The organism is Aeromicrobium sp. Leaf289 (assembly GCF_001423335.1).
GTDB lineage: Bacteria > Actinomycetota > Actinomycetes > Propionibacteriales > Nocardioidaceae > Aeromicrobium.
Genome location: NZ_LMNK01000002.1, coordinates 167,059 through 223,464, shown reverse-complemented (window position 1 = coordinate 223,464; position 56,406 = coordinate 167,059). Strand labels below are relative to the sequence as shown.

51 protein-coding genes and 3 tRNA genes (2 of these 54 cut by a window edge) are annotated in these 56,406 nt (G+C 72.1%); 26 read left to right on the top strand and 28 right to left on the bottom strand.

Annotation, left to right across the window (positions count from 1 at the left end; genetic code table 11):
• The 3 genes from ASF37_RS05010 to ASF37_RS05000 all read left to right on the top strand — a co-directional run.
• A protein-coding gene (locus ASF37_RS05010; protein WP_056579351.1) for a hypothetical protein crosses the window boundary here: on the top strand, positions 1-1,000 show its 3' portion. It extends 80 nt beyond the left edge of the window; 1,000 of the gene's 1,080 nt are visible here — the last part of the coding sequence; its start codon lies off the left edge, out of view; it ends in the stop codon at positions 998-1,000.
• 50 nt (positions 1,001-1,050) lie between these two features.
• Positions 1,051-1,138: transfer RNA gene (locus ASF37_RS05005), tRNA-Ser, on the top strand.
• A 191-nt stretch (positions 1,139-1,329) separates the two neighbouring features.
• Positions 1,330-1,734 carry a hypothetical protein gene (locus tag ASF37_RS05000; protein WP_056553642.1) on the top strand — a complete coding sequence of 135 codons (405 nt, stop codon included), beginning with the start codon at positions 1,330-1,332 and terminating at the stop codon, positions 1,732-1,734.
• An 88-nt stretch (positions 1,735-1,822) separates the two neighbouring features.
• On the opposite strand, the gene ASF37_RS04995 is transcribed toward ASF37_RS05000, so the two are convergent.
• A complete protein-coding gene (locus tag ASF37_RS04995; protein WP_056579349.1) occupies positions 1,823-2,275 on the bottom strand; it encodes a DUF5994 family protein in 453 nt (150 codons plus the stop codon).
• 258 nt (positions 2,276-2,533) lie between these two features.
• Here ASF37_RS04995 and ASF37_RS04990 point away from each other — a divergent pair, with 258 nt between their 5' ends.
• Positions 2,534-3,658 carry a glycosyltransferase family 4 protein gene (locus ASF37_RS04990; protein ID WP_055961642.1) on the top strand — a complete coding sequence of 375 codons (1,125 nt, stop codon included), beginning with the start codon at positions 2,534-2,536 and terminating at the stop codon, positions 3,656-3,658.
• Complete coding sequence (locus tag ASF37_RS04985) at positions 3,655-4,782, top strand: acyl-CoA desaturase (RefSeq protein ID WP_082506404.1); 1,128 nt, start codon at positions 3,655-3,657, stop codon at positions 4,780-4,782. The genes ASF37_RS04990 and ASF37_RS04985 overlap by 4 nt, the downstream gene beginning before the upstream one ends.
• Before the next feature lie 376 nt (positions 4,783-5,158).
• Here the strand turns inward: ASF37_RS04985 and ASF37_RS04980 are convergent.
• Positions 5,159-5,245, bottom strand: a tRNA-Ser gene (locus ASF37_RS04980).
• 70 nt (positions 5,246-5,315) lie between these two features.
• Entirely contained in the window at positions 5,316-5,750 is a 435-nt protein-coding gene (locus tag ASF37_RS04975) for a VanZ family protein (protein ID WP_056579347.1), read from the bottom strand.
• Between the two features lie 89 nt (positions 5,751-5,839).
• On the opposite strand from ASF37_RS04975, the gene ASF37_RS04970 reads away from it, so the two are divergent.
• Both ASF37_RS04970 and ASF37_RS04965 read left to right on the top strand, forming a co-directional pair.
• Positions 5,840-6,625 (top strand): MBL fold metallo-hydrolase, encoded by a 786-nt coding sequence (locus ASF37_RS04970; RefSeq protein WP_082495301.1) that lies wholly within the window; start codon positions 5,840-5,842, stop codon positions 6,623-6,625.
• A complete protein-coding gene (locus tag ASF37_RS04965; protein ID WP_055961631.1) occupies positions 6,625-6,921 on the top strand; it encodes a Dabb family protein in 297 nt (98 codons plus the stop codon). Before ASF37_RS04970 ends, ASF37_RS04965 begins: the two co-directional genes overlap by 1 nt.
• Here the strand turns inward: ASF37_RS04965 and ASF37_RS04960 are convergent.
• Positions 6,897-8,309, bottom strand: coding sequence for a CDP-glycerol glycerophosphotransferase family protein (locus ASF37_RS04960; RefSeq protein ID WP_056579343.1), 1,413 nt, complete (start codon positions 8,307-8,309; stop codon positions 6,897-6,899). The genes ASF37_RS04965 and ASF37_RS04960 overlap by 25 nt on opposite strands.
• A gap of 41 nt (positions 8,310-8,350) precedes the next feature.
• On the opposite strand from ASF37_RS04960, the gene ASF37_RS04955 reads away from it, so the two are divergent.
• Positions 8,351-8,818, top strand: coding sequence for an adenylyltransferase/cytidyltransferase family protein (locus ASF37_RS04955; protein WP_055961626.1), 468 nt, complete (start codon positions 8,351-8,353; stop codon positions 8,816-8,818).
• Positions 8,819-8,834: 16 nt separating this feature from the next.
• On the opposite strand, the gene rfbA is transcribed toward ASF37_RS04955, so the two are convergent.
• Positions 8,835-9,698, bottom strand: coding sequence for a glucose-1-phosphate thymidylyltransferase RfbA (rfbA, locus tag ASF37_RS04950; protein WP_055961624.1), 864 nt, complete (start codon positions 9,696-9,698; stop codon positions 8,835-8,837).
• 79 nt (positions 9,699-9,777) lie between these two features.
• Here rfbA and rfbB point away from each other — a divergent pair, with 79 nt between their 5' ends.
• Positions 9,778-10,791, top strand: coding sequence for a dTDP-glucose 4,6-dehydratase (gene rfbB / locus ASF37_RS04945; RefSeq protein ID WP_055966019.1), 1,014 nt, complete (start codon positions 9,778-9,780; stop codon positions 10,789-10,791).
• Positions 10,792-11,003: 212 nt separating this feature from the next.
• On the opposite strand, the gene ASF37_RS04940 is transcribed toward rfbB, so the two are convergent.
• A complete protein-coding gene (locus ASF37_RS04940; protein ID WP_056579341.1) occupies positions 11,004-12,551 on the bottom strand; it encodes a sigma-70 family RNA polymerase sigma factor in 1,548 nt (515 codons plus the stop codon).
• Between the two features lie 177 nt (positions 12,552-12,728).
• On the opposite strand from ASF37_RS04940, the gene ASF37_RS04935 reads away from it, so the two are divergent.
• On the top strand, positions 12,729-13,430 hold the full coding sequence (locus ASF37_RS04935) for a hypothetical protein (protein ID WP_156368130.1): 702 nt from the start codon (positions 12,729-12,731) through the stop codon (positions 13,428-13,430).
• A 179-nt stretch (positions 13,431-13,609) separates the two neighbouring features.
• Here the strand turns inward: ASF37_RS04935 and ASF37_RS04930 are convergent, their stop codons facing one another.
• Entirely contained in the window at positions 13,610-13,930 is a 321-nt protein-coding gene (locus ASF37_RS04930; RefSeq protein WP_055961615.1) for a hypothetical protein, read from the bottom strand.
• A 67-nt stretch (positions 13,931-13,997) separates the two neighbouring features.
• Complete coding sequence (locus ASF37_RS04925) at positions 13,998-14,423, bottom strand: hypothetical protein (RefSeq protein WP_055961612.1); 426 nt, start codon at positions 14,421-14,423, stop codon at positions 13,998-14,000.
• Positions 14,424-14,650: 227 nt separating this feature from the next.
• On the opposite strand from ASF37_RS04925, the gene ASF37_RS04920 reads away from it, so the two are divergent.
• Together ASF37_RS04920 and ASF37_RS04915 are read left to right on the top strand one after the other, a co-directional pair.
• Entirely contained in the window at positions 14,651-16,489 is a 1,839-nt protein-coding gene (locus ASF37_RS04920; protein ID WP_055961608.1) for a phosphoenolpyruvate carboxykinase (GTP), read from the top strand.
• Between the two features lie 4 nt (positions 16,490-16,493).
• Positions 16,494-16,790, top strand: coding sequence for a helix-turn-helix transcriptional regulator (locus ASF37_RS04915; protein WP_055961604.1), 297 nt, complete (start codon positions 16,494-16,496; stop codon positions 16,788-16,790).
• A 63-nt stretch (positions 16,791-16,853) separates the two neighbouring features.
• Here ASF37_RS04915 and ASF37_RS04910 read toward each other — a convergent pair whose 3' ends face one another.
• The 3 genes from ASF37_RS04910 to ASF37_RS04900 all read right to left on the bottom strand — a co-directional run bounded on the left by ASF37_RS04910 (position 16,854) and on the right by ASF37_RS04900 (position 20,023).
• A complete protein-coding gene (locus tag ASF37_RS04910) occupies positions 16,854-18,020 on the bottom strand; it encodes a nucleotide sugar dehydrogenase (protein ID WP_056579337.1) in 1,167 nt (388 codons plus the stop codon).
• A 78-nt stretch (positions 18,021-18,098) separates the two neighbouring features.
• Entirely contained in the window at positions 18,099-19,310 is a 1,212-nt protein-coding gene (locus tag ASF37_RS04905) for an MFS transporter (RefSeq protein WP_055961598.1), read from the bottom strand.
• Between the two features lie 2 nt (positions 19,311-19,312).
• Positions 19,313-20,023 carry a GntR family transcriptional regulator gene (locus ASF37_RS04900; RefSeq protein ID WP_055961595.1) on the bottom strand — a complete coding sequence of 237 codons (711 nt, stop codon included), beginning with the start codon at positions 20,021-20,023 and terminating at the stop codon, positions 19,313-19,315.
• Positions 20,024-20,232: 209 nt separating this feature from the next.
• Here ASF37_RS04900 and ASF37_RS04895 point away from each other — a divergent pair, with 209 nt between their 5' ends.
• Genes ASF37_RS04895 through ASF37_RS04865 form a run of 7 tightly spaced genes read left to right on the top strand, consistent with a single transcriptional unit; the run spans position 20,233 to position 30,378 of the window.
• Entirely contained in the window at positions 20,233-21,567 is a 1,335-nt protein-coding gene (locus tag ASF37_RS04895; protein ID WP_055961592.1) for an MmgE/PrpD family protein, read from the top strand.
• A gap of 41 nt (positions 21,568-21,608) precedes the next feature.
• Entirely contained in the window at positions 21,609-22,757 is a 1,149-nt protein-coding gene (locus ASF37_RS04890; protein WP_055961589.1) for an acyl-CoA dehydrogenase family protein, read from the top strand.
• Complete coding sequence (locus ASF37_RS04885; RefSeq protein WP_055961587.1) at positions 22,754-24,160, top strand: MmgE/PrpD family protein; 1,407 nt, start codon at positions 22,754-22,756, stop codon at positions 24,158-24,160. Before ASF37_RS04890 ends, ASF37_RS04885 begins: the two co-directional genes overlap by 4 nt.
• Positions 24,157-26,271 carry an acetate--CoA ligase family protein gene (locus ASF37_RS04880; RefSeq protein WP_200931182.1) on the top strand — a complete coding sequence of 705 codons (2,115 nt, stop codon included), beginning with the start codon at positions 24,157-24,159 and terminating at the stop codon, positions 26,269-26,271. The genes ASF37_RS04885 and ASF37_RS04880 overlap by 4 nt, the downstream gene beginning before the upstream one ends.
• Position 26,272: 1 nt before the next feature.
• Positions 26,273-27,424, top strand: a complete 1,152-nt coding sequence (locus tag ASF37_RS04875) for an ABC transporter ATP-binding protein (RefSeq protein ID WP_056579334.1) — start codon at positions 26,273-26,275, stop codon at positions 27,422-27,424.
• A 1-nt stretch (position 27,425) separates the two neighbouring features.
• Positions 27,426-29,183 carry an iron ABC transporter permease gene (locus ASF37_RS04870; RefSeq protein WP_055961581.1) on the top strand — a complete coding sequence of 586 codons (1,758 nt, stop codon included), beginning with the start codon at positions 27,426-27,428 and terminating at the stop codon, positions 29,181-29,183.
• Between the two features lie 46 nt (positions 29,184-29,229).
• Complete coding sequence (locus ASF37_RS04865) at positions 29,230-30,378, top strand: ABC transporter substrate-binding protein (protein ID WP_055961577.1); 1,149 nt, start codon at positions 29,230-29,232, stop codon at positions 30,376-30,378.
• Positions 30,379-30,531: 153 nt separating this feature from the next.
• Here the strand turns inward: ASF37_RS04865 and ASF37_RS04860 are convergent, their stop codons facing one another.
• From ASF37_RS04860 to ASF37_RS04825, 8 genes are all read right to left on the bottom strand, one after another.
• Positions 30,532-30,993 (bottom strand): MaoC family dehydratase, encoded by a 462-nt coding sequence (locus ASF37_RS04860; protein ID WP_055961573.1) that lies wholly within the window; start codon positions 30,991-30,993, stop codon positions 30,532-30,534.
• Complete coding sequence (locus ASF37_RS04855) at positions 30,990-32,201, bottom strand: acetyl-CoA C-acetyltransferase (RefSeq protein WP_056579332.1); 1,212 nt, start codon at positions 32,199-32,201, stop codon at positions 30,990-30,992. The genes ASF37_RS04860 and ASF37_RS04855 overlap by 4 nt, the downstream gene beginning before the upstream one ends.
• Positions 32,198-33,085, bottom strand: coding sequence for a MaoC family dehydratase N-terminal domain-containing protein (locus ASF37_RS04850; protein ID WP_056579331.1), 888 nt, complete (start codon positions 33,083-33,085; stop codon positions 32,198-32,200). Before ASF37_RS04850 ends, ASF37_RS04855 begins: the two co-directional genes overlap by 4 nt.
• Entirely contained in the window at positions 33,082-33,822 is a 741-nt protein-coding gene (gene fabG / locus ASF37_RS04845; protein ID WP_055961563.1) for a 3-oxoacyl-ACP reductase FabG, read from the bottom strand. Before fabG ends, ASF37_RS04850 begins: the two co-directional genes overlap by 4 nt.
• Positions 33,819-34,658: a CoA ester lyase gene (locus tag ASF37_RS04840; protein ID WP_082506402.1), complete on the bottom strand. Its 840-nt coding sequence runs from the start codon at positions 34,656-34,658 to the stop codon at positions 33,819-33,821. Before ASF37_RS04840 ends, fabG begins: the two co-directional genes overlap by 4 nt.
• On the bottom strand, positions 34,655-35,875 hold the full coding sequence (locus tag ASF37_RS04835) for a CoA transferase (RefSeq protein ID WP_056579329.1): 1,221 nt from the start codon (positions 35,873-35,875) through the stop codon (positions 34,655-34,657). The genes ASF37_RS04840 and ASF37_RS04835 overlap by 4 nt, the downstream gene beginning before the upstream one ends.
• Positions 35,872-36,654 carry an enoyl-CoA hydratase/isomerase family protein gene (locus ASF37_RS04830; RefSeq protein WP_082506401.1) on the bottom strand — a complete coding sequence of 261 codons (783 nt, stop codon included), beginning with the start codon at positions 36,652-36,654 and terminating at the stop codon, positions 35,872-35,874. Before ASF37_RS04830 ends, ASF37_RS04835 begins: the two co-directional genes overlap by 4 nt.
• A 188-nt stretch (positions 36,655-36,842) precedes the next feature.
• Positions 36,843-37,286: a hypothetical protein gene (locus tag ASF37_RS04825; RefSeq protein WP_056575037.1), complete on the bottom strand. Its 444-nt coding sequence runs from the start codon at positions 37,284-37,286 to the stop codon at positions 36,843-36,845.
• Positions 37,287-37,404: 118 nt separating this feature from the next.
• On the opposite strand from ASF37_RS04825, the gene ppc reads away from it, so the two are divergent.
• Both ppc and ASF37_RS04815 read left to right on the top strand, forming a co-directional pair.
• Positions 37,405-40,248 carry a phosphoenolpyruvate carboxylase gene (gene ppc, locus ASF37_RS04820; RefSeq protein ID WP_082506400.1) on the top strand — a complete coding sequence of 948 codons (2,844 nt, stop codon included), beginning with the start codon at positions 37,405-37,407 and terminating at the stop codon, positions 40,246-40,248.
• A gap of 84 nt (positions 40,249-40,332) precedes the next feature.
• A complete protein-coding gene (locus ASF37_RS04815; protein ID WP_056579325.1) occupies positions 40,333-40,944 on the top strand; it encodes a hypothetical protein in 612 nt (203 codons plus the stop codon).
• 78 nt (positions 40,945-41,022) lie between these two features.
• On the opposite strand, the gene ASF37_RS04810 is transcribed toward ASF37_RS04815, so the two are convergent.
• Positions 41,023-42,891: a hypothetical protein gene (locus ASF37_RS04810; protein ID WP_156364634.1), complete on the bottom strand. Its 1,869-nt coding sequence runs from the start codon at positions 42,889-42,891 to the stop codon at positions 41,023-41,025.
• A gap of 195 nt (positions 42,892-43,086) precedes the next feature.
• Between ASF37_RS04810 and ASF37_RS04805 the strand changes: the two genes are divergently transcribed.
• Positions 43,087-43,159 (top strand) — tRNA-Arg (locus ASF37_RS04805).
• A 42-nt stretch (positions 43,160-43,201) separates the two neighbouring features.
• Here the strand turns inward: ASF37_RS04805 and ASF37_RS04800 are convergent.
• The 6 genes from ASF37_RS04800 to ASF37_RS04775 all read right to left on the bottom strand — a co-directional run bounded on the left by ASF37_RS04800 (position 43,202) and on the right by ASF37_RS04775 (position 48,326).
• Complete coding sequence (locus tag ASF37_RS04800; RefSeq protein WP_056552094.1) at positions 43,202-44,071, bottom strand: glycosyltransferase family 2 protein; 870 nt, start codon at positions 44,069-44,071, stop codon at positions 43,202-43,204.
• Entirely contained in the window at positions 44,068-45,096 is a 1,029-nt protein-coding gene (locus tag ASF37_RS04795; RefSeq protein ID WP_056579323.1) for a glycosyltransferase, read from the bottom strand. Before ASF37_RS04795 ends, ASF37_RS04800 begins: the two co-directional genes overlap by 4 nt.
• A complete protein-coding gene (locus ASF37_RS04790) occupies positions 45,093-46,217 on the bottom strand; it encodes a glycosyltransferase (protein ID WP_235492844.1) in 1,125 nt (374 codons plus the stop codon). The genes ASF37_RS04795 and ASF37_RS04790 overlap by 4 nt, the downstream gene beginning before the upstream one ends.
• Positions 46,187-47,353 carry a glycosyltransferase family 4 protein gene (locus ASF37_RS04785; protein ID WP_056575021.1) on the bottom strand — a complete coding sequence of 389 codons (1,167 nt, stop codon included), beginning with the start codon at positions 47,351-47,353 and terminating at the stop codon, positions 46,187-46,189. The genes ASF37_RS04790 and ASF37_RS04785 overlap by 31 nt, the downstream gene beginning before the upstream one ends.
• A 171-nt stretch (positions 47,354-47,524) precedes the next feature.
• Complete coding sequence (locus tag ASF37_RS04780; RefSeq protein WP_056552086.1) at positions 47,525-47,839, bottom strand: hypothetical protein; 315 nt, start codon at positions 47,837-47,839, stop codon at positions 47,525-47,527.
• Positions 47,840-47,843: 4 nt separating this feature from the next.
• Positions 47,844-48,326, bottom strand: coding sequence for a pyridoxamine 5'-phosphate oxidase family protein (locus ASF37_RS04775; RefSeq protein ID WP_055961525.1), 483 nt, complete (start codon positions 48,324-48,326; stop codon positions 47,844-47,846).
• A 118-nt stretch (positions 48,327-48,444) separates the two neighbouring features.
• Between ASF37_RS04775 and ASF37_RS04770 the strand changes: the two genes are divergently transcribed.
• The 4 genes from ASF37_RS04770 to ASF37_RS04755 all read left to right on the top strand — a co-directional run bounded on the left by ASF37_RS04770 (position 48,445) and on the right by ASF37_RS04755 (position 53,690).
• Entirely contained in the window at positions 48,445-48,876 is a 432-nt protein-coding gene (locus ASF37_RS04770) for an SRPBCC family protein (protein WP_055961522.1), read from the top strand.
• 171 nt (positions 48,877-49,047) lie between these two features.
• Complete coding sequence (locus tag ASF37_RS04765; RefSeq protein WP_056579321.1) at positions 49,048-50,535, top strand: MDR family MFS transporter; 1,488 nt, start codon at positions 49,048-49,050, stop codon at positions 50,533-50,535.
• A 64-nt stretch (positions 50,536-50,599) separates the two neighbouring features.
• A complete protein-coding gene (locus tag ASF37_RS04760; protein ID WP_056552082.1) occupies positions 50,600-51,319 on the top strand; it encodes a sulfite exporter TauE/SafE family protein in 720 nt (239 codons plus the stop codon).
• 226 nt (positions 51,320-51,545) lie between these two features.
• The gene (locus tag ASF37_RS04755) at positions 51,546-53,690 is read left to right on the top strand and encodes a DEAD/DEAH box helicase (RefSeq protein ID WP_055961514.1); all 2,145 of its coding nucleotides are present in this window, start codon (positions 51,546-51,548) and stop codon (positions 53,688-53,690) included.
• 90 nt (positions 53,691-53,780) lie between these two features.
• Here ASF37_RS04755 and ASF37_RS04750 read toward each other — a convergent pair whose 3' ends face one another.
• Positions 53,781-55,706 (bottom strand): glycoside hydrolase family 15 protein, encoded by a 1,926-nt coding sequence (locus tag ASF37_RS04750; RefSeq protein ID WP_056575013.1) that lies wholly within the window; start codon positions 55,704-55,706, stop codon positions 53,781-53,783.
• Positions 55,703-56,406, bottom strand: the final stretch of a protein-coding gene (gene zwf / locus ASF37_RS04745; RefSeq protein WP_055961508.1) for a glucose-6-phosphate dehydrogenase. 706 nt of this gene lie beyond the right edge of the window; 704 of the gene's 1,410 nt are visible here — the last part of the coding sequence; its start codon lies off the right edge, out of view; it ends in the stop codon at positions 55,703-55,705. Before zwf ends, ASF37_RS04750 begins: the two co-directional genes overlap by 4 nt.

Below are 56,406 nucleotides of genomic sequence, written 5' to 3'. Positions count from 1 at the left end.
CTACGACGTCCCGACCCGACAGCCGCGGCTCGAGTCGCCGACCACGGCGCGCTACGCCTTCGCCGCCACGTTCCTGGCGTGGGTGGCGGGCGTGGCGGTCGCGGGCACCGCCGTGGTGGCGGTGCCGCACCCGGCCTGGATCGAGCGGTGGGGCGCGGCCCTGCTGCTCGTGGTGTTCAGCATCGGCCTGACGCACCGCGGCGGCGGCCACATGCGCATCTGGACGGTCGCGGCGGGCGTGCTGGCGCTGTCGGCGGTGGTGACGGAGCTGAACCTGCTGGTGGCGGGGGCTGCCGCGGTCTCGGCGATCCTCGCCAGCGTGTGGGCGGTGGTGATCACCCGGCCGGCTCGCAGCGCGATCGGGGCGTTGAAGGAGTTCGTCCTCGCCCTGGCGGTCGCGCTCAGCGGCACGCTCGCCGTCGCGGCCTGGAACGCGCCCGTGGCCTACCAGCGCTTCAACCTGGTGGTGCTCGCCGCGGCGCTGACCCTCGCCATCGCCTTCGTGTGGAACCTCGGGGCGGGTCTGCACGGGCTGGGCAAGCAGAACATCGCGATCATCGCGGCCGTGGCAGCGGTGCTGCTGGTGCTGCTGGCGTACTCCAGCTTCGTCCGCACGCACGGCTCGGAGACGGTGGTGGAGGGCATCACGAACTTCGTCATCTGGATGCGCGAGACGGTCGGTGGGGTGCCGCGTCCGGTGGAGGTCTTCATCGGGTTCCCGGCGCTCATCGTGGGGGTGTCGTTGCGCTCGAAGCGTCGTGACGGCTGGTGGGTGCTGGTGTTCGCGGTGCTGGGCACGGGCGTGCTCACGACGTCGTTGGTCTCGCCGGGCGCCTACCCGTCGTACATCGCCCTGTCGACGGTGTACTCCGTGGTGCTGGGCGTCGTGGTGGGTCTGGTGGCGCGCTACGTGGCGATGCGGCAGCGCGGTTCGCGGGCGTCGCGGTCGCTGGAGCCGACGTCGCGCTCCGAGCCTGGACGGCTCGCCCCTCTCAAGTAGTGCGAGAATCGGCGGTGGCGTCGGCGTGGCTTCGGCCGCGGTGACGCCGAGGAGGGGTGCCGGAGTGGCCGATCGGAACCGCCTTGAAAGCGGTCGTAGCGAGAGCTACCGCGGGTTCGAATCCCGCCCCCTCTGCCATTCGCGCGAAGCGCTCATCTGCAGAGGGCGCCGGATTCGGGGAGGCGTGGCGAGGAACGAGCCACGACGGAGTCCCGCCCCCTCTGCTCAGCGCCGCGAGTCCCGCCGCCTCTGCTCGTCGTCGGCACTCCGCCGCCCGCCGGGTCCACCCCAGTAGATTGGCCTCGCCCGTACCGACCCCCGAAGGACCCATGACCACGTACCGCCTGGACCGTGCCCCTGCCCTGGCCATCGCTGGGGTCGCGTTCGTGGTGGCCGCCTTCACGGGCTTCATCGCCTTCGTGGCGACGTCGTGGATCGCAGGTGTGGTGACCGTGCTCGCGGTGCTGGTCGCGGCGATCGTGGTGCTGCGCCCTCCCGTGGTGGCGCGCCTCGACGAGCACGGCATCCGCACACGTCGGGCGCGGGAGCGCTGGGTCGACGTGGAGGACGTGACGGTCCGCGAGGGCCTGCTGCTGCTGGCCCTGGACGAGGCCGGAGACGAGCAGCGGGTGCTGCGACTGTCGCTCGCCACCTTCGGTGCGCGGGCTCCCGAGCTGGTGCGCGAGGTCCACGACCGGCTCAACACCGCGCACGGCTACCGCCGCTTCGGCTGAGCCCGGCGGCACGAGCGCGGGAGCACGCCCTCCGACTGTCCGGGCCCCGGTGCTCGATGCCGGACCTACCGCCCGAGGCCGTGCAAGGTCAGAGCGAGCCGCCCTCGCCGTCCCAACGGGGGATCTGGTCTCCGGTCGGCGCGTCCGACGCACGAGGGTCGCCGTCGAGGGCCCGCTGTGCGGCGTCGTCGGCCGTGCCCGGGGCGATCACGCGGATGAGGTGGTCGGTCCGGTCCTCCATGCTCACGGTCAGCACGTGGGTGTCGTCGCGGGGGAAGGTGCCTGTCTTCACGCGTCGGCTCGGCACGTTCACCGAGTGCGGATGGTCGTCCCAGTCGGGCGAGGAGTAGAGGATGCGCTGGATCCGGCCGCGGTCGGTCGGCCACGCGGCGAAGAACGCGGGGAGCTCGTCGGCGAGGATGCGGCTTCGCGGCCACCACGCGCCGTCGGTCTCGGGAGCCGTCTGGGCCGACGCGCTCGGTGCGAACACGGTGCGTGCCGACGTGCGGGAGGCCGTCTCGGCCGGGGATCGGAGGGCCATGAGGCCACCACCTGTGGTCGCCGTCGGCGCCGGCATCGATGATGACCCGACGTTCACGGTCGTGCCTCGAGCCTAGCCCGGCGGTCCTCGCCGGGGCGGCGCGCAGGTCGTCGGGAGGCCGGGGCGGTGAACAGGGCTATCGTGAAGGGAAGACTGCAGGTCCACGGGACGCCAAGCGGCGGATCGCGACGACGAGGCTCCCGTGGCGGCAGCGAACCTAGGCGGTCGTGAGATGTTCTCACTCCCAGCACGATCTCGTTGATCTCCTTCGTGTGGGCTCCGGGCGAACCCCTGCCGGCGGGCACCGGCGGGTCGGAGAACTACACCGTGGGCCAGGTCCGTGAGCTGCACCGGCGCGGGGTCGCCGCGCAGGTGGTCACCACCGGGCTCGGCGTGCACGACGGCCGCGACGGGTTTCCGGGCGTGCCGTTCCACTCCGTCGCGCGACCGGCCGACGTCGGCCAGATCGATGGCACTCTCGTCTTCGTCACGGAGTTTCCGACCGTGCGCACGCGCCGGCCGGCGTTCCAGATGCTGCACGTGCCGCCCCCGGCCGGCGACCGACGTCGGGAGGCGATGCGTGCGCAGACCCGCGACCGCCACCCGGTGGCCACGAGCCGCTTCGCCGCACGCCTGTGGGCAGACTTCCTCGACGTCGACGTGGCCACGATCGACGTCGTGCACCCGTTCGCGGAGACCGTGTTCGCCGCTGAGCCGCGCTCGACGCGCCGGCCCGGTGTGGTGCGGGTCCTCTACGCGGGCCGGTTGAGCCCCGAGAAGGGGATCTACACGCTGCTGTCGATGCTCCACCACGAGCTGATCACCGACCTCGTCGACGAGGGGGTCGAGATCACCTTCACCGTCACGGCGGCCGGAGCGGACAAGCCTCAGGGCCGGATCATCCACCGGATGCTCGAGGCCCACGCCGGCATCACCCTGATCGACGCCGCCCGGACGCCCGAGGCGATGGCGACCCTCATGGCCGAGCACGACGTGGTGCTCATGCCGTCGAACGGCCAGTACTGGCACGAGACGTTCGGCATCGTCTCGATCGAGGCCCAGCACGCCGGTTGCCGGGTCGTCGCGTCCGACGACGGTGGACTGCCGGAGACCGACTGCGGGCTGGTCACGCTCGTGCCGGCCGACGACGCGTCCGCGCTGGCGGTCGGGCTGCGGCACGCCATCACGCTCGGACCCGCCGGCGACGCCGAACGCGCCCACGCCACGACCCGCTTCACGCTCGAGCACTCGGTCGACGAGCTCGTCGACGTGCTGGGACGGGTACGTCCCCCTACGCCGGCGCAGGTCGTCGACCAGCTGGAAACGCTCGTCGCAGCGCCCTCACTGCCACCACGACTCATCGGGACAGGAACCTCCGCATGACCGACACCGAACAGATCCACGAGCGGACCGCGACACCCCGACCGCCCGCACCGGCAGCGACGCCGCCCGGTGCGTCGTCCGGCGAGGCCCGCTACGTGAGCCAGTACACCGAGCTCGCGGCGGCGATGCGCGAGTCTGGCCTCCTGGAGCGGCGACACCTCTACTACTGGGCCCAGATCACCGTCGCGGTCGGGTCCTTCGTCGCGATCTGGGTGGGCTTCTTCCTGCTGGGCGACTCGTGGTGGCAGCTGCTGCTGGCCGCCGCGCTCGGGGTGCTGGTGGCGCAGTTCGGCTTCCTCGGCCACGACGCGGCGCACCGCCAGATGTTCTCCTCGAGGACCTGGAACGCGTGGACGTCGCGCATCCTGGCCGGCGCCTTCGCGGGCCTGAGCTACACGTGGTGGCGCGGCAAGCACAACAAGCACCACCTCGCGCCGAACCAGGAGGGGATCGACCCCGACATCGGCCCAGGGGCGATCGCGTTCACGCCGGGGATCGTGGCGGAGCGGTCCGGCTTCAAGGGCTGGTTCGCCCGGCACCAGGGCTGGTTCTTCTTCCCGCTGCTGACGCTCGAGGGGATCAACCTGCACGTGCAGAGCGTGCTGGTCGGCCTCGACCGCTCGACCACGACGCCGTGGCGGCGCCTGGAGCTGGGGCTCGTGTCCGTGCGGCTCGCTGCGTTCGTCACGGTGGTCTTCGTCTTCCTGCCGTGGCCGATGGCCGTGGCGTTCCTGGCGGTCCAGCTCGCCGTGTTCGGCGTGTGCCTGGGTGCGGCGTTCGCGCCCGCCCACAAGGGCATGCCGATCGTGCCGCCGGAGATGAAGCTCGACTTCCTGCGACGTCAGGTGATGGTCTCGCGCAACATCCGCGGCAACTGGTTCGTGGACTTCTTCATGGGCGGCCTGAACTACCAGATCGAGCACCACCTCTTCCCGCACATGCCGCGCGGCAACCTCAAGAAGGCGCGCCCCCTGGTACGTGCTCACTGCGAGAAGGTCGGCGTCGACTACATGGAGGTCGGCCTCCTGTACTCCTACGCCCTCGTCATCGGCTACCTGAACAACGTCGGCCTGCGCGCCCGCGACCCGTTCGACTGCCCCCTCGCCGCCCAGCTGCGGAACTGACCCTTCAGACGTCCGACGAGGCCGTGAGAGGTAGGTGGCTCGCGGAATCGGACGTGTGGCGGTCGGTGAGTCGCGGAGTCGCGGCCCGAGTCTGCGGTGCAGCCACCTCCGGGGGTGGTGGAAGCGCGGGTGGGCTACCGCTGGGTGGTCTCGGTGTCCTCGCTGCGCACTTCGGGCCGGCGCACTCGGGGCGCTCGCTCGCGCCTCGCGGGCGCAGGCGCTCGGCGCGCCTTGCACGCGCTCGCTGCGCTCGCGGGGGAGGTGGCGGAGGTGGCGAGAGCCGTCGCTCGCTGGCGCTCGCTCCTCCCAAATCTCGGCATCCTTCTGGAGACGACGAAAGCCCCCAGCAAAGAGCGCTGGGGGCTTTCGTCGTCTGCGGAGGTGGCGAGATTTGAACTCGCGAGAGGTTTGAACCTCAACCCGCTTAGCAGGCGGGCGCACTAGGCCACTATGCGACACCTCCATGCCGCCGCCGAAGCGGCAACCGGTACAGGATAGCCAGCCGTGTGCCCGCGCCACCAATCGGCGTCCGATCAGCCGTGGGAACCGACCGACGCCCGCTCGTGGCGGTGCAGCAGCAGCGCGGCCGCCCCGGCGCCCAAGGTCGCGCCCACGGTGTTCGCCACGACGTCGGACACCGTTGCGAAGCGGTCGGGGCGCAGCAGCGCCTGCCCCACCTCGATGCCCGACGAGAGCAGGAAGCCGAGCAGCGCCACCTGCCACCAGCGGACCCGGGTCCGCGCCACCGCCAGCCAGCCCAGCGGAAGGAACAGCACGACGTTCGCGGCGGTCTGCACCACGTCGTAGCCGACGGGCCGCGCGATGCCGAACGTGGACTCGAGCATCCGCACCGGCCAGGAGTTGAGCACGTCGACGCCCTGGTCGACCGGGGACGGCCAGAACGCGATGAATGCCAGGGCCGTCAGGTAGGCGACCGCCAGCGCGACGTGGGTGGGGGAGCGGCGCATCCGTCGAGCGTAGGCAGGTGGCCGCACGCGTGCGGTCGTCGGTGACGAACGCCACCAGCACCGCGGGCACCCGTGCCACGATGTGGCCCATGCGCATCGAGCACCTGCGGGCCGCCGTCATGAACCCCCTGACCATGCCCGGCATGCCGGCGCACGTGTTCCTCTGCCACACCGACGACGGCCTCGTGCTCGTCGACACCGGCTTCGGCACGGCCGACGTGACCGACCCCGGCCGCCGCATCGGACCGATCCGCGGCCTGCTGCGCCCCGACCTCGACGACCGCCACACCCTGCTGCGCCAGCTGCAGGAGCGTGGCCACGACGCCACCGACGTCACGCACGTGGTGCTCACCCACCTCGACCTCGACCACGCCGGAGGGCTGTCGGACTTCCCCCACGCCACCGTGCACACCACGGCCGACGAGCACGCGGCCGCGATCACCGACCCCGACGCCCTCGACAAGCGTCGCTACCGGCCGGCGCAGTTCGCGCACGGGCCCGACTTCGCCCTGCACGCCGGTCCCGGCGACGAGTGGCGCTACGGGCTCACCGGCCACGAGGTGCTGCCCGGCATCGTGCTCGTGCCCATGCCCGGTCACTCGCGCGGCCATGCCGCGGTGGCCGTCGAGACCGCCGACGGCGTGGTGCTGCACGCGGGCGACGCGGTCTTCGACGGGAGCCACGTGGCCGACGCGGCGCCCTCGGGCCGACGCCTCGCCCCGGTGCGGGCCGCCCGCGGCTTCGAGATGGTCGTGGGCCGCGACCGCTCGCGCATCCGAGCCAACCACCGCGAGCTTCGACGTCTGGCCTCGCTCCCCGACGTCCTGGTGGTCCCGGCGCACGACCCGCGCATCACCGACGAGCTGGTGGACTGATGGCCCTGCGCCACCTGGTGCTGTTCCGCGTGCACGACGCGGTTCCCGACGCCGACGTGGAGAACGCGCTCGAGCAGCTGGCGTCGCTCGGGACGCTCCCCGGGGTGCTGGAGTGGACGGTGCGGCTGTCCGACGACCGCCGCAAGGGACGCATCCTCGTCGAGAACGGCCTGTTCGAGGGCCGCGAGGCCTTCGAGGCGTTCCGCGTCCACCCTCAGCACGTGCAGGTCAGCACCGTGATGCGAGAGCTGGCCGACTGGTGGATCGGCGACTACGAGGAGCCGGCGGACACCTGACCGCCGTCGGCGAGCTCGCGCACCAGCGCGACGAACCGGGCCGCCGGGTCGGAGCGTTCCGGCCCGCCCAGGTAGTGGTCAGCCCGCTCGGGCCGGATGGCGGCGAGCGGGTCGGTCCCGAGCATCGCGTCGAGAGCGGCGTCGAGCTGCACGAGGTCGCGGTCGATCACGTACGCCGAGACGGCGGTGGGGTGCGCGGCGCGGAACGCCTCGGCGGCGTCCGGTCCGCCGAACTGCGCGGCGTACATGGCGAAAGGCTTCTCGCTGGCCATGAAGTCGACGACGATGCCGGAGATGTCGGAGACCATCGCGTCGCACCCGTTGAAGGCCTCGACGAGCGGGACGTCCATGGCGGTCTCGCTGAGCACGTGGGCCCGCCCGGTGGCCCTCGCGTCGTCGGCGAGCATCCAGTCGACGTGGGCGATCATCGCCTCGGCCTCGAGGTGGTTGCGCCCGGCGAAGTGGCGTCGGAACACCACGGTGCAGCCGCGGGCCAGGAGTGCGGCGACGACGTCCTCGGCGACCGCGAGGGACGAGACGTTGAGGGCGTCGTCGGCGTGGCGCCACGTGGGGGCGTAGAGCACGGTCGGCGAGTCGGGGAGCGGACCGGCCACCAGCTCGATGCCCTCGGTCTGCGGCCGCCCGACGACCCGCAGCTTCGCGGCCGGGACCCGCAGGTCCGCCTGGGCGAAGCGGTCGATGGCGGCCTGCCCGGCGACGGCGACGACGTCGTAGGAGAGGACCCGCTCGGACGCGCTGAGCGGCTTGTCGCTGTCGCCGTGGCCCAGGAACACGTGCGTGACCTCGTCGTGGGCCAGGAACACCGCGTTCTTCTTGGCCCCGTGCGGGTAGAGCGCGCCGCGCACGGAGGCGGGCAGGTGCGTGAGGATCACCGGGTCGTGCGGGTGCAGGCGCACCAGCTCGGCGTAGATGGTGCGGTCGGCCGCCACGATGCACCACGGCACGCCGGCCTGCTCGATCCAGGGCGACCACATGCCGACGTGCACGCCGACCTTGCCGGCATAGGGGACGGCGACCCGGGGTGCGTGGGCGACGATGGCCTGCCGCACACCGCGCGACGCGGTGGCCCAGGCGTGCAGGCGCCACGCCACGGCGGCGGGACCGAGGGCGAGCACCACGGCCACCAGCAGCGCGACGAGGTCCTGCGAGGTGACCAGGGCGACGATCGTGGCCACGGCGGTGCCGGCCACGAGCACGCCGGCCGCGACGACCCAGACCCGCAGTCGGAACGGGCGGGATCCCGGGTGGTCGGGCTGCCCGGGGAAGCCGTGGGCGGTCGGTGCCGGCCTCTGGCGGACGTCGCGCACCGCCGCGAGCCCGGTCGCGAGCCCGGCGGCCACCACGATCCACGCGAGCACCGTCAGCATGGCTCCAGAGTAGAGGTGGGCTCACGGCTACCCTGGCGCCCATGACCACGGTGCTCACCTACGGAACGTTCGACCTCTTCCACATCGGCCACCTGAACCTGATCGAACGTCTGGCGGCGCTCGGCGACCGGCTGGTCATCGGGGTCTCGACCGACGAGTTCAACGCCGGCAAGGGCAAGTCGTCGGTGGTCTCCTACGAGGACCGCGCGCGCATCGTCGGCAGCATCAAGGGCGTGGACCTGGTGGTGCCGGAGCAGTCGTGGGAGCAGAAGGTCCTCGACGTCCAGGAGCACGACGTCGACCTGTTCGTGATGGGTGACGACTGGACCGGCAAGTTCGACCACCTCACCGAGTACTGCGAGGTGCAGTACCTGCCCCGCACGGCGGGCGTGTCGAGCACGGGCATCAAGGAGATGCTGCGGGCGCTGGACCCGGCCCACATCGCCGAGATGCAGGAGGCGCTCTCGACGATGAGCCGGCTGCTGAGCCACTACGAGGACCTCACCTGAGAGACCCTCGTGGGCCTCAGCCGTCGAGGAGCTCGAGCAGGTAGCGGCCGTAGCCGCTCTTGTTCAGTCGCTCGCCACGGGCGCGCAGCTGGTCGTCGTCGATGTAGCCCATGCGCCACGCGACCTCCTCGGGAGCCCCGACCTTGAGGCCCTGGCGGCTCTCCACGGAGCGCACGAAGTTGGAGGCGTCGTTGAGCGAGTCGAAGGTGCCGGTGTCGAGCCAGGCGGTGCCGCGCTCGAGGATCTCGACGTGCAGGCGTCCCTCCTCGAGGTAGCGCTCCTGCAGTCCGGTGATCTCCAGCTCGCCCCGGTCGGACGGCTTGAGGTCCCGGGCGAACTCGACCACGTCGTTGTCGAAGAAGTACAGGCCGGGGATGGCGAAGGGACTCTTCGGCTCGGTCGGCTTCTCCTCGATGGAGATGACCCGTCCGTCGTCGGCGAACTCCACGACGCCGTAGTCGCGGGGGTCGGCCACCCGGTAGCCGAAGATGGTCGCGCCGTCCTGGTCGACGAACCGTCCCAGGGTGGTGCCGAGTCCGGTGCCGTAGAAGATGTTGTCGCCGAGCACGAGGGCGCTGTGCTCACCCCCGATGTGCTCCTCGCCGATGAGGAACGCCTGCGCCAGCCCGTCGGGGCTGGGCTGCTGGGCGTACGTGAGCCGGATGCCGAACTGGCTGCCGTCGCCCAGCAGCCGCTCGAAGCCGTCGGCCTCGTGCGGGGTGGTGATGACGAGGATGTCGCGGATGCCGGCCAGCATGAGCGTGGACAGCGGGTAGTAGATCATCGGCTTGTCGTACACCGGCATCAGCTGCTTGCTGATGCCCTCGGTGATCGGATGCAGGCGCGTGCCGGTGCCGCCGGCCAGGATGATGCCCTTCACGACTCGCTCCCTCGCCACATGTCCGGACCAACGATCGCATCTGGGCGTGGTCACGGTCGCGGGCCGATACGCTCCGGCCATGCGTTCGTTCTTGGTGACCGGGGGCGCCGGCTTCATCGGCTCCAACTTCGTGCATCGCGTGCTGGAGACCACCGACGCGTCGGTGACGGTGCTCGACAAGCTGACCTACGCCGGCAACCGCGCGTCCCTGGAGGGACTGCCGGCGGAGCGCCTGCGCTTCGTGCAGGGCGACGTGGCGGACGCCGCCCTGGTCGACGAGCTGCTGCCCGGCCACGACGTGGTCGTGCACTTCGCGGCCGAGAGCCACAACGACAACTCGCTGCGTGATCCCCGCCCGTTCGTGGACACCAACCTCGTGGGCGCCTACACGCTGCTCGAGGCGTGCCGCAGGCACGACGTCCACCTGCACCACGTCTCGACGGACGAGGTGTACGGCGACCTCGAGCTCGACGACCCGCAGCGCTTCACGGAGGCGACCCCCTACAACCCGTCGAGCCCGTACTCGTCCACCAAGGCCGGGTCCGACCTCCTGGTCCGGGCGTGGGTGCGGTCGTTCGGCATCCGGGCCACCATCAGCAACTGCTCGAACAACTACGGACCCCGCCAGCACGTGGAGAAGTTCATCCCGCGCCAGATCACGAACATCCTGACGGGGCGCCGGCCGAAGCTCTACGGCGCCGGCCAGAACGTGCGGGACTGGATCCACGTGGACGACCACAACGACGCCGTCCTCACGATCATCGAGAAGGGCGAGAACGGCCGCACCTACCTGATCGGTGCCGACGGTGAACGCGACAACCTCACGGTCCTGCGCACCATCCTGCGGACGATGGACCAGCCCGAGGACGCCTTCGACCACGTGACGGACCGACCTGGTCACGACCTGCGCTACGCGATCGACCCGACCCGGCTGCGCGAGGAGCTCGGCTGGGCTCCCCGCCACCAGGACTTCGAGGCCGGTCTCGCCGCGACGATCGAGTGGTACCGGACCAACACGGCGTGGTGGGCCGCCACGAAGGACGGCATCGAGCAGGCGTACGAGACGCCCGCTCCCACCGAGCCCCCGCGCTGAGGCTCACGTCGAGCCGCCGCCCGAGGCCCACGTACGGGCCCGCCTGAGGGGTCCGGCGTTTTGGACCTTCCTCCAGGTGTGGAACATTCGATGACAACCGCTTGAACGGGCGAGTAATGTTCCTGATGAAGCCCCGCTGACTCACCCCCCGAGGTCAGCGGGGCTTTCTCGTGCCCGGCGGGCCCGTCGCCCGTGGCCGGCGGTGAGGACTCTCAGCCGAGGGAGACCGAGTCGTTCGCCGGGTTCGGGTCGACGTTGTCGGGCGCGCTGACCGTCGCCGAGAAGCCCACCGGTTCGCCCGGGCTCCACCAGAACCGGATCGGCTGCGGGTTCGGGCCCGACGCCTGGCACCATCCGCCCGTCCCGATGCCGGTGCACGTCCAGCCCTCGCCGCCCCACAACGACACCTCGGTGCCGGAAGGCAGCTCGACCTGCAGCCGCGGGGTGAGCGTCGGCGACGCCACGGCCAGCGTCACCTCGTAGACGTCGCCGGGAACGGCCTCGAGCACCGAGACGGCCAGGTCCTCGCCCACCTCCACCGGTGGTGTCGTCGTCGGGGGCGTCGTGGGGACCGATGGCGTGGGTCCAGGTGACGTCGTCGCCGTGGGCTCCGGCACGCTCGGTCCCGCCGGCGGGACCACGACGGGCACGGAGAGCGCGGCAGCGAGGACGGGGACGACGGTGGTGAGCGGTGCCACGACGGGAGCCCTCCAGGGCTCCGGGGCCGGATCGTCGCGGTCGTCGGCGCGAGGGGGCGAGCCAGTACCGGGGGCGCCGGTGGCGGCCGCGCTCGGCGGGGTGGCGTCGTCGGAGGGGCCCAGCCGGGACACCCCCACGGCTGCGACGGTCACGAGCACCGCCACGGCAGCGACCCCGACGGCGATCGCCCCGGCGGTCCCGGCGACCCCCAGGGCGGCGGAGCCTGCGCCGGGTGTGCCCGAGCCCTGGGAGCCTCGCGTCCCGCCTCCGTCCACGACGAGGACCCTCGTGTCCCCGAATGCCGCGACCCCCGGAGCGCCGAGGAGAGCGGGCAGCAGCAGGAGGCCGAGGTCGGCCGTGATGCCGCCGACCAGGGCCGCCGCCTCACGGCAGTCGTCGCACACGTCGAGGTGCGCCTCCACCCTGGCGCGGGCACGCGGCCGCAGCCGACCCCGGTCGTAGGCGGGCAGCAGCTCGCGCACCTCGCGGCACTCGGGATCGTCCGTCTGGCCCAGGTGGGCCGTGAGGTACGCGTTGCGCAGACCCTCGCGAGCCCGCAGGGCGAGCGACGACACCGCGTTCGGCTTGATGCCCAGCACCCGGGCCACCTGCTCGGGGGACTCGTCGTGGATCGTCGTGTGCCACAGCACTGCCTGCCAGCGTTCCGGAAGCGTGGCGAAGGCCTGCGCCAGAAGGCTCGACTCCTCGCGCAGGGCCGTGCCGTCGGCCACCGTCGGCGCGTCGGGAGAGGCCTCGAGGTCGTCGTAGAGATCCTGGCGCAACGCGGCCCTCGACGCCGCGTAGAAGCCGTTGCGCACCGACGTGAGCAGGTAGGGGCGGAAGGCGAACTGCGGACCCGCGCCGTTGCGCACGGCGCGCAGCACCGCCACGAACGCGTCCGACGCCAGGTCCTCGGCGGCCGGCGCGCCCGCCAGCGCACCCGCGAGGCGCACCGCAGCGGGGTGGTGCCGCTCGAACAGCAGCCCTGCGGCGTCGTCGTCACCGTCGCGGTAGCGCTGCAGCAGCTCGGCGTCGCTCGGGTCGAGGAAGAGGTCGGTCATCGTTCGCATTCAGCCGGTGAAGATGGGTCTTCTTCCAGGAGACGGTAGTGCCCTGTTCGTCACGCACCTTCGGCCGAGAACTTTTCTCGCGGTCGTGCGTGACCGGTGTGCCGGTTCCCACTCCTACTTCGTGCGACGCACCACGGCGCCGCCGCCAGGAACGAGGAGATGGTCCGCGTGAGGATCCGACCCGTCCGTTCGACGGACACCGAGACGGACGACAGCAGCGAGGCGGACGTGCAGCACGTGCGCGGCCTGCTGGCGCGGTGCTCCCCGGACGGGCACTGGCAGCCGTTGCTGGCCGGACGCCTCGGCCAGCTGCAGGCGCGTCACGGCTCGGACCTGCACGTGCTGCTCGCCTCCGTCGACGAGACGCTGGTGGAGGCGGGGCACGGCCCGGCCTCTCCTCAGGTGGCCTGCGCCGCCCTGACGGCGTGGACCGACGAGCGGGTGCGCCAGGGCCGCGGCGTCGACGACACCCTGACCGGTCTGCCGGGCGCCGACCAGCTCCGTCATCAGCTGGACGGCGGGAGCGAGCTGCAGGTGCGCCGGGTCCTCGTGGCCGAGGTGCTCCTCGACGAGACGGCCCAGGGTGCGCGCGGACCACTGCGCGACCTGGAGTCCGAGCTGAGCCTCGCGCTGGTCCGGGCCGTCCTCGACGACGGCATCGCGCCGTGCACCGTGTGGTCGCGGCTCGGCACCCATCGCCTGGGCGCCGTGGTCGACGACGGCGGCGTCGCCGGACTCGCCGCCTCGGTGGGCCGCGCCCGACGCTGGCTCGCGCGGTGGCGCGACGACGTGGACGTCGCCGTCTGGTTCGAACCGGTGCCTCCAGATCCCGGCGCGCGCGGCGCGCTGGTCAGGGACCTCGCCATGTAGGGCGAGCGGTCGTCGTCCACGGACCCGTACAGGGGTCGGGTCCGCGGTGGGCAGGTGGGAGACCTGCCCCTCGGGGGGACGGCGACCAGGACCGGCGGTGGCGCGGCCCTGGGGTGCCGATCTGGAGGATCGGCGTCAGCGGGCCCGCGCCGCTGTCGCTCCGATGGACGGGCGGCCGGTCAGCTGCCGACGTCGAACGTCGGGCTCGGCGCCGCGGCCGGGTGGTCGGTCGCCGGCTTCTTCTTCGACGGGGCGATGGAGGTCGGGCGGTCCCGCACGAACTCCTTCTCCATCCAGTGCGCACGGTCCTTGCCGGTGCGCGGGTCCCAGAAGTCGCACAGGATCAGGTCGCCACAGGTGGCGGTGGCGGTGGCCGGGACCATCTCCTTGACCTGCTCGTCGCCGTGGTCCCAGAGGCAGCCGACCCACACCGGCCGGGGGTCGAGCAGCGCCGTCACCGTCCCGGTCGGTTCGGGCTGCTCGTTGATCAGGAGACTCATGCGCCAAACGTAGGTTGCGAACACCTTTTGAACAAGTATGGGCAGGCTGGGTCGGGCTTCGCTCAGGTCAGGTCAGCTCGCGGTTGGCGAACTGCTCGAGCTTCTCGCACACGAACGACACGTGCCGGTGCAGCCAGACGGTGGCGGACGGGCCGAAGGAGTCCGAGGTCGCGTCGACCGAGTAGGTCACCAGGCTGCCGCCCAGGTGGTCCGTGAGCACCAGCTTCTCCTCCAGGTCCGCGATCGGCGTCGCGGTGCGGAGCGCGAGGCACTCGGCCTCCTCGAAGTCGGTCACCTCCACCGTGGCGTCGACGCCGTGCAGGCCGTTGTGGTGCTTGCACACGTACGACGACGTCGGCTCGAGCAGAGGACTGTCGGTGGACGTGCACTCCTCGAGCGCGCTCCACTGCGAGATGGTCTCCAGTGCCACCAGCTCGGCCCAGAGCCGCTCGCGGTCCAGGGAGGACTCGATCTGATAGCCGTCGACCAACATTCCTCGACGGTAGGGGCGGGTCGCGCATCGTGCCTCCCCACACGACGCCGACATTTCGCGTTCCGAACCACAAATTGCCTGCAACGCCAGTGCGCGGGTGACATTTCCCACTTGTTACATCCCGGTAGATGAAAAGTTCTTCAACTCCGGTACGGTCGCTCCAACCCATGGCGGGGCAGACCCGCCAGAACGTGTCCCCGAACGGGGCAACGAGAGGAAACGACACGATGGCAGACGTGGCGGCAGCGCTCGACCAGGCTGGACTCACCAACGAGCACGTGCGCGAGTACGTGCAGCACTGGGCGGGGGTGACGGGTGCCGCGCGGGTCGAGGTCGTCTCGGCCGCTGACGACGCCCGCCTGATCGAGGAGGCGCTCGAGGCCGGGGAGCTGCTCCCCGCCGGCGAGGGTCGCTACTACTCGCGGTCCTACTTCAAGGACACCGCCCGCGCCGAGGAGCGCACCATCGTCGCCACCAGCGACGAGAACGACAAGGGCATCTACAACAACTGGCGTCCGTCCTCGGAGATGAAGGACAAGCTGGTCGGCCTCATGACCGGCGCGTCCGAGGGCAAGACCATGTACGTCATCCCCTACCTCATGGCACCGAAGGGCTCGCCGCTCAGCGAGTACGCCGCCGGCGTCGAGCTCACCGACAACCGCAACGTCGTCATGCAGATGATCCGCATGGCCCGTGTCGGTGCGGAGTACGTGAACGACCTCGGTGACTCCTTCGTGCGCGCCGTCCACGTGACCGGCGACCTCGAGAACCTCGGCCAGGGCACCCCCGACGACAAGCGCTACTTCGTCACCGTCGCCGACGAGCGCACCATCTTGCACTTCGGCTCGTCCTACGGCGGGAACGCGCTGCTCGGCAAGATCGCCCACGGCCTGCGCCAGGGTTCCTACGACGGCTGGAAGAACGGCTTCCTCGTGGAGCAGTTCATGCTGCTCGGCATCGTCGACAAGGAGACCGGCAAGAAGTACCACATCTGTGGCGGCTTCCCGTCCGCGTCGGGCAAGACCAACCTGGCCATGACGCTCGCGCCCGACGCCCTCGGCGACCGCTACTACGTCGAGTTCTACGGCGACGACATCGCGTGGCTGTGGGTCGGCGACGACGGCAAGCTCTACGGCATGAACCCCGAGAACGGTGTGTTCGGCGTCGCTAAGGACACCAACGAGAAGACCAACCCGACCGCCGTGGACTCCATCGTCGACGGCACCGGCGCCATCTTCACGAACGTCGCCTACAACACCAAGACCCAGGAGGTCTGGTGGGAGGGCAAGGGTGACAAGCCCACCGACCTCGACGGCTGGGAGGACTGGAAGGGCGACGCGATCGCCGACCGCACCGGCGACGAGGTCGACGCCCCCTGGGCCCACCCCAACAGCCGCTTCACCACCACGCTGGAGAACGTGCCCAACGTGGCGAAGGACTTCGAGGACCCGAAGGGCGTCGAGATCCACGGCGTCATCTTCGGTGGCCGCACCCGCGACCGTGAGCCGCTCATCCGCGCCATCGACGACGTCGCCGAGGGCGTCTACGACGGCCTGACGCTCGGTGCCGAGGCCACGGCCGCGGCCGACGGTCTCGAGGGCGTGCTGCGCTACGACCCGATGTCGATGCGTCCGTTCATGTCCTACGGCGAGGGCGACTACGCCGCGCACTGGCTCGAGGTGTTCAGCCGCGCCGAGAAGAAGCCCGTGTTCGCGCACGTCAACTGGTTCCAGCGCGGCGACGACGGCCGCTTCCTGTGGCCCGGCTACCGCGAGAACCTGCGCCCCCTCGTGTGGCTCATGCAGTACATGAACGGCGAGGTCGAGGGTCAGCGCACGCCCGTCGGCGTCATCCCGACCCGCGACGAGCTGCTGCTCGAGGGCCTGGACGACCAGGCGCTCGCCGACCTCGACACGATCCTCACGATCGACGTCACCCGCTGGCGCGAGGAGATCGGGCACCGCCAGGTGCACCTGGAGCAGTTCCGCGACCTGCCCGAGGAGATCTGGGAGGCGCACCGTCGCGTCGCTGCCGCACTCGAGGCCGCTGCAGCCGACGACGCCTGAGCTGGTGGGCGACACCGGCGCACCACTGCACCACAGCAAGGCCGAGCTCTTCCGCACGCTCGGGCACCCGGTCCGCATCCGGGTGCTCGAGCTGCTGGAGACCCGGCCCATGGCGGTGCGCGAGCTGCTCGCCGACATCGACGTCGAGTCGTCGTCGCTGTCGCAGCAGCTGGCGGTGCTGCGACGCGTCGGGCTCGTGACCTCCACCCGGCAGGGCGGCACCGTCGAGTACGCGCTCGCCACCGACCGGGTGGCGGACCTGCTGCACGCGGGGCGGGCGTTGCTGGGGGCGCTGGACTGACTCGACCCTTCGACGGGTTCAGGGTCCAGGCTCAGGGAGCGGTGGGGCGCGGGAAGCTGAAGGTCAGTCGTTGCCGAAGAGGTCGCGGGTGTAGACCTTGTCGGCCACGTCGGCGAGCTCGTCGGTACGGCGGTTGACCACGATCACGTCGCTGCGCCGCTTGAACTCCTCGAGGTCGCGCAGCACCTCGGAGCCGAAGAAGGGCTCGTCGGGGAGCAGCGGCTCGAAGACGATCACCTCGGTGCCCTTGGCCTTCAGGCGCTTCATCACGCCCTGGATGCTCGAGGCGCGGAAGTTGTCCGAGCCTGCCTTCATGACCAGCCGGAAGATGCCCACCGTCCGCGGGCCGCGGCGCAGGATGTCCTCGGCCACGAAGTCCTTGCGGGTCGTGTTCGCGTCCACGATCGCGCCGATCAGGTTCTGCGGCACCGACGCGTAGTTGGCCCGCAGCTGCCGGGTGTCCTTCGGCAGGCAGTAGCCCCCGTAGCCGAACGACGGGTTGTTGTAGTGGTTGCCGATGCGTGGGTCCAGGCCGACGCCCTCGATGATCTGTCGGGTGTCCAGGCCGGTGAGCGCGGCGTACGTGTCCAGCTCGTTGAAGTACGCCACCCGCAGCGCCAGGTAGGTGTTGGCGAACAGCTTGATCGCCTCGGCCTCCGTCGAGCCGGTGAGCAGCACCGGCACGTCGTCGTCGACGGCGCCCTCGCGCAGCAGCTGCGCGAACTCCTTGCCCTCGGCGGTCTCCGATCCCACCACGATCCGCGACGGGTGCAGGTTGTCGTGCAGCGCCCGACCCTCCCGCAGGAACTCGGGCGAGAAGATGATGCTCGCCCCGGGATGCCGCTCCCGCAGGGTCGCGGTGTAGCCCACCGGCACGGTCGACTTGATGACGATGACGGCCGAGGGCTCGGCGGCAAGGGCCGCCCGGACCACCGTCTCCACCGAGCTCGTGTCGAAGTAGTTGGTCCTCGGGTCGTAGTCGGTGGGGGTGGCCACCACCACGAAGTCGGCACCCGCGCAGGCAGCGTCGGCGTCCGTGGTGGCCACGAGGTCCAGCGGCTTCTCGGCCAGGTACTGCTGGAGCTCGCGGTCCTCGATGGGCGAACGGCGGGCATTGATCAGGTCGACCTTCGCGGCGTCGACGTCGACCGCCACCACCTGGTGACGCTGCGCCAGGACGACGGCGTTCGAGAGCCCGACGTAGCCGGTTCCCACCACGGCGATCCTCATGGTCGCGACGCTAGGTCGCGCAGGGAAACGATGGTCGTCGTCGGCGTGTCGGTGCGGGGCTCTTCTCACGAAGAGTGGTTACCCCTCCTCGGGCAGTGCACGCGTCGCGCTCCAGGAGATGAGGCCGGACGAGGCCAGCAGCGCCCCGGTCAGGTAGAAGATGACCCCTACGCCGGTGGCTCCGGCGACCGCGCCGGCGCCGAGCGGGACGGCGAACTGCGCCACCCTGTTGCCGGCCAGCCTGATCGCCAACGCCGACGCACGGTTGTCGCGGTGCGACACGGCCGTCACCCAGACCATCGTCAGCGGCTGGCCGATGCCCCAGAAGAAGCCGATGACCAGCATCGCGGCACCCAGTGCGACGGCATCGGTGGTGAGGGGCACGAGCGCCATCGGGACGGCCGACGCGAGTGTTGCCGAGATGATGAGCGGACGCCGGCCGACCCGCGCCAGCAGCACGGGCAGCGCGATGCGCGACAGGACCGACGCGACGGCACGCAGCGTGAGCAGGGTCGTCACCACCCCGACGCTCAGGCCGAGCTGGTCGCCGAGGAGTGGCAGGTAGGCGGTGAGCAGGTCGAGCCCCGACAGCACGGTCATGGACGAGTACATGGCCGGCTTCATGCCGCGTTGGCCGAGGATCGTCAGGGGCGACTGCCGGGTGGCGGCCTGGTCCCGACGGCTGCGCTTCTCGCGGGACGCGGGTCGGAAGACGAACGACAGCGGCACCGCTGCTGCGGCCACGGCCGTGAAGACGAGCAGTGCCGGGCCGGTCTCCACCCCGCTGGTGGCGGTGTCGTTGGTGAGGGTGGCGACGACCCCGGCGAGAGGGAAGCCGAGGAACTGGCCGATCGAGACGCCCAGCGTCAGCTGACCGAACCTGCGGTCCATCGAGTCCGGAGGCGACCACAAGGGGATGAGGCTCTGGCACGCGATGGTGTGCAGGATCTGCCCGAAGCCGAGCAGTGCGCTCGCGACGGCGAGGACGGCGAGCTGGTCGCTCGTCGCCGCCAGCGCGACCGCGACGACCGTGAGCAGGAGACCCGACCGGAGCGCCCGGGTGCCCTGGCCGCGGTCGACGGCTCGGCCGATCGGCAGGGCCACGAGGAGCGGGAGGACGGCGAACGCGGCCGTGATGACTCCCACGGAGAACGCGTCGCCGCCGAGGGCGATCGCGCGGTAGGAGATCAGCGTGCGCACGCCGTTGAGGACGGCGTGGGAGACGATCGAGACGAGGACGAGACAGGTGAACCAGGACGGTCGCCGCAGCCAGGCGGGTCGGCCCTGCACCCTCACGACGCTTCGGGGGAGACGGCGTCGGCGGCGTTGCCCGCAGGGCCGGCCGGCCGGAGCCCGGCGTGCGTGGCCCGGAGGTCGCACGCGTGCATGATGTGCTCGTGCATGGCCCGGCTCGCGGCGTCGGCGTCGCCGGCCTCGATCGCGGTCAGGATCGCCTCGTGGTCGTGGCGCAGCTCGGTGGTGAAACCGGTGACGCTCCACAGGGTCACCGAGGGCGTGAAGCGGCTCCAGAGCATCTCGATGCACTCGATCATCACGGGCGACGTGGCCTGGTAGATGGCGAAGTGCAGCGCCTTGTTGAGCCGTGACAGTTCTGCAGGAGAGGCCTGCGACGCGGTGGCGGCGAGCAGCTCCACGTCGGCGGCGCGGATCTGCGTGAGCACCTCGGGGGTCATCCGCTCCATGGCCACCCGGACCGCCAGCGCCTCCATCTCGGCACGCATCCGGTAGAGGTCGGTGGCCATCTGGGGCGTGTAGTCACGCACCGTGGCACCCCGGTGGGCGTGGTAGTCGATCATCCCGTCCGCCTCGAGGACCCGCAGGGCCTCGCGGACGGGGGTCGCGCTCACGCCGTAGCGGCGGGCGATCTCGACCTGGCGCAGCTGGTCGCCGGGGTTGATGAGCCCGTTGCGCAGATCGGTGCGCAGGCGCTCGAGGACGTAGGCGGTACGGCTGCCGGGAAGGGTGACCTCGTCGCTGCGCATGTCGGCTCCTCTCTGTGCGGACGGGTGCCCGCTGACGCACCGTACTCGGGCGGCAGGGCATCGCGCTGGGCTCAGTCTGCCACAAAGATCGTGCGAAAAAGAATCTATAGAATATCTAGACATCCTCGGGCGGGCTTCCTAGAGTGACGTGGAGCACGTGACCCCGGTCACCGATCCGCCGCCGCCAACAGCCCAAGGAGCCTCCGCTCGTGAGCCACCTCGACACCCTCGACGCCGCCGAGCTCGACCGCTGGCGCATCCTGCTCGCCGACGCCTGGGGCCTCATGGCCGCCGGCGGCCAGGCGCCCGGGCTGCGCGCGATGCTGCTCGCCGCCGACGAGCTGGGCGACGGCGACGTGGCGGTGCCGTGGACCGGCCGACGCTGGTCGCCGTCGGCCGCGGCGGCGGTCTCGTCGGCGCTGATCCACGCGTGGGACTTCGACGACACGCACGACGAGGCGGTCGTGCACACGGCCGCCGTGGCCGTGCCCGCGGCGCTCGTCGCCGCCCAGCGCCGTCCGACGAGTGGGGACCGCTTCGCCGACGGCGTCGTGGTCGGCGTGCAGGTGCTCGCGCGGCTCGGCGGTCTCGTCGGACCGCGACCAGGTGTCATCCGCACCGCCGGACTCGGCGCGCCGGCCGCCGCTGCCGCGGTCGCCGCCACCTGGGGGCTCGACCGCGCCGGCATCGAGAACGCGATGTCGCTGGCCCTCGGGGCGTCGCTGGCGCCCGGCTCCCGCCAGGCGGTCGTCGACAGCTCCCTCGCCAAGCGAGTACAGCCGGGCCTCGCGGTGCAGGCCGGCCTCTACGCCGCCTCCCTCGCCGCCCACGGCATCGAGGGTCCGCGCGGCTGGCTGACCGGCGAGCACGGTCTCGTCCCCCGCTCGGACCTGACCGTGGCCGACGTGCTCGACGGACCGTTCGCCGGTGCCGAGCTGGCCATCAAGCCCTACCCGGCCTGTCGGTACGGACACGCGGCCATCGCCGCCGCGGAGGAGCTGTACCGCCGTCACGGCGCCGAGGCCGACGACCGCATCGTCGTGCACCTGCCCGAGGGTGCGTCGTACGCCATGGTCGCGCGGCCGTTCGCCGACCGAGGCGAGCCGATCATCGACGCCCAGTTCTCCGTGCCGTGGCAGGTCGCCTCCGTCTGGACCACCGGTCGCTACGACGTCGCGACCCTCGCCGGCCCCGACGTCGTCGACCCCGGCATCGCGGCCGCGGCCGCGCACGTCGAGGTCCGCCAGGACCTCCCCGCCAGCACCGTCATGAGCGGGGCGACGGTCGAGCTGCACCGCAGCAGTGGTCGGGACGGGGGCACCGTGCACGTGGCCGAGGCACCCATGCCCGGCGGACCCGAGACGCCGCTCGACCGCGCGGCGGTCAGCACCAAGATCCGCACCTGCCTGACCGTGGGCGGCCTCGACGCCGACGTCGAGACCGACCGCATCTGGGACTTCGTCGACGGGGTCGCCGACCTCGACGCCAGCGGCCTGCGCCGCGCCCTCTCCGAGTTCACCCCGTCACGCCAGCCCGTGGCCTGACCACCCGACCGCACACCACCACTTCCCACCGAAGGACACCGATGGACTTCTCCCTGACCCCCGAGCAGACCGCCCTCGTCGACTCCGTCACCAAGCTGGCCGAGAAGGAGTTCGCACCGAAGGCGTTCCAGCGGACCGAGTTCGCCTGGGACAGCCTCAAGGTGCTGGCCGACAACGGCCTGACCGGTCTGACCCTCGACCCCGAGCTGGGTGGCCAGGGCGCGTCCCTGCTCGACGCCGTGCTGGTCATGATGGCCATCACCAAGGTGTGCCCCCACAGCGCCGACGCGCTGCAGGCGAGCAACTTCGGCGCCATCCGCCAGGTCGCGAACTTCGGGTCCGAGCGGGTGAAGCGCGAGGTGCTGCCGAAGCTCCTCGCCGGCGACGCGATCGTCACCGCCGGCATGAGCGAGCCGGAGGCGGGCAGCGCGCTCACCGAGCTGCGCACGTCGGCCCGCATCGAGGGTGACGAGGTCGTCCTCAACGGCCAGAAGGTGTGGAACTCCCACGGTCCGGAGGCCTCCTACTCCGTCGTCTGGTGCCGGTTCGGCCCGACGACGAAGGACATCGGCGCCGTGCTGGTGCCGTTCGACGCCCCCGGCTTCTCGCGCGGGAAGACCGAGCGGCACATGTCGGGCGAGTCGCACTGCCAGCTCTACTTCGACGAGTGCCGCGTGCCGCGCGACTACGTGTTGGCCGAGTCCGGCGCCGTCCGCTCCATGCTGTCGATCTTCGGTGTCGAGCGGATGGGCAACGCCTCGCGCGCCCTCGCCCTCGCCGAGAGCGCCTACGAGCGGGCCGTCGAGCACGCCCAGGTCCGTACGCAGTTCGGCAAGAACCTCTGCGAGTTCCAGGGTCTGCAGTGGAAGTTCGCCGACATGAGGATCCAGCTCGACGCCTCCAAGATGCTGCTCTTCCGTGCCGTGGCCGACGCCGACGCCGGTGCGCCCGACTCCACCGACGCTGCGATCGCCAAGGTGCACGCCAACGAGACGGCGTTCAAGGTGGCCAACGACGCCCTGCAGGTCTTCGGCGCCAGCGGCTACTCCCAGGAGTTCCCGATGGAGTACATCGTGCGCCGCACGCGCGGCTGGATGATCGCCGGCGGGTCCACGGAGATCCTGCGCAACACCATCGCCCAGTCGGTCTTCGGCCGACGCTTCGACCAGCGGGCGGGAGCCAGCCGATGAGCACGAGCACCTCCGCCAGCCCCGACGCGGCCGGCCCGGCGCTCGAGGGCGCCACCGCCACGGTCGCCGAGTGGGCCGCCGCCCAGGCCGACCGGCCCCTCGACGCCGCCACCCGTCACCACGTGCGTCGGCTCTGGGTCGACTACCTGGCCGCGGTCGTCCCCGGCTCTGCCGCGCCGACGTCGCGCCAGGTGGCCCAGCACGCCGCCGTCCAGTACCCCGGCGACGCCGCCGAGGCGGTCGGATCGGGTCGGCTCTCGGCCCTCGGTGCCGCGCTGGTCAACGGCACGAGCGCGCACTGCCTCGAGGTCGACGACGGCTACACGCCGGGCAGCGTCCACCCCAGCACGGTCGTGTTCCCCGCCGTCCTCGCCGCGGCGCAGGCTGCCGGCAGCGACGACGAGCTCACCGAGCGGGCGCTGGCGGTGGGCCTCGAGGGCGTCTGCCGCCTGGCCGCCGCCGGCCACCCGGCCACCTGGCGCAACCACTTCCACAACACCCCGCTCACCGGCGTCCTCGCCGGGGCGCTCGCTGTCGGTGTGCTGCACCGCCTGGACGCTGAGCGGATGGAGCACGCGCTCGGCATCGCCGCGTCCCACGCCGGTGGCCTGTTCGCGTTCCTCGGCCAGGCGGCCGAGGTCAAGCGGCTGCACCCCGGCAAGGCGGCGCGCGACGCGATCGCGAGCGCCGAGCTGGCGAAGGCCGGCATCACAGGACCGCGCGGTGTCCTGGAGGCCCGGCACGGGTACGCCGAGGCGTTCACCCGCGGCGAGCTCGACGCCGAGACCCTGCTGGGTGGGCTCGGTGAGGAGTGGGTCTTCCTGCGCACCTACGTCAAGCCCTACCCCTGCTGCCGGCACCTGCACGGACCCATCGACGCCGCCCTCGCGCTGCGGGCCGAGCACGGGCTCAAGGCCGACGACGTCGCCTCCGTGCTGGTCCGCACCTACACGGTCGCCTCGCACCACGCCGCGACGGACGTCGACGAGTTCCTCGACGCGCAGATGAGCATCCCGTTCGCCGTGACCGTCGCCCTCACGTTCGACGAGGTCGGCCTCACCGAGTTCGGCCCCGAGGCCCGCCACGACGCCACCGTGCGCGACCTCGTCGGTCGCGTCGCCGTGGTGGCCGACGCCGACGCCGACGCGGCCTACCCGCGGCTGCGCCGCGCCGTGCTGGAGGTGACCCTGCACGACGGCACCGTCCTCACCGAGCAGGTCGACACGCCCTACGGCGAGCCGTCGAACCCGGTCAGCGACGACGACATGACCGCCAAGCTCGTCCGCCTGGCCGGTCCGGTCATCGGCCACGACCGCGCCGCCGCCCTGGCCGAGCAGACCTGGACCGCGCCCAGCGCCCGCACGACGCTCGACGTCGTCCTGCCCGAGGAGACCACCCCGTGACCGTCCTGTCCACCACCACCCTCGGTGGCGCCCTGATGCACCCCGAGTCCGTCGCGATCATCGGCGCCTCCGACGACATCAGCAAGACCGGCGCCCGACCGCTCGCGTTCCTGCGCAAGGCCGGGTACACGGGCCGGGTCTACCCGGTCAACCCGCGCCGCGACACGGTGCTCGGCGAGAAGGCGTGGCCGAGCATCTCGGCGCTGCCGGAGACGCCCGACCACGTGTTCGTCGCCGCCGACACCCGCTTCGTCGTCGACGCGGTGCGCGAGTGCGGCGAGCGCGGCGTTCCCGTCGTGACGGTGCTGGCCGGTGGCTTCGCCGAGGCAGGCCCCGAGGGCGCCGAGCGGCAGCGCGAGCTGCTCGAGGTGGCGCAGCGGTACGGCGTCCGCATCGTCGGGCCGAACAGCATCGGCGTGGTCAACCCCGGCGCAGGCATGCTGCTCACCGCCAACGCGGCCTTCGGCGAGGACGACATCCCGGTCGGCCGCACCTTCGTGGCGTCGCAGTCGGGCAGCGTCATCGGTGCCCTGATGACCCGGGCCAAGGCCGTGGGCATCGGGTTCGCCGGGCTGGTCTCGACCGGGTCGGAGATCGACCTGACGCTCGGCGAGATCTGCTCGGCCACGATCGACGACCCCGACGTCGACGCCTACTGCCTGTTCCTCGAGTCGCTCGACAACGCCGAGTCGCTCGCGGAGTTCGCGCAGCTCGCCCACGAGCACGGCAAGCCGGTGACCGTCTACAAGCTGGGCCGGTCCGACGCGGCGGCGGAGCTCTCCGTCTCCCACACCGGAGCCCTCGCCGGTGAGGACAGCGAGGCGAGCGCGTTCTTCGAGGCGTGCGGCTTCGTCCGGGTCGAGAACTTCGAGTCGCTCGTCGAGTGCGGGGCCGTGCAGCGTCGACTCGCCGACGCCCCGCGTCGCCCTGCCACGTCGGCACCGAGGGTGGGGGTCATCACCTCCACGGGTGGCGGCGCCGCGATCGCCGTCGACGAGCTCGAGATGCGCGGCCTGCGGGTCACCAAGCCGTCGAGCGCCACGTTCGCCGCGATCAACGACGCCGGCATCGCCGTGGCCGAGAGCCTGATCGTCGACCTCACGCTGGCCGGCACCCGGCACGACAAGGTGACGACCGTCCTCGGGATCCTCGAGGCCAGCCAGGAGCTGGACCTGCTCGTCTTCGTGATCGGCTCGTCGGCCCGGCTCAACCCGGAGCTGGCAGCGAGCGCGATCGAGGACTTCGCCGGCCGCGACCTCCCGGTCGTCGCGTGGGCGCTGCCCGACGCGCTCGTCACGCTGCAGCGCCTGCACCGCGCCGGGGTCCCGGCCTTCCGCACGGTCGAGTCGTGCGCGGAGTCCGTGGCTGCCACCTTGCGCACCAGGTCGCCGCGGCCCGAGGCGCTCACCACCGTCCCGCACCCGGCCGGCCCCACCGTCGCCCTCGACGAGCGGGCCTCCGCCGACGTCCTCTCGGCCGTCGGTGCCCGGTTCCCCGCGAGCGCCGTGCTCGGACCCCACGACGACGTGCCCGAGGGCCTGCCCTACCCCGTCGTGGTCAAGGTGCTGTCCGACGAGATCGCCCACAAGTCCGACGTCGGCGGTGTCGAGGTCGGTGTCGCCGACGCCGCGGGCGTGCAGGCCGCGCGCGAGCGCATCCTCCACAGCGTGGCCCGGCACCGGCCCGAGGTCGGCGCGGACACGGTGCTGGTGCAGGAGATGGTCGTCGACGTCGTCCAGGAGATGCTCGTCGGCTACCGGGTCAGCGAGACCGTCGGTCCGATGGTGGTCCTGGCCGCCGGTGGCGTCACGGTCGAGCTGTACGGCGACAGTGCCGCGCAGCTGGCCCCCGTCGACCGTGAGGTGGCGCTCGGCATGATCGAGTCCGTCCGGGCCACCGCGCTGTCGCGGGGCTACCGCTCCGCCCCCCACGGCGACCTGGACGCACTCGCCGACCTGGTCGTGGCGGTGTCCCGCCTGGCGCAGCACCGCCCCGACGTCGTCGAGGCCGAGATCAACCCCGCCGCGGTCCTGCGCGACGGCCACGGAGTGGTGGCGCTGGATGCGCTCGTCACGGTCCGCACCCCCACCCCTGTGACGAAGGAGAGCTGACATGGACGTCACCATCGAGAACCTGTCGCTGCACTACGGCGACTTCCAGGCGGTGAAGGACCTGTCGCTGGACATCGCCGACGGCGAGTCCATCGTGATGCTGGGCCAGTCCGGCTGCGGCAAGACCAGCACCATGCGGTGCGTCGCCGGGCTCGAGGAGCCGTCGGCGGGGCGCATCAGCATCGGCGGCCGCGCCGTCTTCGACGCCGACGCGGGCACCCGGGTCCCGGCCAACAAGCGCAACGTGGGCCTGGTGTTCCAGTCCTACGCCGTCTGGCCCCACCTCACGGTGCTGGAGAACGTGGCCTTCCCGCTGCGCATGCAGAAGGTCGCGAAGGCGCAGCTGCGCGAGAAGGCCCTGACCACCCTGCGGACGGTCGGCCTGGAGGACCAGGCCGACAAGAGCGCGAGCGCACTCTCGGGGGGCCAGATGCAGCGTGTCGCCCTGGCCCGCAGCCTCGCCATGGAACCGGCCATCATGTTGCTCGACGAGCCGCTGTCGAACCTCGACGCCCGCCTGCGCGACGACCTGCGGGTCGAGCTGCGTCGCCTGCAGCTGGACCTGGGCCTGACCTCGATCTACGTGACCCACGACCAGAGCGAGGCGCTGGCCCTGGCCGACCGGGTCGCCGTGATGCAGCACGGGCGCATCGCGCAGCTGGCCCGGCCGACGGAGATCTACGACACCCCGGCCTCGGCGTCGATCGCGGCGTTCCTCGGCGTGCTCAACATCTTCCCGGTCCAGCCCGGGACGGGTCACCGCCTCGTGTCGACCGAGCACCCCCTGGAGCTGGTCAGCGAGTCCGCCGGTCTCGGCGACGTGCCGGCCAGCGTGAGCATCCGGCCCGAGCACGTCCGGGTGACGCTCGACCGGGACGCGCAGGTCGCCAACGCCTGGGAGGGCACCGTCGGCGTGACGGTCTTCCAGGGTGCGACCACCCGCTGCTCGGTGACCCTCGACGCCGGACCGGTCGTGGAGGCCACCCTCGCGGGCTCGGCGGTCAACGTCTTCCACCCCGGCGACCGCGTGTTCGTGCAGGTCGACGCGCGCGACGTGAAGGTCCTGCCCGACGAGGTGCCCGGGATCGTCCCGGACCTCCCGGCCGCCGAGGCGCCCGCCGAGCTGGTCGGCGCCGGCCAGGCGGGTGAGTGAGATGGCCTCCGCCCTCGTCGACGCACCCGCCGCACCGTCGCCCGCACCGTCCACCGGGACGAGTGCCCCGAGGACCCGCGCCGGGTTCATGCGCCGCTGGCTCGGCTCCGGCCTGCTGATCGCCTTCCTGGCGTTCCTCATCCTGGTGCCCGCCGGCTTCGTGCTGCTGGCCTCCATGACCGGCTCCGTGCCGCGGCCGGGCAACATCAGCCTCTCGCCGACGCTCGGCAACTTCGGGGTCCTCGGTGTCCCCGAGGTCCGGCAGGCGTTCGTCAACTCGATGGTCATGGCCATCGCGGCCACGCTGCTCGCCGGTCTCATCGGCGGGACGCTCGCGTTCCTCGCGGCCCGCACCGACATCCGCATCCCGAAGTTCGTCTACCTCGTCGGCCTCATGCCGATGTTCCTGCCGTCCTACGTCGGCGCGCTGGCGTGGTCGATGCTCGGCAGTCCCAACGCCGGCCTGCTCAACATCGGGCTGCGCGACGTCGGTCTGCCGGCGTTCGTGAACATGTACTCGATGCCGGGCCTCGTGCTCGTCTTCGCGATGTACTACGCGCCCTACACCTTCCTCATGGTGCACGCGGCGCTGTCGCTCATGAGCCCCGACCTGGAGGAGGCGGCGCAGATCCACGGGTCGTCGACCCGCACGATGCTGCGACGCATCTCCTTCCCGCTCGCCCTGCCGGCGGTGCTCGGGTCGGCGATCCTCACCTTCACGCTGATCTTCGAGAACTTCCCGGTGGCGCAGGTGCTCGGCACGCCCGGCGGGGTCGACACCCTGCCGACCTTCATCTTCCGGCTGCTGAACGCGACGCCGTCGCGCGGCAACGAGAGCGCCGCCATCGCTGTGGTGCTCGTGGCGGTCGTCATCATCGCGACCACGCTGCAGAACCGCGTCATCGCCAAGCGGTCGTTCACGACGGTCACCGGCAAGGGCGTCAAGAACAAGAAGATCGCGCTCGGAGCGTGGCGCACGCCGGCCCTCGTCGCGGTGCTCGGCTTCTTCACGCTGTCGATCCTGCTGCCGCTGCTGGCGCTCGTCGTCACGGCCGGTCGCACGAGCCCGTACATGTCCTCGATCGGCGACCTGTTCCAGCCGGGTGCGTTCGACCTGTCGATCGTCGGCACGGTGCTGCAGTCCAGCAGCTTCCTCGACGCCACCGGCAACAGCGTCGTGGTCAGCGTCATCGCGGCCTCGGCCGGCACGGTGCTCGCCTTCCTCTGCGGCTACGCGGTCTACCGCACCACCGTCAGCGGCCGTCGTCTGATCGAGGGCATCTCGATGGTGCCGCTCGCCATCCCCGCGGTCGTGCTCGGCATGGGACTGCTGTGGACGTGGCTGGTCATGCCGATCCCGCTCTACGGCACCCTCGCGGTGATGGCGATCGCCTTCATCGCGGTGCAGTCCCCGCAGGGCTTCCGCGGGATCGCATCGTCGATCCTGCAGACCGATCGCGACCTCGAGGACAGTGCCGTCATGCTCGGCGCCAGCCGCACCCGCGCGATCCTCGCGGTCACCGTGCCGCTCATGAAGGTCGGGCTGCTGTCGACGTTCGTGCTGCTGCTCATGCTCAGCATGCGCGAGCTGACGGTGCCTCTGTTCCTCTACACGACCGACACCAAGATCCTCTCGATCGCGATCTACGACGCCTTCGAGAACGGCGGAGCCCTGCGCGGTGCGGCGGCCATGAGCCTTCTGTACTGCCTCGTCATGTTCGTCCTCTCCTACATCCCACGGCGCCTGGCGAACCGCTGACACCCCTCACCACCCGACCCCCTGCAGGACGTCCAAGGAGGACGACATGAAGAAGCCCACCAAGACCCTCGCCGTGGCCGCGGTCGCGGCGGTGTCCCTCACCCTCGCCGCATGCGGCGGCGGAGGAGAGGGCTCCAGCAGCGCCGGCGCGGGCAGCGCCGCCGAGGAGATCCTCGCCATGCCGGAGATCGACGACTCCGACGGACTCGTCATCGACGGGGAGCAGGTCGCCGACGCCGAGCTGCTCGAGGCCGCCCGCGAGGAGGGCTCCGTCGGTTGGTACACCGCCTCCGGTGCCGAGAGCGCCGAGGTCACGGCCGCGCGCTTCGAGGCCGAGACCGGCGTCGACGTCGACATGACGCGGATGCCGTCGGGCAAGCTCTCCGAGCGGGTGCTGAGCGAGGCCGGCGCCGGCCGCCTCGAGGCCGGCGTGGTGACCATCACCGACCCGGTGCTGGCCGAGGAGTTCGCCGAGGCGGGCGTGTACGCGCCGTACGAGGTGACGTCGAGCGACGCCCTGGCCGACACCGAGGGTGTCGTCTACGAGGACGGGCTCTACTACGCGCCCTACTACTCGGCGTACGCGTTCTCCTACAACAACCAGGTGGTGCAGAAGGGCGACGCCCCGAAGGACTGGTCGGACCTGCTCGACCCGAAGTGGAAGGGCAAGGTCGGCATCGTCAACGCGGGCGCCGGTGGCACCGTCCAGGGCCTCGCGAAGTTCCAGGAGGAGCTGGACGCCGACTACTGGGAGAAGCTCGCCGCCCAGGAGCCGCGCATCTTCGACACCACGAGCGTGCAGCTGGAGGCGCTCGCCCGCGGCGAGATCGAGGTCGCGACCTCGGGCTTCAACAGCACCTACGGTGCCGAGGTGGCCGGTGCGCCGATCACCCTCGTCGTGCCGCCGAGCGGTGTCTCGGGCACGTACAACATGCAGGGCGTCACGGAGGCCGGCCTCGACTCCGCGGCGGCCAAGCTGTTCCAGGACTGGACGATGTCGACGTCGGGCCAGCGGTTCGCGGCGGCGCAGGGCTTCGTGGCAGCACGCACCGACATCCCCACGACGAGGACCGGGTCGTACGAGCTGCCGTCGGGCGACTCCGACGGGCTCGAGCTCTACACGCCGGAGCAGGCCCGCACCGAGGGCGCCGACATCGTGGCGCGGTGGAACCGGGCGTTCGGCTACAGCGGCTGACGCACGACGAGCGCGGACGGGGCGGGTGGCGCACGGCGCCACCCGCCCTCGTGCTGCGTGGCTGGGACGGCGCCGGGCATGAGCGCGCGCCCCGCCGGTGGGTGAGTCCGGGCCGGCGAGGCGCGCGGGTCGGGGGTGGCCGCGAGGCGGGGCTCAGGCCAGGATCAGCGACAGCTTGTCGGCCACGCAGACCGGGCGGTCGTGTCCGTCGCGCAGCATCGTGAAGCGGAACGTCACGAGCCAGGAGCCGTCGCGTTCCTGCACGTCGGTGACGCGGCAGGACAGACGCAGCGTGGAGCCCACCGGGACGACGGCCGGGAATCGGACGCGCTCGAACCCGTAGTTCACGCGCGCCGTGCCCAGCTCCACGGAGTAGAGCTCGGGCGCCAGCGCCGTGACCAGCGACAGCGTCAGCTGGCCGTGGGCGATGACACCGCCGAACGGACCGGTCGCGGCGCGCTCGGGGTCGACGTGGATCCACTGGTGGTCGCCGGTGACGTCGGCGAACGCGTCGATGCGCTGCTGCTCGACGACCAGCGGGCCGCTCGGGCCGAGCTCGACGCCCACGAGCGCGTGCAGCGCCTCCGGGGAGTCGATGACCGCCGGACCGCTCACGCGCCGACCCGCTCGAAGACCGCCGAGATGCCCTGGCCGCCGCCGATGCAGAGCGTCACCAGCCCGTACCGGCCCTCGCGGCGCGCCAGCTCCTGCGCCATCGAGCCGACGAGCCGGGCACCGGTCGCGCCGACCGGGTGGCCAAGAGAGATGCCGGACCCGTGCGGGTTGATGCGCGGGTCGTCCGGCTCCACGCCCCACGTGCGCAGCACGGCCAGCACCTGGGCGGCGAAGGCCTCATTGAGCTCCACGACGTCGAGGTCGTCGAAGCCGATGCCCGCCCGGCCGAGCGCGTCGGCCGTGGCGGGGACGGGACCGATCCCCATCGTCTCCACCGGCACGCCGGCGACGGCCCAGCTGCGCAGGGCGACGAGCGGGGTGAGCCCGTGACGGGCGGCGAGCTCGGGGGTGGTGACGACGCACATGGCGGCCGCGTCGTTCTGCCCGCTCGCGTTGCCGGCGGTGACCGTCGCCTCTGCGTCGACCTTGCCCATGATCGGCCGCAACGCGCCGAGCGACTCGAGCGTCGTGTCGGCGCGGGGGTGCTCGTCGACGTCGACGACCGTCTCGCGCCGGCCCGAGCCGACGGTGACCGGCACCATCTCGTCGGCGAAGATCCCCGCCCGCTGGGCGGCCACGGCGCGCTGGTGCGACTGCACCGCGAGAGCGTCCTGGTCGTGCCGGGAGATGCCGTGCTCCCGCCGCAGGTTCTCGGCCGTCTCGATCATGCCGCCCGCCACGGGGTGGAAGCGGCCGCCCGCCGTCTGACGAGCCCGCACGAGGGCGTCGTGCATCGTGACGCCCGTGCGTGCACCGCCCCAGCGGATGTCCGTGGAGTAGAAGGGGACGTTGCTCATGCTCTCGGCGCCGCCGGCGACGACCAGCTCCGCCGCGCCGGTCTGGACGGCCATGGCCGCATTGACGACGGCCTGCAGGCCCGACCCGCAGCGCCGGTCGACCTGCTGGCCGGCCGCGCGGATGCCGAGCCCGGCGTCGAGGGCCGCCACGCGTCCGATCGCGGGGGCCTCGGCGTTCGGGTTGCAGTGCCCCAGGATCACGTCGTCGACCGCATCGGTCGGGAGCCCCGTGCGCTCGACGAGCGCGGTGAGGGTGGTGGCGGCCAGCTCGGCCGCAGTGGCCGCGGCGAGGGAGCCGCCGTAGCGGCCCACGGGGGTGCGCACGGGGGCGCAGATGACGGCGTCGTTCACGAGGTCTCCTCGAGGTGGTGGTGGGCAGTGACGGTCGAGACCGGCTCGGCGGCGTGGTCGGGGTCGTCGATGGGACCGGGTCGGCGCGCCTCGACGGTGCAGCCCTGGCCGGAGTCGGCACCGGGATCCACGACGTCGAGGTGCGCCCGCTGGCCCGCGACCAGGGCGGAGCGGCCACGGTGCGCGACGCGGCGCAGCGGTCCGCCCCGGCGACGGGCGACCTCGGCGAGGGCGAGCGCCAGCAGCGGGCCGTGGACGACCAGTCCGGCGTAGCCTTCCGTGCCGGTCGCGTAGGGGTGGTCGTAGTGGATCCGGTGGGAGTTGCAGGTGAGTGCGCTGAACCGTGCGAGCAGCGGGGCATCGGCACGGAAGTCCCAGGAGGCCCGCTCGGTCGAGGACAGTCCGGCAGGGCCGTCGTCGGGCGAGGCCGGGACGCCCGCGCCCGGCGGTGACGGTGCGACGAGACCCGCGCCGGCCCGGTAGACGAGGTCGAGCCGCTCCTGGACCGCGGGGCCCTGGTCGTCGTGCACGGTGTCGCGGACGGTCACGAAGCGCAGGGGCCCCGAGCGGCCCTGCGTGTCGCGCACGTCCTCGACGACACGTTCGATGCCGACCTCGGCGCCGATGCGCAACGGGCGCAGCACCGCGACCTCGCCGCCGGCGAACATCCGGCGCGGCAGGTCTCGGCGCGTCGGCAGGCCGTCGTCGATCGCGTGCCCGTCGGGTCCGAGGGCCGACAGGGGCACCCACCGTGCCAGAGCAGCCCAGTGCCACAGGGCCGGCAGGGGTGCGCCGACGGAGGTGTCGACGTCGTCGGCGCCGAGCAGGTCGGCCAGGCCGGCGACGGCGAGCGGGTCGACCGTGCGCGTGGGACGTCCGCTCACATGAACCGTCCGCCGGTGACCTCAGCCACCGTGCCGGTCATGTAGGACGACATGGCCGAGGCGTAGAACAGGGCGACCTGGGCGACCTCCTCGGGCTCCCCGGCCCGCTGCATCGGGATCTCGGCCATCTTGCCGTCCCAGGCCTTCTGCGGCATGGCCCGTGTCATGGCCGACGCGACCAGGCCCGGCTGGATGGCGTTGACGCGCACTCCGTGGTGGGCCATCTCCTTCGCCGCGGCCTTCGTCAGCCCGACGATGCCGGCCTTGGCGGCGGAGTAGTTGGTCTGCCCCACCATGCCGACCTTGCCCGAGAGCGAGGAGATGTTGACGATCGCGCCGCTCTTGGCCTCCCGCATGTGGGCGGCCGCGAGCCGGGTGCCGTTCCAGCACCCCTTCAGGTGGACGGCGATCACCTGGTCGAAGGCCTCCTCGCTCATGGTGCGCATCGTCGCGTCGCGGGTGATGCCCGCGTTGTTGACCATCACGTCGAGCCGACCCCAGCGCTCCACGGCCGCGTCGATCGCGCGCTGGACGTCGTCGGCGCTGACGACGTCGCAGGCGACGGCGAGAGCCACGTCGTCGCCCCCGAGCTCCGCGACGGCCTTGCTCGCAGCGTCGGCGTCGAGGTCGGCGACCACGACGCGTGCCCCGGCGTCGACGAAAGCGTGGGCGATGGCGAGACCGATGCCTTGGGCGGCGCCGGTGACGACGGCGACCTGGGAGTCGAGCAGGGTCATGCGGGTTCTCCTTCGGTGGGGGACGGTGCGGCAGAGGACGTGGAGCTGTGTCGGCGTCCTCGCGCGAGGACCTGACGGGCGCGGGCGAGGACCGGGGCGTCGACCATCTGCCCGTCGACGACGGCGACGCCGTCACGCTCGGCGCCGACGACCGTGCGGGCCCAGGCCAGCTCCTGCGACGACGGCGCGAACCGGTCCGCCGCCGTGGTGACCTGGTCGGGGTGGATGCACAGCTTGCCGCGAAGGCCCAGGCGCTCGGCGCGGGCGAGGTCGGCGACGAGGCGGTCGGGGTCACGAAGCTGCGGGGTGACCCCGTCGACCGGGCCCACCAGGCGGGCTGCGGCCGAGGCCACGACGAGGGCCGCGCGGGCGTGGTCGACGACTTCGCCGACGTCGGGATCCACACCGAGGTCCGTGGCGAGGTCGAGGTGGCCGAGAGCCAGGCGGGTGACCGACGGCGAGGCGGCGACGTCGACGGCGTCGATCAGGCCACGCGCCGTCTCCACCAGTGCGAGGACCTCGACGGCGACCTCGCCGAGGGCGACGACGGCCGCGCGGTCGGCCATGGGCAGCACCACCGGCAGCCCGTGCTCGACCGCCATCGCGACGTCGGCACGGTGCCACGTGGTGCCGACGGCGTTGACCCGCACGGCCACACGCGCGCCTGCCGCGGCGGCCTCGGCGACGAGGGCACGGGCAGCGTCCTTCGCGTCGGCGGCCACGGCGTCCTCGAGGTCGCACAGCACCGCGTCGGCACCGGAGGCGAGGGCGCGCTCGAACCGGTCGGGTCGGTCGCCCGGCACGAAGAGCAGCGTGGTCGCGTCGGCCAGGCTCACGCGACGTCCTGGCGGGCGATCACTCCGCGGTCGCTGAGGCCGCCGATCTCGGCGTCGCCGAGCCCCAGCTCCTCGGTGAGCACGGCGAGGGTGTCCGACCCGAGCTCCGGAGCGGGCGAGGGCCAGACCGTGTCGTCGCCCCAGCGCAGCGGCGACGACGATGCGGCCATCCGACCCACGCCGGGCTGCTCGATGTCGCGCAGGACGGGACGGGCGGCGTCACGGGCGACCTCGCCGGCCTGGTCGACCGACAGGTACGGAGCCCACAGGACTCGTGCCTCGTCGAGCAGCGCGGCGAGGTCGTCGATCGGTCGGGCGGCGAACCAGGGCCGCAGGATCGAGGCGATCGTCTCGCGCAGCTCGTAGCGGGCCGCCTCGTGGCGCAGGTCCACGTCGAGTGCCTTCTCCAGCGCGGCGAACACGTCCACGGTCCCCGTGACGGCGCACAGCGCGTGCCACTGGCCCTCGGTCAGCGCCACGACCATGACGCGCTCGCCGTCGCGGCTCGCGAAGTCGGTGCCGAAGCTGCCGAAGACATGGTTGCCGTGCCGCTGCCGGCTGTGGCCGACCTCGTCGGCCTCGGCGAACCAGCCGAGGGCGCCGACGGAGGAGACCGCGACGTCGTACAGAGCGAGGTCGACGTGGCTCCCGATGCCGTCGGCGCGACGCTTCTGGAGCGCGGCCAGGACCGCGACGGAGGCGTGCAGCCCGGTGAGCAGGTCCCAGGCCGGCAGCACGTGGTTGACCGGGGTGTCGAGGAACTCCGGGCCGGTCATGTCGGCGATGCCGACCGAGGCGTTCACGGTGTAGTCGACGGCAGGACGACCGCCCGGGAAGCCCTCCACGTGCACGGAGATGGCGTCGGCGCGCACGGCGGCGAGGTCCTCGTGGGTCAGCCGGTTCCTGCCGACGACGTTGTCGAGGTAGATGCCCCGCCCCGGGCCCTCGCGGGTGGCCAGGGCGAGCAGCAGCTCGCGGCCCTCGGGGGTGCGGTAGTCGAGCGCGACGGACCGCTTGCCCTTGTTGAGGTTGGCCCAGTAGAGGCTGGCGCCGGACCGGCTCAACGGCCACCGTCCGAAGTCGCTGCCGCCGCCGGGCAGGTCCACGCGCACCACGGAAGCGCCGAGCTGGGCCAGCGTCATGCCGCACGTCGGGCCCGCCACGAAGGTGGCACACTCCACGACCTCGATGTCCACGAGCGTCTGCCCCGGCGTCATCGGTACACCGGGTCCCGGCGCGCGGCGAAGGCGGCGTGGCCCTCCGCGGCATCGCGTCCGTGACCCGCGAGCGAGACGCCCACGCGCTCCTCGCGCAGGAACGCCTCGAGCCCTTCGTGCTCGGCCACGTCGCACATCCAGCGCGTCACCGCGAGCGACTCCAGGGGGCCGGACGCCAGGTCCGCGGCCAGCTCGAGGGCCACGGTCGTGGCGCTGCCGGTCGGGCAGACCCGGGTGACCAGGCCGGCGTCGTAGGCGTCCTGCGCCGCGAGACGTTCACCGAGGAGCAGGTGCCGGGTCGCGGCCTGGCGGCCGAGGGCGCGGGTCAGGTGCCACGCGACCCCGCCGTCCGAGGCGAGACCGCGACGGGCGAACGGTGCGAGGAAGAACGCGTCGTCGGCGGCCACCACGACGTCACACCCGAGCACGAGACCCCAGGCGGCGCCGATCGCGTAGCCGTCCACCGCCGCGATGGTCGGAGCCGCTGCGGCGCGGATCTCGCGGACCGCGCGGTGGATGAGCGAGAGCCGAGCGGCGGGGCCGAACAAGCCGTCGGAGGGGCCGGGCATCGTGCCGACGTCGCCTCCCGACGAGAAGTGGAGGTCGCCGCCGGTGAGCACGATGGCGCGGGCACGAGGCGCGTCGACGGCGAGTGCGTGCAGCAGCTCCTCGACCAGCTGGTGGTCGAGGGCGTTGCGTCGGTGCGGACGGTCGAGCCGGAGCTCGAGCACGTCCTCGTGCCACGTGACGCGCAGGACGGGAGAACCTGGAACAGACATCAGCCTACATTCTATATAATGTGTACTGACAGTGTGCCGCGTCACGTCGCGCGTGGCAAGAGACCAGGACGACACGACCGGGGCGTGCGCACGACGAGGGGTGCTCGCCGATACGGTGTGCTCTGCCCCCGTCGCTTCTATTCACCCCTGGAGGAGGCGGCGGGGGACCTCGAAGGTCCGGAAGGGGCTCAGCGCTGGTCGGGCTGCAGCAGGTCGGTCCGCTGAACGTAACGACTCAGCCGGTCCTGCACCAGGCGCACGTGGTCGTGCAGCCACACGGTGACCGCCGGGCCGAACATCGACGACGAGGCCGATGCGGAGTACCGCACGATCGTGCCGCGACCGTCCGGCTCGAGCACGATGCGCTCGTTCACCACTGCCATGGGCGAGGTGGTGCGCAGCCGGAGCTCCTCGGGCGGGTCGAGGTGCGTGACGACGACCGTGGCATCCATCAGGTCCTCGCCGTGCTGCAACGAGCAGAGGTACGACTGCGCTGCGTCGAGGAGGTCGGAGCCGGTGGACGCGCAGCGACTCACCGCACTCCACTCGCCCAGCGTCTCCAGACGCAGCAGGTTCGCCCACAGCTGTGAGCGCGTCTGCGGCGACGCGATCCTGTGCTCCTCGGCGATCATCCTTCGACGGTAGACACGGGTCGGGTCATGCGCATTCCGAGAAGACCACTGAGCAGCCTCTGAGCAGGTTCTCCGGACGCGCCACACGTCTGCAACACAGGACCGGCAGGATGGACCCATGAGCTCCGCCAGCCCCCGCACGACCGAGCAGATCCTCGAGTCCGACCGCCGCGCGCCCGACGCCGCCCTGTTCGCGGGGGGTGTCGCCTCCGACGAGGAGCACGCCGCCCTGCGTGCGTCGGTGCGCCAGCTGACGACGCTGCTCGGCGAGGCCCTCACGCGGCACGAGGGGCCGGAGCTGCTGGACCTCGTGGAACGGGTGCGCCACCTCGCGCGCACCCCCGACAGCGGGCAGGGCGCCGCCGAGCTGCGGGCGGCGCTCGACGACCTGGAGCCCGAGCGCGCCGTGGTGCTCGCGCGGGCGTTCGCGCTGTACTTCCAGCTGGTCAACATCACCGAGCAGCTGCACCGCTGGCAGGAGCTCACCATCGGCTCCGAAGGTCCGCTCGCCGGCACCTTCGGGCGCATCGAGGAGGCCCTGGCCGACGGCAGCCTCGACGCCGACCTGCTGACGTCGGTGCTGGCGCGCGTGGAGTACCGCCCGGTGTTCACCGCCCATCCGACCGAGGCCAGCCGACGCACCGTGCTGCGACTGCTGCGCAAGGTCGCCGAGGCGGTGCGCGAGCTCGAGGACCCCCGGCGTCCGGCGTCCGAGACCGCCACGGGCGAACGCCGCCTGGCCGAGCTGATCGACCTGCTGTGGCAGACCGACGAGCTGCGCGTCGTGCGCCCGGAGCCGCAGGACGAGGCCCGCACCGCCGTGTACTACCTGCGCTCCATCGCCTCGGAGGTCGTGCCCGGCCTGCTCGACGAGCTCGACCGGCAGGCCGCCCGGGTGGGCGTCGAGCTGCCCGAGACGTCGCGACCGCTGCGCTTCGGCACGTGGGCCGGAGGCGACCGCGACGGCAACCCCAACGTCACGCCCGACGTCACCCTCGAGGTGCTGCACCTGCAGCACACGTCGGGAATCAGCGAGCTGGTGGCGATGGTCGACGAGCTTCTCACCGAGATGACCGCCTCGACCCGCATCGTCGAGGCCAGCGCCGAGCTGCTCGACAGCCTTGCCGAGGACGCCGAGGCCCTGCCGATCACGTGGAGCACCATCCGCCGGCTCAACGCCGACGAGCCCTACCGGCTCAAGCTCAGCTTCGTGCGCGTGCGCCTGCTGCGCACCCGCGACCGGCTCGTGAACGACACCCCGCACGAGCCCGGCCGCGACTACCTGTCCTTCGACGAGATGGTGCGCGACCTGGTGCTGGTGCGTCGGTCCATGCTCGCCGCCGGCGACGCGCTGACCGGCGACGGCGCCATCCGCCGGCTCATCCGCACCGCCGTGACGTTCGGAGCAGGGCTGGCGACCATGGACGTGCGTGAGCACTCCGCGAAGCATCACGCCGCCCTGGCCGACCTCTACGAGCGGCTCGGTGAGCCCGGGTACGGCGACCTCGAGCGGCCGCAGCGGATCGAGCGGCTGCAGCAGGAGATGACGTCGGCCCGCCCGCTCCTCGGGGCGTCGGTCGACCGGGCCCGGCTGGGGGAGGCCGCGTCGGCGTCGCTGCGGCTCATGGAGACCATCCGCGTCGCCCTCGACACCTACGGTCCCGAGGTGGTCGAGACCTACATCGTGTCGATGACCCACGACGTCGACGACCTGTTCGCCGTGGTCGTGCTGGCCCGCGAGGCCGGGCTCGTCGACCTGACCGGAGGCGTCGACGGGCCGGCGCTGGCGCGCATCGGCTTCGCGCCGCTGTTCGAGACCGTGGCCGAGCTGGAGGCAGCAGGACCCCTGCTCCAGGCCCTGCTCTCGGACCCGTCGTACCGGCGGATCGTCGCCGCGCGCGGCGACGTGCAGGAGATCATGCTCGGCTACTCCGACTCCTCGAAGGACGCGGGCATCGCGGCGTCGCAGTGGCAGATCCACCGGGCCCAGCGCGCCCTGCGCGACGTCGCCCGCGAGCACGGCGTGGTCCTGCGGCTCTTCCACGGCCGCGGCGGCTCCGTGGGCCGCGGTGGCGGACCCACGGCCGAGGCGATCATGAGCCAGCCCTACGGGTCGCTCGACGGACCGATCAAGATCACCGAGCAGGGCGAGGTCATCTCCGACAAGTACGCGCTGCCCGGCCTGGGCCGGCACAACCTCGAGGGGGCACTCGCCGCCGTCATCGAGGCGTCGACGCTGCACCGCACGTCGCTGCTGCCCCAGGAGGTGCTCGACGGCTGGAACACGACGATGGACGTGGTCGCCGAGCAGGGGAAGGTCGCGTACCGGGCGCTCGTGCGCGACGACGCGCTCGTCCCGTTCTTCGTGGCCGCCACGCCCGTCGACGAGCTGGGCAAGATGAACATCGGCTCGCGCCCTGCCAAGCGCCCCGGCGGAGCCGGCGGCCTCGACGACCTGCGTGCCATCCCGTGGGTGTTCGGCTGGACCCAGTCGCGCATCATCCTGCCCGGCTGGTTCGGCGTCGGGTCCGGCCTCGCGGCCGCCTTCGAGGACGGCCGCGGCGAGACCCTGCAGGAGATGTACGGGTCGTGGGCGTTCTTCCGCACGTTCCTGTCCAACGTGCAGATGACGCTGGCCAAGACCGACCTCGACATCGCCGCGTCCTACGTCGAGGCGCTCGTGCCCGACGACGCCCGCCACCTTCTCGACGTCATCCGCGCCGAGCACGAGCGCACGGTCGAGCAGGTGCTGCGCGTGACGGGTCAGTCGTCGCTGCTGGAGCAGGCGCCGGTGCTGCGTCGTACGCTCGAGCTGCGCGACCACTACCTGGCCCCGCTGCACGCCCTGCAGGTCTCGCTGCTCGGCAAGGCCCGCGCCGCCGAGTCGCCGTCGGCCGAGACCGAGCGGGCGCTCCTGCTCACGATCAACGGCATCGCGGCCGGCCTGCGCAACACCGGCTGACGTCGTCTGGTCGTCGTCCGCGCCTTGCGGCCTGCCGGCACGACGTCTCCGGCAGGTGAGGGACGATCGACCTAGAGTGGGACGGTGAAGAGCTCCGCGGTGGTCCTGGTCGCGATCCTCATGTCCGTGACGGCGTGCACCGGCGGGGGTGACGAGCCCTCGGCCGCCGCCCCGTCGGCCTCGGCGTCGGCATCTGCATCGGTCGGGACCGACCCCACCGCGAGGTCGGTCGACGGCGACGTCGAGGTCTGGGACCTGACCGGTGATCCGTCCGACGCCTCGTTCGGGATCGGGAAGGCCGAGCCTCGGGCCGACTACGGCGGCGACGAGCCGCGGGCCGTGCGGTTCGAGCTCGAGGGAGGGTCGATCCAGCTCGACCTCTCCGACCTGACGTTCTACCACGAGGGCGACATCTTCGCGTTCCTCTCCCGTACGGCCGAGATCCCCCCTGACCAGCTGGCGGAGGGGTACCGCGACCTGCTCGAGGCGCTCGACGTCGACCGGGCGAGCGCCGACGCGTTCGAGGCCGAGCTCGCCGGTGCTCCCACCGACCAGACCGGTCAGGTGACCGTGAGCTATCCGGACGAGATCCGCCTCGGTGACTGGACTCTCGCGGTGAGCGCTGCGATCTCGCCGGCGGTCGGCACCGGGGTCCTGACCGTCAGTGCGGGGTACAGACCTCTGCTGGTCGGCTGAGCCGGCCCCGGCGCGACGACGGCGCCGCCCTTCGCTCGTGCGGGAGGCGGCGCCGTCGTCGTCCGTGTGCGCGTGCGATCAGCGCACGTACTTCAGGCGGTACTGGAAGGCGCCTGAGACGACCGAGTCGGCGCGGGTGGTCCGATCGGAGTTGACCACGTCGTAGCGGGTGGAGAAGAAGTCCTGCGAGACGAGGATGTCGTCGTTGCGGGACTGCTTCGACAGCAGGGTCGCGACCTCCTGGGCCGACTCCGGCTCCTTCGCCGGGACCGACAGCGGGTCCTCCTCGTCGTCGTAGTAGAAGTCCTCGTCGTCCTCCCAGTAGAACGACTCCCCGTACTCCTCGTCGTCCTCCCAGCCGCTGAGCTCGTTCGCGCCGAGGATCCGCAGCCGGCCGGTGCCGTAGGCGAAGACCGAGGTCCGGATCTCCATGACGACCGACTTGGGGGTGGCCTTGGAGTACTTGTCGGCCTTGACGAGGTTGAAGCGGAGCTTGAACGGCGTGCCCTTCTTGACGGTGAGCGTGCCGCTGGACTTGAGCCGGCCCCACGCCTTGCGCGACGGGTAGTAGCGGTCGATGGTGCCGATCTTCAGCGCCTTGTACGGCGAGGTCAGCGTGTCGTCGATCGTGACGTCGTCGACGTCGAGGTTGGCGAACTCGTTCTCCTGCAGCGCCGCGATGTCGTTGGCCACGCCGTCGGCCACGTACTCGCCGAGGTAGTCCGTGACGCTGTAGCGCTGCGTGCGCTCGAGGGTGACGGGCTTGCCGTCCTCCTTGGCCGTGCCCTTGACCGTCCACGACACGAGCGACTCGCCGCCACCCAGCTGGTCCTGCGCGAGAGCCGCGTCGCGGAAGGCGTGCGTGCCGGCGATCTCGGTCAGCGCCTCCGGGTTCGGCACGGTGGACCGGTAGGTCGTGGCGGGCTTGCCGTCGGAGCGCGCGGTCGACGTGACGATGGCGGAGTCGACGGCCTGGCCGAGGCGGCCCGCGATGCCGGCGAGTCCGTCGTGGGTCAGCGCGCCCTGGGGTGCGGCGAGGTTGGCCATCTTGAACGAGCCGACGCCGTCGGCCTGGATGAACGACGTCTTCGCACCGTGGAGGGTGCGGCTGGCGTTGCGGAAGTCCATCGGGTGCCCGAAGCCGACCACGTCGTCGCCGCAGACGGCGGTGGCGGTGCCGAGGCCGTAGCTGGAGAGGGAGCCGTAGGAGTCGGCGGCGGCGAGGTTGCCGCCGGCCACGATCGGGACCTCCTCGCCGAGGCTGGCGCCACCGGCTGCGACGTCACGCGCGGGCGCACCGGCGCGCTTGGCGATCTTGGCGTACCCGGCGGCGAACTTGGTCGGGAGGGTGATGGCCGAGACCGGCGCGATGCGGCGGGCGCCCTTGCCGAGCTCGGCGCTGCTCGCACCGGCAGCCACGAGCTGCTTCTTCTGCGACGACGTCAGCGTGATGCGCTCGGCGGGGGCCGACACGTCCTCGTCGTCGAGCAGGTCGTAGAGGTCGGCGGCCGGCGTGATGCCGGCGATGGACGACGACTCGTTGCCGCCGAAGGTGTACGCGACCGCTCCGACGAGTCGCCCGTCCTCGGCGTAGACCGGCGAGCCGGAGATGCCCGACCAGACGCCGGCGTCGATGGTGCCGTCGCTCCTGGTGATGCGCGAGCCCGAGAGGTCGAACACGAGGGTGTCGCCGTCGTCGCTCTCGAGGGTGTCGATGTAGGTGCCGCTGAAGGCCTCGGGCGTCACGTCGGACCCGCGCGAGCGGCCGGCGGTGGTGAGGCCCGTGACGGTCTGGCCGGACTCGAGGTCGGCGGCGGGGAACGCGGCGGCGCACTGCTCGAAGGACGGGGGCGCCGCGGTCGCCGGGGCGGCGACGAAGGCGACGCTGCCGGCGACGAGCGCGACGCTGGCGCACATCGACGAGGACAGCAGGGAATGACGGGGCATGGGGGAGCTTCCCTCCGACGGAAGGCCCCGGGGTCGGGGCAGGTGAGGCCACCGTAGAGCCCGGCGGGGTCGTTTCTTGGGCAAAGACGCAAAATTGGTCCGGAAGGACTATGCGCCCCGAGCGTCGTGCCCACGGAACCCGATTTCCGTCGCGCCGACGCCGTCCCGTACACTCGTCTCCGTCCTTCGGGACGTGCGCCCGTAGCTCAACGGATAGAGCATCTGACTACGGATCAGAAGGTTTGGGGTTCGAATCCCTACGGGCGCGCAGATCGGCCCCGAGCGTCTCGACGCTCGGGGCCGTCGCCGTTCACAGGGCGTCGGAGACGCCGGTGGAGGCCACGCGGTAGCCGTCGTCGTCGGCGTGGACCAAGCCGCGCTGCACGAACGCGTCGAGCCAGCCCTCCATCGGCCACCAGCCCCAGCGGGCGTGGAAGACGTGGGCGTTGCGGACGATGTCGTGCAGGTGCTGCACGGGCGGGTCCTGCGTCGGGTGGTGCTGGTGGGCGGCGCGCGCCCCACCCACCCAGGCGATCGGCACGCCGGCCGCGGCAGCGCGTTGCGCGAAGTCGGTGTCCTCCCCGCCGTAGCCGACGTAGGCCTCGTCGAAGCCGCCGATGCGCCCCCACGTCGCGGCCGTCACGGCGAAGGACAAGGACCAGAACAGCCGGTGCCCGTGGGGGTCGAGATCGACCGTGCCCGGTGGGGGCGCGGGCCGCGACCGGTGCGGTCGGCCCAGCTCGGCCACGGAGCGCAGGTCGTAGCCGCCGGGAGGTGCCGGCGGCAGGTAGGCGACCGGTCCACAGAGGAGGGCGCCGTCGCAGTCGGGTCGGCGCGAGGCGACGTCGTACGCCAGGGCGAGACCGGGCGAGGCCAGGCAGTCGACGTCGAGGAAGACCAGCAGGTCCGCCCCTCGCTCGAGGGCCGTGCGGGCTCCGAGGTTGCGGGCCGCGGCCAGCGGGAGCCCGGCGTCACTGGCGTCGATCTCGACGACGTGCGGCGTGGGCGGGAAGCCGGTCCGCCACCGCGCCGGCCACGGGTCGTCCATCGCCACGACGATCCAGTCGTCGAGGAGCACCGCCGAGCGCCCGAGGGACCGGTGCTGCAGCTGCAGGTGGTCGTGGCGACCGTGCGCGACCGTCACGACGGCGATGCGGGGCGCGGCGGCGTCGAGGTTCACGCGCCCGCCCGTCCCGCGACCTCGAGCACCACGGCGGCGAGCCGCCGCGCCCCCTGCCCGTCGTTCCATCGCTGCCACGCGGACCCGTCGAGCTCGGCGACCCGGTCGAGCACGTCGGGCCAGCCGTCGTCCGCGAACTCCTGGAGCACCAGCACCGGCAGCCGGCCGTCGGCGGCGAGTGCCGCCGCGCTCGTGCGCTGCTCGTCGTGGGGACGCTCCTGCGGGATCACCACGGCCGGGCGGCGGGCCGCGGCAACCTCGGCCAGGGCGTTCTGCCCGGCGTGGGTCACGACGACGTCGGCCCGGCAGAGCGCCGCCCACGGGTCGTCGACCCAGGTGCCGTCGGGGCCGCCCAGCAGCGTCCAGGTCCAGCCCGGTGTCGACGCCCGGGAACGGTCGAGAGCCTTGGTCGTGAGCGCGCTGCCACCCGCGCCGGAGAGGACCACGACGTGCCGCGTCCCGTCCTCGGACGGTGCCGGGCCCGGCGGCACGGGCTCACGGCCGTCGAACCGGGAGAAGGCGCCGACGTGGACGAGGCGTGGGTCGTCGGGTGCCACCCCGCGCACGACGTCGGCGACGTCCGCAGGCCACGGCGCCACGAGCCGCTCGGCGAGGCCCAGGCCCAGCGTGTGGGGAGGATCCGTCCGGTCGCCGGGCTGGATCAGGGACACGACGGGGACGCCGTGCAGGCGGCACAGCGTGGCCACCTCGACCGACGTGTCGACGACGACGACGTCGGGTCGAGTCGCGTCGATCCAGCGCGAGATCGTCGACATGCGCGAGCGCAGCCCGGGGTGCCCTCGTGGGACCCAGTGGAAGGTCCCACCCGCGGTGGCGTCCTCGGGCAGCTCGAACGGGTCGGCGTCCGCGTCCGGGTCGAGCTGGACCCAGAGCTGCGGCCATCCGGTCGGCCGCGGCAGCGACGACAGCCCGGTGACCTCGGTGCCCGACGGCAGGTGGGGGAGCAGGGAGCCGGCGCGCGTCACGTGGCCACGGCCGTGGTGGTGCACGTAGTAGCCGATCATGCCGGCGTCTCCGCGACCGACGACACGGTGCTCGACGGACGCGGCGCCCCGGCGCGGCGGTACAGGTCCTCGTAGCGGCGGACCATTCGGTCGAGCGAGCAGTGGCGCACGGCGTGGGCACGCACCGCCGCGCGGTCGAGGGACGCCGCCTCGAGTGCCGCGCGCGCCAGGTCGTCGACGTCGTCGGGTCGCGCCAGCCGGCCGGCGTCCACCCCCACCACCTCGTCCAGTGCGCCGCGGGCGAACGCGGCCACCGGGGTGCCGCACGCCATCGCCTCGGCGGCCACGAGCCCGTACGGCTCGTCCCACTGCGGTGACACGAGTGCCACCCGGGCACGGCCGACCACGTCGGCCAGCTCGTCGGTGCCGAGGTGGCCGAGTAGACGCGCGTCGTCACCGAGCAGCGGTGCCACCGTCTCGGCGAAGTAGCCCGGATCGAGGACCGGGCCGGCGAGGTCGATCGGCAACCCGGCACGTCGGGCCGCGGCGATGGCGAGGTGCGGCGCCTTCTCGGGGACGATGCGGCCGGTCCACACGGCTCGGTCGCCGCCCGGGCCCGGACGCCACCGGTCCGTGTCGACGCCGTTGGGCACCACGTCGGCGCTCACCACGTGCGACCAGGCCTGGGCGGTGTGACGACTCACGGCCGCGAAGCGGGTCGTGGACGGCGCCAGCGACATCGCCGACTCCAGCCAGCCGAGCGGCGGCGTGTGCAGCGTCGTCACCATCGGCAGGCTCAGCGCCGACGCCATCGCGACCGGCAGGTGGTGCAGGCTGTTGTTGTGCACGACGTCGAAGCGCTCGTGCCCGTGGCTCACCAGGTCGAGCATGAGCGCGAGGTAGGCGTGGTGATCCTGCATCCACGTGTCAGGGTGTGCGCCGACGTCGGCGCGTGCGGCGTCGCTCGGACGGAAGCGTCGCACCGGCAGCTCCTCGACGCCGAGCGTCGGGTCCGAACCCGGCGCGGCGAACACGCTCACCCGGTGACCTCGCGCCGTGAGCGCGGTCGCGAGCGTGGCGGTGTGGGCCTCGAGGCCGCCCTGGAACGGCTCGGCGATCGGGAAGCGTGACGAGGCGACGAGGCAGACCCTCATCGCCGTCCCGCCGCGGGGAGCGTGCACGCGTCGGTGACCAGGCTGCCGTAGATCTCGGCGTGCGCGGCGGCGAGGTCCTGCCGTTGACGCAGGCGCTCCGCCGCCGTCGGCGCCGGGACCGGCGTCGAGGTGTAGGCCTCGAGCACGGCCGCCTCGAGGCTGCGTGCGTCGAAGGCGTCCTCGGTCAGGGTGAAGGAGTGCACCGGCGCCTGGTCGGCGTAGTGGCCGCAGGTCGGCGCGGCCACCGGGGTGCCCACGTCGCGGCAGAGCTCGAGCCAGCCCGAGTGGGTGCCGAAGCGGTACGCCAGGACCGACAGGTCGAGCCCGGCGAGGTGGTCGACGAGCTCGTCGTCGGAGAAGTAGTCGTGCACCCGGACGTCCACGTGGTCCGGGGCGTCGGCGAGCATCCCGGCGAGCCCGGGCTCGAACCGGGCGCCGCCGGGGTCGAGGACGTCGGTGTGCCCGTCGACCTGCAGCACGCCACCGGGCAGCCGGCCCACGGTGTCGACCAGCACGGGCAGCACCGACATGGGGTCCATGCAGGCCCGCAGGCTCTTGACGTGCAGGCCGACGCGGAACTCGCCCCCCACGCGGTCGATCCGGGTGGCGGGCGCCTCGCGCACGCGGGTGCGCCGCTCCATCTCGGCGAGGTCCACCACGTGCGGGTGCGGGAGCACGACCGCGTCCCGCCCCCAGCGGCGCCGGATCTCATCGGCCGCGCCGGGGGTGAGGGTGACGACCACGTCGGCGGCGCGCAGGAGCACGTCGAGCTGCTCGTCGTGCAGGTCCGGCGTCGGGTGGTGCGGGTTCCGCAGGTCGTGGACCGTGTGCACGAGCGGCTTGTCGTGGGTGGTGAGCGCGTGCACGACCTCCTCCAGCTGAGACGGCGCGAGCGCGTCGAAGCCGAACTGCAGGTGCATGACGTCGAAGTCGTCGTGGTGCCGCTCGATCCATCGGGGGTCGAGCATCGCCGGCGGCCACCACGGGGTTCCCGGGACGAGGGTGCCGCCGTCGGGTGCGGGGTCGAGAAGGCGTTGCACGGCGTCGTCGTGCGCCGGGTCGGGCGCGGACAGGTGCCGCACGTACACGTGGGACGCGGGCACGGACGCGACGCGCAGCCACGTGGGGGTGGTGGTGGCGTCCGCGGCTCCGGTCAACGTCATGCACTCGTCCTCTCGATCGACCTCGGCGGACTCGAGCCGCCGCCCTGGGCGTACCCGCTGACGAGACGTCGAACCGCGCGGCGCCGTTGCGAGGAGGTGGGCAGAGGAAGACCGCCCCGGGAAGGGTGCCCGGGGCGGCCTGTCGGTGGTCCTCCACGGCGAGGCCGTGGCTCAGAGGTCGAGGGTGCCCACCCAGCGTTCGCCCTCGTCGCCGCCCCAGGCGTCCCAAGCCACGCGACCGGGTGACGGGAAGCCGTCGGTGCCGTGCTTGAAGCCCTTCGCGTCCTTGTCGACGGAGTGCCGCGCGAAGTAGGCGCGCATCTTCGTGGCCTGCTCGTCGCTGAGCTCCTCGCCGTTCGCCAGCTGGTGGGCCCGGTGCCGGCCGGTGTCGGTGAAGTTCCGTCCGGCCTTGCCGTCCTCGATCCACCGCACCGCACGCTGCGCCGTCTCCTGCACGCCCTTCGGCGGCTGGTGCTCGCCGCTCATCGGCTCAGGGGTTCTCGACGACGCCGTGGTCGCTCTTGTACGGCTCGCCGGTGACCTTCGACTTCACGAGGCTGATCGCCGTGGCGACCTTGCTGCCCGGTGTGTCCCAGTACTCGGCGCGATCGACCCTGACCTTGATCAGCGTCGAGTTGCTGCCCTCGGGTCCCTCGGGGAGCCACGCCTCGGCGAAGGAGCTCCACAGCTCCTTGAGCTTGTCCAGGTCGTCGACCACCTCGGCGCGGCCGGTGAGGGCCACCCACGAGTCCGAGGAGCTGAAGGTCAGCTGCACGTCGGGACGCTTGGCGACGTCCTGCGTGTGCTCGGTGTCCTTGGCCGTGATGAACCACAGCTCGGCGGGGTCGAGGTCGGTGTCCTGGCGCGCCATCGGGATGCTGCGCAGGGTGCCGTCGTCGGTCGTCGTGGTGAACATCGCGATCCGCAGGTCGGTCAGCAGGTCGTCGAGCGTCTTCTCTTCTCCGGTGCTCATTCTCGTTCCCCTCTTCGTGGTGTCTTTCCTCCAACGTAGGTCGGGCTGCAGGGGGCCGCAGCGCGAGCGAGTCGCTCGTCGGGATGCCCGCTTCCGGATCGTCGCGCAGGCTGGAGACATGACCGAGATCAGCAGGACCTTCACCGTCGAGCCCGCCCCCGCGACCGTCCTCGAGTACCTCAAGGACTTCTCCCACGCCGAGCAGTGGGACCCCGGCACCGAGTCGTGCACGCAGAACGGCGTCGGTCCGGTCGCCGTCGGCACCACGTGGCACAACACCTCGAAGATCGCCGGCGTGAGCACCGAGCTGACGTACGAGCTCACCGAGCTCGACGACCGCCACGTGCAGTTCGTCGGCACCAACGAGACCGCCCACACCACCGACACGATCACCGTCGAGCCGCACGGCACCGGCAGCGAGATCACCTACGTCGCGAACATCGAGATGAAGGGGGCGGCCAAGCTCGCCACCCCCGTCGTCAAGCTGGTCTTCGAGAAGATCGGCAGCGACACCGAGGACGACATGGTGCGGGTGCTCAACGGGCTCTGAGCCTAGACGCCGCCGGCTGCGCCGTCGGCCGGGGAACACCTGGCCGGGTGAGGGCGTTGGAAGGTTCTGTCGGCGGAGCGTGGTGACATGGTCCGCATCGTGTTCCGATCAGGAATACTGACGTCACGGACCAGCGCACCACGCGCACCAGCACCGAGCACCAGGGGTGGCATGACCAGCACGACCCAGCACGACGTCGACGTCGAGACGTCCGGCCCTGAGACGACCGGCAGCGGGGCACTCCCGCGCGAGCACGTGCTCGTGATCGCCACCCTCCTGGTGGCGTCGTTCGTGGTGATCCTGAACGAGACCGTCATGAGCGTCGCCATCCCCGTCCTCCAGGAGGACCTGGGCGTGCCGCCGTCGACGGGCCAGTGGCTCACCACGGCGTTCATGCTCACGATGGCCGTGGTCATCCCGCTCACCGGCTTCCTCATCCAGCGGGTCGCCACGCGGACGCTGTTCGTCGCGGCCATGTCGCTGTTCACGGCCGGCACCGCGCTCGCGTTCTTCTCGACCACCTTCGCGGTGCTGCTCGTGGCCCGCGTGGTCCAGGCGTCCGGGACCGCGGTCATGCTGCCGCTGCTCATGACCACGGTCATGACGATCGTCCCGGCTGCTCGCCGCGGCGCCATGATGGGCAACATCACCGTCGTCATCGCGGTGGCTCCGGCGCTCGGGCCCACGATGTCGGGCTTCGTGCTCGACCACCTGGGCTGGCGGTGGATCTTCGGCGTGGTCGCTCCCATCGCGCTCGCCGCGCTGGTGATCGGTGCCCGCTACGTCGTGAGCGTCTCGGCCACGGGGAACCAGCGCATCGACGTCGTGTCGGTGCCGCTGTCGGCGCTCGGCCTCGGCGGGCTCGTGTACGGCCTCGTGGGCATCGGCGAGCACGCCCAAGGATCGTCGGGCACCCCCACCTGGCTGCCGTTCGTCGTGGGCACGGTGGCGCTGGCCGCCTTCGTCGCCCGCCAGCTCCACCTGCAGCGCACCGACCGCGCCCTGCTCGACCTGCGCGTGTTCACGTCGGGCCAGTTCCGCATCGCGCTCGGCGCGATGCTCATCGGCATGTCGGCCATGTTCGGGTCGTTCCTCCTGCTGCCGCTGTTCGCGCAGCAGGCCCTCGGGCTCTCGGCGCTGCAGACCGGCCTCATCACGCTGCCCGGCGGCATCGTCATGGGCGTCACCGGTCCTTTCGTCGGCCGGCTGTACGACCGGTACGGCCCGCGGGTCCTGGCGGTGCCTGGGTCGGTGCTCGTCTCGGCCGGCCTCTGGCTGCTCGTCGACGTCGACGCGGACACGTCGCTGGGCTGGCTGGTCGGCGCCAACCTCGTGCTCATGCTCGGCCTGTCGGCCACGTTCACGCCGCTCATGACGACCGCCCTCGGATCGGTGGAGCCGCGGCTCTACTCCTACGCGAGCGCCGTGGTCAGCACCCTCCAGCAGGTGGCCGGTGCTGCGGGCGCGGCGCTGTTCATCACCATCATGACCGTGGTGTCCAGCGCCGGCGTCGAGTCCGGGATGGGCGAGGGCGCCGCCTTCGTCGACGGTGTGCGGCGGGCGTTCCTGGTGGGCGCGCTGCTCAGCCTGCTGCTCGTCGCGCTGGTGCCGTTCCTGCGCAAGCCCGACGCCGAGTCCGCCGCGCCCGCCGTGCACTGACCCCCGGCCCGGAGGCCCCGCGAGGCGGTGGCGAGGCGGTGCCTAGGGTGGTCGCGTGGGGGAGATGAGCACGGTCGCGCTGGTCGTCGTGCTCCTCGCGATCGTCCTCGGTGCCTTCGTGCAGTCGACGGTGGGCATCGGTCTCGGTCTGGTCGCCGCTCCCGTGGTCACGCTCGCGGCCCCGCAGCTCATGCCCGGCGGGATGCTCATGGTGGTCGTGCTGCTGCCCATCGTGACGCTCGCCCGCGAGCGCGACGAGATCGACTGGGGCGGACTCGGGTGGGCCTTCCCGGCGCGCGTCGTCGGGACCGTCGTCGGCGTGTGGGTCGTGGCGAGCGTCGACGACCGTCAGCTCGGCATCGCCGTCGGCGCCATGGTCCTTGCGGCGGTGCTCCTCACCGCGCGCACCGTGGTCATCCCGGTCAACCGAGGAACCCTCAGTGGTGCCGGATTCGTCAGCGGTGTCACCGGGACCGCGTCGTCGATCGGCGGTCCACCGCTCGCCCTGCTGCTCCAGCGACGGACGCCCCGGCAGATCCGGACCACGCTCGCGGTCTACTTCCTGCTCGGGTCCCTGCTCAGCCTCGTCGGGCTCGCCTGGGCCGGCGAGCTCACCGTCGACGAGGCCTGGTTCGCGCTCGCCGCCGTGCCGGCGCTCGTGCTCGGCTTCGCGGTGAGCGGGCCGCTGCGGCGGCGGCTCCCGGCCCACGTCGTGCGACCCCTCGTGCTGCTCGTCAGCGGGGCGTCGGCCGTGGCCCTCATCGTCCGCTCGACGTTCGGCTGAGAGGCTCCCGCACCCCGAAACGCCCCGCACGCAGGCGTCGTGCACCGCAACGGTCTACACTTGGCCCAGCAGGTGCCGCACGGCCCGCGCTCGTGGGGATGACGCTCAGCCGCCGCCCCACCGCCGATCTCACTGGCGGGCGAGCCGCCGTACGCCCTGTCGCGGGGGACGGACCAGCCGTCCGCCGCCGACCGTGACGGACGTCCGGTCGCGGAGGAGGAGCCTGTTGGCCACACGAACCCAGCGCCAGAACCCCCAGCGCCAGAACGCGCAGCGCCAGAACGCGCAGCGAGGCAGCAACGGGCCACGGCGCAAGAAGCACGACGACGACACCGGCCTCATGCCCGTGCTCGCCAAGGCCGTGCGCGAGGTCGAGAACGCCGTCCAGCGACGCCGCGTCACCGCCACCACCCGCGCCACCTTCCAGGCCGTCGGCCTGCTCGTCCGCGAGGAGCGCGCCCGCGTCAAGACCGCGACCGACCTCACCGAGCCCCAGCGCGCCGACCAGCTCAAGCGACTCGACGGTGTGGCCACCATCCTGGCCAAGACCGCCACCCGCGAGCCCGCCCTCCTCATGCTCCTGACCGAGGAGGCCGAGGTCTCCGGCTCCACCCTGGCGCTCAAGCGCGAGCTCATGGCCGCCGCCGGCCTCGAGCTCGCCGCCGAGCCCACCCCCGATGCAGCCGTGCGCGTCGACCGCTCCGTGGTCCCCCGCTCCGTCATCGCGCGCCAGCTGGCCAACCCCTTCATGGCCCCCGACTTCACCGACGAACCGCCTCCGCGCACCGGCCCCAGCCGTCTGGCCACGTGGGAGCTCCTCGGCCCGCTGCTGTCGTCGTTCGAGCGCGCCGCGGCCGGCGCCCCGGCCTGCATGGAGCTGCCCGAGCCGATCCCCGGCATCGTGCGCGGCCCCGAGCTGATGCGCCACCAGGCCGAGCTCGTCGCTGCTGCGGCCGACGGTCACCGCACCTTCCTGCTGGCCGACGAGCCGGGCCTGGGCAAGACGGCCCAGTCGCTGCTCGCGGCCCAGGCCGCGGGCGCCTTCCCGCTGCTCGTCGTCGTCCCCAACGTGGTCAAGGCCAACTGGGCACGCGAGGCCGGGCTCTGGACGCCGCACCGCCCCGTCACCGTGGTGCACGGCAACGGCGACGACATCGACGCCTTCGCCGACATCGTGGTCGTCAACTACGAGATCCTCGACCGGCACGCCGGCTGGCTCGGCGACCTGGGCTTCCGGGGCATGGTGCTCGACGAGGCCCACTTCATCAAGAACACGTCCTCCCAGCGCTCGCGCCACGTGCTCAAGATCGCCGACCGCATCCGCAGCCGCACCTCGCGGCCGCTGATGATGGCGCTCACCGGCACCCCCCTCATCAACGACGTCGACGACTTCCGCGCCATCTGGCAGTTCCTCGGCTGGATCGACGAGAAGAAGCCGATGCCCGAGCTCATGCACGCGCTCGACGAGACCGGTCTGACCCCGCTCGACGCCGGCTTCTTCCCTGCCGCGCGCCAAGCCGTCATCGACCTCGGGATCGTGCGGCGCCGCAAGATCGACGTCGCCGCCGACATCCCCGCCCGTCGCATCGCCGACATGCCCGTCGAGCTCGACGGCGAGGCCGGGCGGTCCATCCGTGCGGCCGAGGCCGAGCTGGCCCGTCGTCTGGTGGCCCGCTACGACCGCGCCGCCGCCGCTCGCATCGAGGCCGGCCACCCGGTCGCGGAGGTCCTCGACCTCGACCTCGTGCGCAAGGTCGCCGCCTGGGAGCGCGAGGAGGCCAACGAGTCCACGGGCGAGAACGTGTTCTCCATGGTGCGTCGCATCGGCCAGGCCAAGGCCGGGCTCGCGGCCGACTACACCGCCCAGCTGGCGCGCAGCGTCGGCAAGGTCGTGTTCTTCGCCAAGCACCTCGACGTGATGGATGCCGCGCAGAAGGCGTTCGAGGAGCGTGGCATCGGCTACACCTCGATCCGGGGCGACCAGACCGCCGCGGCCCGCACCAAGGCGATCGACGCGTTCCAGAACGACCCGGGCACGCAGATCATCGTCTGCTCGCTCACCGCGGCCGGCGTCGGCATCAACCTGCAGGTCGCGTCGAACGTGGTCCTGGCCGAGCTGTCGTGGACCGACGCCGAGCAGATGCAGGCCATCGACCGCGTGCACCGGATCGGGCAGAGCGAGCCCGTCACGGCGTGGCGCATCATCGCCTCGCAGACGATCGACAGCCGCATCGTCGAGCTCATCGACAGCAAGGCCGGGCTCGCCGCGCGTGCCCTCGACGGTGAGGACACGGAGGTCGAGGCGACCGACGTCCAGCTCGAGGCGCTCGTCGGCATCCTGTCCGACTCCCTGCGCTCCCGCCGCCGCTGACCCGAACGTCTCGCCGTCTCGGACACTTCTGGGGGTGTCCGGAGCCCGAAAGTGCCCCGGACGTGTCCGAGACGGAGGGACTGGCGCGGGTCAGCCGAGGGCGCGGTCGAGGTTGATCGCGGCACTGATGAGCGAGAGGTGCGTGAAGGCCTGCGGGAAGTTGCCCAGCTGGTCACCCGTGGCGCCGATCTGCTCGGCGTACAGCCCCAGGTGGTTGGCGTAGGTGAACATCTTCTCCAGCGCCACCTCGGCCTCGCGGTGCCGTCCGGCCCGGGTCAGGGCCTCCACGTACCAGAACGAGCACAGGCTGAACGTGCCCTCGCCGTCGTGCAGGCCGTCGCCGTCGGTGTCGGTGTCGGCGACGCCGTCGGGCGCGGCGTGCACGTCGTACCGGAACACCAGGCTGTCGGCGACCAGCTGGTCCTCGATCGCGGCGAGCGTGGAGAGGAAGCGCGGGTCCACCGGCGAGCAGAACTTGACCATCGGCATCAGCAGCACGCCCGCGTCGAGCACGGGGGCGTCGGCCTGGTCCGCGTCGGGGTCGACCTCGGCCAGGGTGAACGTGCGGTGGTGCTCGTCCCAGTGGTTCGTCAGGATCTCGTCGTGGATCGCGTCGCGTACCCGCGCCCACGCCGACAGGTCACCGGGCAGCCCTCGCTGGCGGGCCATGCGGATCATCCGCTCCACCGCCACCCAGCACATGAGCCGGCTCGTGGTGTGCGCCCGCACGTCGCCGCGGATCTCCCACATGCCGGCGTCGGGTGAGTCCCAGTGCTCCATCACCCAGTCCAGCACGCGGCGCAGGTCGTTCCAGGCGTCGTGGCTGATCCCGGGGCCGTACTTGTCGAACAGGTAGACCGCGTCGATGACCTCGCCGTAGATGTCGAGCTGCAGCTGGTCGACCGCGCCGTTGCCCACTCGCACCGGGCGCGAGTCGGCGTAGCCGGCCAGGTGGTCGAGCGCGTGCTCGTCGACCGGCGCCGACCCGTCGATGTCGTAGAGCACCCGCAGGGGTCCCAGTCGCTCGGCGTCGTCGCGCTCCTCGCCCAGACGCTCGGACAACCAGCGCGTGAACGCGTTCGCCTCCGAGGTGAACCCGAGCCGGAGCAGCGCGTACAGGCTGAACCCGGCGTCGCGGATCCACACGTACCGGTAGTCCCAGTTGCGGGAGCCGCCGATGGTCTCCGGCAGGCTCGTCGTGGGCGCCGCGACGACGGCGCCGGTCGGCTCGTGCGTGAGCAGCTTGAGCGTGATCGCCGACCGGTGCACGGTCTCGCGCCAGCGTCCCTTGTAGGTCGACTGCGAGATCCATCCTCGCCAGAACGCCGACGTCGCCACGAAGAGCGCCGACGTGTCCTCGACGCCGCACGTCTGGAACGCCGACGGCTGCCCGTCGGTGGTTCCCGTCGGGTCCTTGCCGGCGTCGAGGACCTCGAGCACGAACAGTGCGTGCTCGCCCTCGTCGAGCGTCACCTCGGCGACGACGTCGAGCCCGTCGACCTCGAGCGCCACCGTGGAGCTGATCCCGAGCCGGACGGCGGGATCGTCGCCGAGCGCCGGAGCCGACACGACGATGCCGCCGTCGACCTCCTCGACCTCGGGGTCCTGCCGTGCGTAGTGCGGTCGTGCCGCCACGCGAGAGCGCACGACCGACCGGCCGCGCACCGCGGTGACACGCCGCACGAGTCGTTGGCGGTGGTCGGCGTCCTCGGCCTTCAGCACCGGCATGAAGTCGTGCACCTCCACGACGCCCTCCTCGGTGAGGAAGCGCGTGGCGAGGATGGCGGTGTCGGGGAAGTAGAACTGCTGGGAGCGCACCGAGCCGTCGACGGGGCTGAGCTCCCACGACCCTCCCTTGTCGGCGTCGAGCACCGACGCGAAGACGCTCGGTGCGTCGAAACGGCCCGGGCAGAACCAGTCGATCGTGCCGTCGGTGCCCACCAGTGCGGCGGTCCGCAGGTCGCCGATCAGTCCGTGGTCCGCGATCGGCAGCGGTGGCGTGGTCGGGCGAGTCACCGCAGGTGCCAGCCGCGCTCGCCCGCGAGATCGAGTGCCGCCTGGGGTCCCCAGGACCCCTGGGCGTACGTCTGCACCGGTGGCGGGTCCTCCAGCACGGGCGTGATGACCTGCCAGAGCCGGTCGACCTCGTCGCCCCGGGTGAACAGCATCTGGTCGCCCTGCATCACGTCGAGCAGCAGGCGCTCGTACGCCTCGAGCGGCCGGTGCTCCTCGTCCTCGTCCTCGGCGTCGGGCAGCGTGAGGGTGGCGGCGGCACGCTCGAGCTCGAACGTCGGCCCGGGGCGCTTCACGTTGAGGCTCGCCGTCACCTCGGGCACCTCGCCCAGCTCGAGGACGAGACGGTCGTCGCCGTCCTCGCGCGACTCGAACAACGGCTCGGGTGCGCGGAAGAACAGCGTCACCGTCCGGCGGGTCGCCGCCATGGCCTTGCCGGTGCGCAGCAGGAACGGGACACCGCGCCAGCGGTCGGTGTCCACGTGCACGCGCACGGCCACGAAGGTCTCCGTCGTGGAGTCGGCGTCGACCCCGTCCTCGTCGGTGTAGCCCTCGTACTGCCCGCGCACCACGTCGTCGGGGGCCAGCGGCTGCACCGCCTCGAACACGGCGGCCTTCGCGTCGCGCAGGTGGTCGGCGTCGATGCCGTCGGGCCGCTCCATGGCCAGGAAGCCGAGGACCTGCGACAGGTGCGTGGAGACCA

Coding starts and splice junctions, on each gene's coding strand:
- ASF37_RS04975 (WP_056579347.1), bottom strand. CDS start 5,750: ATGCGCCGCTCCCCCACCCACGTCGCGCTGGCGGTCGCCTACCTGACG.
- ASF37_RS04870 (WP_055961581.1), top strand. CDS start 27,426: ATGGCCTCCGCCCTCGTCGACGCACCCGCCGCACCGTCGCCCGCACCG.
- ASF37_RS04995 (WP_056579349.1), bottom strand. CDS start 2,275: ATGGCCCTCCGATCCCCGGCCGAGACGGCCTCCCGCACGTCGGCACGC.
- ASF37_RS04810 (WP_156364634.1), bottom strand. CDS start 42,891: ATGCCCCGTCATTCCCTGCTGTCCTCGTCGATGTGCGCCAGCGTCGCG.
- rfbB (WP_055966019.1), top strand. CDS start 9,778: ATGCGTTCGTTCTTGGTGACCGGGGGCGCCGGCTTCATCGGCTCCAAC.
- ASF37_RS04970 (WP_082495301.1), top strand. CDS start 5,840: ATGCGCATCGAGCACCTGCGGGCCGCCGTCATGAACCCCCTGACCATG.
- ASF37_RS04835 (WP_056579329.1), bottom strand. CDS start 35,875: ATGACGCCGGGGCAGACGCTCGTGGACATCGAGGTCGTGGAGTGTGCC.
- ASF37_RS04770 (WP_055961522.1), top strand. CDS start 48,445: ATGACCGAGATCAGCAGGACCTTCACCGTCGAGCCCGCCCCCGCGACC.
- ASF37_RS04795 (WP_056579323.1), bottom strand. CDS start 45,096: ATGATCGGCTACTACGTGCACCACCACGGCCGTGGCCACGTGACGCGC.
- fabG (WP_055961563.1), bottom strand. CDS start 33,822: ATGACCCTGCTCGACTCCCAGGTCGCCGTCGTCACCGGCGCCGCCCAA.
- ASF37_RS04955 (WP_055961626.1), top strand. CDS start 8,351: ATGACCACGGTGCTCACCTACGGAACGTTCGACCTCTTCCACATCGGC.
- ASF37_RS04760 (WP_056552082.1), top strand. CDS start 50,600: ATGAGCACGGTCGCGCTGGTCGTCGTGCTCCTCGCGATCGTCCTCGGT.
- ASF37_RS04900 (WP_055961595.1), bottom strand. CDS start 20,023: ATGCGCAGCGACGAGGTCACCCTTCCCGGCAGCCGTACCGCCTACGTC.
- ASF37_RS04890 (WP_055961589.1), top strand. CDS start 21,609: ATGGACTTCTCCCTGACCCCCGAGCAGACCGCCCTCGTCGACTCCGTC.
- ASF37_RS04765 (WP_056579321.1), top strand. CDS start 49,048: ATGACCAGCACGACCCAGCACGACGTCGACGTCGAGACGTCCGGCCCT.
- ASF37_RS04920 (WP_055961608.1), top strand. CDS start 14,651: ATGGCAGACGTGGCGGCAGCGCTCGACCAGGCTGGACTCACCAACGAG.
- ASF37_RS04830 (WP_082506401.1), bottom strand. CDS start 36,654: ATGTCTGTTCCAGGTTCTCCCGTCCTGCGCGTCACGTGGCACGAGGAC.
- ASF37_RS04785 (WP_056575021.1), bottom strand. CDS start 47,353: ATGACGTTGACCGGAGCCGCGGACGCCACCACCACCCCCACGTGGCTG.
- ASF37_RS04965 (WP_055961631.1), top strand. CDS start 6,625: ATGGCCCTGCGCCACCTGGTGCTGTTCCGCGTGCACGACGCGGTTCCC.
- ASF37_RS04825 (WP_056575037.1), bottom strand. CDS start 37,286: ATGATCGCCGAGGAGCACAGGATCGCGTCGCCGCAGACGCGCTCACAG.
- ASF37_RS04925 (WP_055961612.1), bottom strand. CDS start 14,423: ATGTTGGTCGACGGCTATCAGATCGAGTCCTCCCTGGACCGCGAGCGG.
- ASF37_RS04885 (WP_055961587.1), top strand. CDS start 22,754: ATGAGCACGAGCACCTCCGCCAGCCCCGACGCGGCCGGCCCGGCGCTC.
- ASF37_RS04930 (WP_055961615.1), bottom strand. CDS start 13,930: ATGAGTCTCCTGATCAACGAGCAGCCCGAACCGACCGGGACGGTGACG.
- ASF37_RS04865 (WP_055961577.1), top strand. CDS start 29,230: ATGAAGAAGCCCACCAAGACCCTCGCCGTGGCCGCGGTCGCGGCGGTG.
- ASF37_RS04940 (WP_056579341.1), bottom strand. CDS start 12,551: ATGACCGACCTCTTCCTCGACCCGAGCGACGCCGAGCTGCTGCAGCGC.
- ASF37_RS04960 (WP_056579343.1), bottom strand. CDS start 8,309: ATGCTGACGGTGCTCGCGTGGATCGTGGTGGCCGCCGGGCTCGCGACC.
- ppc (WP_082506400.1), top strand. CDS start 37,405: ATGAGCTCCGCCAGCCCCCGCACGACCGAGCAGATCCTCGAGTCCGAC.
- ASF37_RS04985 (WP_082506404.1), top strand. CDS start 3,655: ATGACCGACACCGAACAGATCCACGAGCGGACCGCGACACCCCGACCG.
- ASF37_RS04780 (WP_056552086.1), bottom strand. CDS start 47,839: ATGAGCGGCGAGCACCAGCCGCCGAAGGGCGTGCAGGAGACGGCGCAG.
- ASF37_RS05000 (WP_056553642.1), top strand. CDS start 1,330: ATGACCACGTACCGCCTGGACCGTGCCCCTGCCCTGGCCATCGCTGGG.
- ASF37_RS04775 (WP_055961525.1), bottom strand. CDS start 48,326: ATGAGCACCGGAGAAGAGAAGACGCTCGACGACCTGCTGACCGACCTG.
- ASF37_RS04910 (WP_056579337.1), bottom strand. CDS start 18,020: ATGAGGATCGCCGTGGTGGGAACCGGCTACGTCGGGCTCTCGAACGCC.
- ASF37_RS04875 (WP_056579334.1), top strand. CDS start 26,273: ATGGACGTCACCATCGAGAACCTGTCGCTGCACTACGGCGACTTCCAG.